Origin of the sequence: Streptococcus suis (genome assembly GCF_046032515.1) — a bacterium.
GTDB classification, from domain to species: domain Bacteria; phylum Bacillota; class Bacilli; order Lactobacillales; family Streptococcaceae; genus Streptococcus; species Streptococcus suis_AL.
This window is the reverse complement of sequence record NZ_JARQPJ010000004.1, coordinates 1-54901: the sequence shown is the minus strand read 5'-3', so window position 1 is coordinate 54901 and position 54901 is coordinate 1. Positions and strand designations below refer to the sequence as shown.

At 42.0% G+C, this 54901-nt stretch carries 71 protein-coding genes and 1 other RNA gene (1 of these 72 cut by a window edge); 61 read left to right on the top strand and 11 right to left on the bottom strand.

From position 1 onward, the window contains the following. The 3 genes from tkt to ffs form a co-directional block, all read left to right on the top strand. On the top strand, positions 1-1697 hold the 3' portion of the coding sequence (tkt, locus tag P7J49_RS03150; protein ID WP_408569335.1) for a transketolase. 274 nt of this gene lie to the left of the window's left edge; the window shows 1697 of its 1971 coding nt (coding positions 275-1971); the start codon falls outside the window, past its left edge; its stop codon occupies positions 1695-1697. Positions 1698-1976: 279 nt separating this feature from the next. Next, positions 1977-2498 (top strand): tRNA adenosine(34) deaminase TadA, encoded by a 522-nt coding sequence (gene tadA, locus P7J49_RS03145; RefSeq protein ID WP_408569333.1) that lies wholly within the window; start codon positions 1977-1979, stop codon positions 2496-2498. A gap of 42 nt (positions 2499-2540) precedes the next feature. Then, positions 2541-2630, top strand: an RNA gene (gene ffs, locus P7J49_RS03140) — signal recognition particle sRNA small type. A gap of 82 nt (positions 2631-2712) precedes the next feature. Here the strand turns inward: ffs and P7J49_RS03135 are convergent. The 4 genes from P7J49_RS03135 to P7J49_RS03120 all read right to left on the bottom strand — a co-directional run bounded on the left by P7J49_RS03135 (position 2713) and on the right by P7J49_RS03120 (position 5313). Further along, positions 2713-3855, bottom strand: a complete 1143-nt coding sequence (locus P7J49_RS03135) for a tyrosine-type recombinase/integrase (RefSeq protein ID WP_408569332.1) — start codon at positions 3853-3855, stop codon at positions 2713-2715. 138 nt (positions 3856-3993) lie between these two features. Further along, positions 3994-4539, bottom strand: coding sequence for a hypothetical protein (locus tag P7J49_RS03130; RefSeq protein ID WP_408569330.1), 546 nt, complete (start codon positions 4537-4539; stop codon positions 3994-3996). A 15-nt stretch (positions 4540-4554) separates the two neighbouring features. Beyond that, positions 4555-4941, bottom strand: coding sequence for an ImmA/IrrE family metallo-endopeptidase (locus P7J49_RS03125; protein ID WP_408569329.1), 387 nt, complete (start codon positions 4939-4941; stop codon positions 4555-4557). A gap of 6 nt (positions 4942-4947) precedes the next feature. After that, positions 4948-5313 (bottom strand): helix-turn-helix domain-containing protein, encoded by a 366-nt coding sequence (locus tag P7J49_RS03120; protein ID WP_408569327.1) that lies wholly within the window; start codon positions 5311-5313, stop codon positions 4948-4950. A 289-nt stretch (positions 5314-5602) separates the two neighbouring features. Between P7J49_RS03120 and P7J49_RS03115 the strand changes: the two genes are divergently transcribed. Continuing rightward, positions 5603-5767, top strand: a complete 165-nt coding sequence (locus P7J49_RS03115) for a hypothetical protein (RefSeq protein ID WP_238716118.1) — start codon at positions 5603-5605, stop codon at positions 5765-5767. 39 nt (positions 5768-5806) lie between these two features. Further along, positions 5807-6007 carry a hypothetical protein gene (locus P7J49_RS03110; protein ID WP_172069140.1) on the top strand — a complete coding sequence of 67 codons (201 nt, stop codon included), beginning with the start codon at positions 5807-5809 and terminating at the stop codon, positions 6005-6007. An 11-nt stretch (positions 6008-6018) separates the two neighbouring features. Here P7J49_RS03110 and P7J49_RS03105 read toward each other — a convergent pair whose 3' ends face one another. After that, positions 6019-6225: a hypothetical protein gene (locus P7J49_RS03105; protein ID WP_408569324.1), complete on the bottom strand. Its 207-nt coding sequence runs from the start codon at positions 6223-6225 to the stop codon at positions 6019-6021. 61 nt (positions 6226-6286) lie between these two features. On the opposite strand from P7J49_RS03105, the gene P7J49_RS03100 reads away from it, so the two are divergent. The 43 genes from P7J49_RS03100 to P7J49_RS02890 all read left to right on the top strand — a co-directional run bounded on the left by P7J49_RS03100 (position 6287) and on the right by P7J49_RS02890 (position 35915). Further along, positions 6287-6499, top strand: coding sequence for a transcriptional regulator (locus P7J49_RS03100; protein ID WP_029185595.1), 213 nt, complete (start codon positions 6287-6289; stop codon positions 6497-6499). A 13-nt stretch (positions 6500-6512) separates the two neighbouring features. Next, the gene (locus P7J49_RS03095) at positions 6513-7223 is read left to right on the top strand and encodes an ORF6C domain-containing protein (protein ID WP_044770661.1); all 711 of its coding nucleotides are present in this window, start codon (positions 6513-6515) and stop codon (positions 7221-7223) included. 79 nt (positions 7224-7302) lie between these two features. Next, on the top strand, positions 7303-7566 hold the full coding sequence (locus tag P7J49_RS03090; protein WP_099776300.1) for a hypothetical protein: 264 nt from the start codon (positions 7303-7305) through the stop codon (positions 7564-7566). A 4-nt stretch (positions 7567-7570) separates the two neighbouring features. Beyond that, positions 7571-7756: a hypothetical protein gene (locus tag P7J49_RS03085; RefSeq protein WP_408569321.1), complete on the top strand. Its 186-nt coding sequence runs from the start codon at positions 7571-7573 to the stop codon at positions 7754-7756. A gap of 1 nt (position 7757) precedes the next feature. Further along, entirely contained in the window at positions 7758-8012 is a 255-nt protein-coding gene (locus tag P7J49_RS03080) for a hypothetical protein (RefSeq protein ID WP_408569320.1), read from the top strand. 2 nt (positions 8013-8014) lie between these two features. After that, a complete protein-coding gene (locus P7J49_RS03075) occupies positions 8015-8170 on the top strand; it encodes a hypothetical protein (protein WP_408569318.1) in 156 nt (51 codons plus the stop codon). Further along, positions 8163-8459 carry a hypothetical protein gene (locus P7J49_RS03070; RefSeq protein WP_408569316.1) on the top strand — a complete coding sequence of 99 codons (297 nt, stop codon included), beginning with the start codon at positions 8163-8165 and terminating at the stop codon, positions 8457-8459. The genes P7J49_RS03075 and P7J49_RS03070 overlap by 8 nt, the downstream gene beginning before the upstream one ends. Next, positions 8452-9780: a replicative DNA helicase gene (gene dnaB / locus P7J49_RS03065; protein WP_408569315.1), complete on the top strand. Its 1329-nt coding sequence runs from the start codon at positions 8452-8454 to the stop codon at positions 9778-9780. Before P7J49_RS03070 ends, dnaB begins: the two co-directional genes overlap by 8 nt. Before the next feature lie 2 nt (positions 9781-9782). Further along, positions 9783-10541 carry a conserved phage C-terminal domain-containing protein gene (locus P7J49_RS03060; protein ID WP_408569313.1) on the top strand — a complete coding sequence of 253 codons (759 nt, stop codon included), beginning with the start codon at positions 9783-9785 and terminating at the stop codon, positions 10539-10541. After that, positions 10542-11363 carry an ATP-binding protein gene (locus tag P7J49_RS03055; protein WP_408569311.1) on the top strand — a complete coding sequence of 274 codons (822 nt, stop codon included), beginning with the start codon at positions 10542-10544 and terminating at the stop codon, positions 11361-11363. Further along, on the top strand, positions 11363-11824 hold the full coding sequence (locus P7J49_RS03050) for a class I SAM-dependent methyltransferase (RefSeq protein WP_408569309.1): 462 nt from the start codon (positions 11363-11365) through the stop codon (positions 11822-11824). Before P7J49_RS03055 ends, P7J49_RS03050 begins: the two co-directional genes overlap by 1 nt. 8 nt (positions 11825-11832) lie before the next feature. Continuing rightward, positions 11833-12069: a hypothetical protein gene (locus P7J49_RS03045; RefSeq protein WP_408569307.1), complete on the top strand. Its 237-nt coding sequence runs from the start codon at positions 11833-11835 to the stop codon at positions 12067-12069. Beyond that, positions 12066-12317, top strand: a complete 252-nt coding sequence (locus P7J49_RS03040) for a hypothetical protein (RefSeq protein WP_408569306.1) — start codon at positions 12066-12068, stop codon at positions 12315-12317. Before P7J49_RS03045 ends, P7J49_RS03040 begins: the two co-directional genes overlap by 4 nt. Next, positions 12310-12795: a MazG-like family protein gene (locus P7J49_RS03035; protein ID WP_408569304.1), complete on the top strand. Its 486-nt coding sequence runs from the start codon at positions 12310-12312 to the stop codon at positions 12793-12795. Before P7J49_RS03040 ends, P7J49_RS03035 begins: the two co-directional genes overlap by 8 nt. Beyond that, a complete protein-coding gene (locus tag P7J49_RS03030; RefSeq protein WP_408569302.1) occupies positions 12792-13097 on the top strand; it encodes a DUF1372 family protein in 306 nt (101 codons plus the stop codon). Before P7J49_RS03035 ends, P7J49_RS03030 begins: the two co-directional genes overlap by 4 nt. Then, positions 13097-13414 carry a hypothetical protein gene (locus P7J49_RS03025; RefSeq protein WP_408569300.1) on the top strand — a complete coding sequence of 106 codons (318 nt, stop codon included), beginning with the start codon at positions 13097-13099 and terminating at the stop codon, positions 13412-13414. The genes P7J49_RS03030 and P7J49_RS03025 overlap by 1 nt, the downstream gene beginning before the upstream one ends. Positions 13415-13425: 11 nt before the next feature. After that, positions 13426-13635 carry a hypothetical protein gene (locus P7J49_RS03020; protein WP_043035793.1) on the top strand — a complete coding sequence of 70 codons (210 nt, stop codon included), beginning with the start codon at positions 13426-13428 and terminating at the stop codon, positions 13633-13635. Then, complete coding sequence (gene ssb, locus P7J49_RS03015) at positions 13625-14038, top strand: single-stranded DNA-binding protein (protein ID WP_408569298.1); 414 nt, start codon at positions 13625-13627, stop codon at positions 14036-14038. Before P7J49_RS03020 ends, ssb begins: the two co-directional genes overlap by 11 nt. A gap of 263 nt (positions 14039-14301) precedes the next feature. Beyond that, positions 14302-14577 carry a hypothetical protein gene (locus P7J49_RS03010; RefSeq protein ID WP_408569296.1) on the top strand — a complete coding sequence of 92 codons (276 nt, stop codon included), beginning with the start codon at positions 14302-14304 and terminating at the stop codon, positions 14575-14577. Then, a complete protein-coding gene (locus P7J49_RS03005) occupies positions 14568-14735 on the top strand; it encodes a hypothetical protein (RefSeq protein ID WP_408569294.1) in 168 nt (55 codons plus the stop codon). The genes P7J49_RS03010 and P7J49_RS03005 overlap by 10 nt, the downstream gene beginning before the upstream one ends. Before the next feature lie 213 nt (positions 14736-14948). Then, positions 14949-15350, top strand: a complete 402-nt coding sequence (locus P7J49_RS03000; RefSeq protein ID WP_408569293.1) for a transcriptional regulator — start codon at positions 14949-14951, stop codon at positions 15348-15350. Positions 15351-15541: 191 nt separating this feature from the next. Next, a complete protein-coding gene (locus P7J49_RS02995; RefSeq protein ID WP_024390676.1) occupies positions 15542-16084 on the top strand; it encodes a tyrosine-type recombinase/integrase in 543 nt (180 codons plus the stop codon). 443 nt (positions 16085-16527) lie between these two features. Further along, positions 16528-16860 (top strand): HNH endonuclease, encoded by a 333-nt coding sequence (locus P7J49_RS02990; RefSeq protein WP_408569291.1) that lies wholly within the window; start codon positions 16528-16530, stop codon positions 16858-16860. Between the two features lie 110 nt (positions 16861-16970). Further along, positions 16971-17360, top strand: coding sequence for a P27 family phage terminase small subunit (locus tag P7J49_RS02985; RefSeq protein WP_408569289.1), 390 nt, complete (start codon positions 16971-16973; stop codon positions 17358-17360). After that, the gene (locus P7J49_RS02980) at positions 17353-19128 is read left to right on the top strand and encodes a terminase large subunit (RefSeq protein WP_408569288.1); all 1776 of its coding nucleotides are present in this window, start codon (positions 17353-17355) and stop codon (positions 19126-19128) included. Before P7J49_RS02985 ends, P7J49_RS02980 begins: the two co-directional genes overlap by 8 nt. Before the next feature lie 22 nt (positions 19129-19150). Further along, positions 19151-20353: a phage portal protein gene (locus tag P7J49_RS02975; RefSeq protein WP_044760611.1), complete on the top strand. Its 1203-nt coding sequence runs from the start codon at positions 19151-19153 to the stop codon at positions 20351-20353. After that, positions 20340-20918: an HK97 family phage prohead protease gene (locus P7J49_RS02970; RefSeq protein ID WP_408569286.1), complete on the top strand. Its 579-nt coding sequence runs from the start codon at positions 20340-20342 to the stop codon at positions 20916-20918. Before P7J49_RS02975 ends, P7J49_RS02970 begins: the two co-directional genes overlap by 14 nt. Beyond that, on the top strand, positions 20915-22078 hold the full coding sequence (locus P7J49_RS02965) for a phage major capsid protein (protein ID WP_408569284.1): 1164 nt from the start codon (positions 20915-20917) through the stop codon (positions 22076-22078). Before P7J49_RS02970 ends, P7J49_RS02965 begins: the two co-directional genes overlap by 4 nt. Positions 22079-22089: 11 nt before the next feature. Beyond that, positions 22090-22392 carry a hypothetical protein gene (locus P7J49_RS02960; protein WP_408569282.1) on the top strand — a complete coding sequence of 101 codons (303 nt, stop codon included), beginning with the start codon at positions 22090-22092 and terminating at the stop codon, positions 22390-22392. A gap of 2 nt (positions 22393-22394) precedes the next feature. Next, positions 22395-22676: a hypothetical protein gene (locus P7J49_RS02955; RefSeq protein WP_408569281.1), complete on the top strand. Its 282-nt coding sequence runs from the start codon at positions 22395-22397 to the stop codon at positions 22674-22676. Continuing rightward, positions 22663-22962, top strand: a complete 300-nt coding sequence (locus P7J49_RS02950) for a phage head closure protein (protein ID WP_408569279.1) — start codon at positions 22663-22665, stop codon at positions 22960-22962. The genes P7J49_RS02955 and P7J49_RS02950 overlap by 14 nt, the downstream gene beginning before the upstream one ends. Further along, complete coding sequence (locus tag P7J49_RS02945; protein ID WP_024390627.1) at positions 22959-23312, top strand: HK97 gp10 family phage protein; 354 nt, start codon at positions 22959-22961, stop codon at positions 23310-23312. Before P7J49_RS02950 ends, P7J49_RS02945 begins: the two co-directional genes overlap by 4 nt. Next, positions 23309-23632, top strand: coding sequence for a hypothetical protein (locus P7J49_RS02940; protein WP_408569277.1), 324 nt, complete (start codon positions 23309-23311; stop codon positions 23630-23632). The genes P7J49_RS02945 and P7J49_RS02940 overlap by 4 nt, the downstream gene beginning before the upstream one ends. 12 nt (positions 23633-23644) lie before the next feature. Next, positions 23645-24220 (top strand): major tail protein, encoded by a 576-nt coding sequence (locus tag P7J49_RS02935; RefSeq protein WP_408569275.1) that lies wholly within the window; start codon positions 23645-23647, stop codon positions 24218-24220. Between the two features lie 11 nt (positions 24221-24231). Then, positions 24232-24651 carry a hypothetical protein gene (locus P7J49_RS02930; RefSeq protein WP_024402336.1) on the top strand — a complete coding sequence of 140 codons (420 nt, stop codon included), beginning with the start codon at positions 24232-24234 and terminating at the stop codon, positions 24649-24651. A gap of 307 nt (positions 24652-24958) precedes the next feature. After that, positions 24959-27973, top strand: a complete 3015-nt coding sequence (locus P7J49_RS02925) for a phage tail tape measure protein (protein ID WP_408569273.1) — start codon at positions 24959-24961, stop codon at positions 27971-27973. 2 nt (positions 27974-27975) lie between these two features. After that, positions 27976-28698 (top strand): phage tail protein, encoded by a 723-nt coding sequence (locus P7J49_RS02920; RefSeq protein WP_408569271.1) that lies wholly within the window; start codon positions 27976-27978, stop codon positions 28696-28698. Beyond that, a complete protein-coding gene (locus tag P7J49_RS02915) occupies positions 28699-33273 on the top strand; it encodes a phage tail spike protein (protein WP_408569270.1) in 4575 nt (1524 codons plus the stop codon). Positions 33274-33288: 15 nt separating this feature from the next. Beyond that, complete coding sequence (locus tag P7J49_RS02910) at positions 33289-33519, top strand: hypothetical protein (protein ID WP_044675236.1); 231 nt, start codon at positions 33289-33291, stop codon at positions 33517-33519. Positions 33520-33521: 2 nt separating this feature from the next. Further along, complete coding sequence (locus tag P7J49_RS02905) at positions 33522-33863, top strand: hypothetical protein (protein ID WP_408569268.1); 342 nt, start codon at positions 33522-33524, stop codon at positions 33861-33863. An 11-nt stretch (positions 33864-33874) separates the two neighbouring features. Then, the gene (locus P7J49_RS02900; RefSeq protein ID WP_221864721.1) at positions 33875-34174 is read left to right on the top strand and encodes a hypothetical protein; all 300 of its coding nucleotides are present in this window, start codon (positions 33875-33877) and stop codon (positions 34172-34174) included. 2 nt (positions 34175-34176) lie between these two features. Then, on the top strand, positions 34177-34506 hold the full coding sequence (locus P7J49_RS02895; protein ID WP_024402342.1) for a phage holin: 330 nt from the start codon (positions 34177-34179) through the stop codon (positions 34504-34506). Between the two features lie 2 nt (positions 34507-34508). Then, complete coding sequence (locus P7J49_RS02890; RefSeq protein ID WP_408569266.1) at positions 34509-35915, top strand: peptidoglycan amidohydrolase family protein; 1407 nt, start codon at positions 34509-34511, stop codon at positions 35913-35915. Positions 35916-35998: 83 nt separating this feature from the next. Here P7J49_RS02890 and P7J49_RS02885 read toward each other — a convergent pair whose 3' ends face one another. Beyond that, complete coding sequence (locus P7J49_RS02885) at positions 35999-36190, bottom strand: helix-turn-helix domain-containing protein (protein ID WP_221864723.1); 192 nt, start codon at positions 36188-36190, stop codon at positions 35999-36001. 771 nt (positions 36191-36961) lie between these two features. Between P7J49_RS02885 and P7J49_RS02880 the strand changes: the two genes are divergently transcribed. The 8 genes from P7J49_RS02880 (at position 36962) to P7J49_RS02845 (ending at position 43813) form a co-directional block, all read left to right on the top strand. Beyond that, positions 36962-37531 carry a hypothetical protein gene (locus P7J49_RS02880; protein WP_044687453.1) on the top strand — a complete coding sequence of 190 codons (570 nt, stop codon included), beginning with the start codon at positions 36962-36964 and terminating at the stop codon, positions 37529-37531. 52 nt (positions 37532-37583) lie between these two features. Next, complete coding sequence (locus P7J49_RS02875) at positions 37584-38933, top strand: glucose-6-phosphate isomerase (RefSeq protein ID WP_408569264.1); 1350 nt, start codon at positions 37584-37586, stop codon at positions 38931-38933. 316 nt (positions 38934-39249) lie between these two features. Continuing rightward, positions 39250-39990 (top strand): metallophosphoesterase, encoded by a 741-nt coding sequence (locus P7J49_RS02870; RefSeq protein WP_408569262.1) that lies wholly within the window; start codon positions 39250-39252, stop codon positions 39988-39990. Positions 39991-40098: 108 nt separating this feature from the next. Then, positions 40099-40623, top strand: coding sequence for a hypothetical protein (locus P7J49_RS02865; RefSeq protein ID WP_172042223.1), 525 nt, complete (start codon positions 40099-40101; stop codon positions 40621-40623). A gap of 110 nt (positions 40624-40733) precedes the next feature. Beyond that, entirely contained in the window at positions 40734-41432 is a 699-nt protein-coding gene (gene dapD, locus P7J49_RS02860; protein WP_024376132.1) for a 2,3,4,5-tetrahydropyridine-2,6-dicarboxylate N-acetyltransferase, read from the top strand. A gap of 9 nt (positions 41433-41441) precedes the next feature. Then, entirely contained in the window at positions 41442-42569 is a 1128-nt protein-coding gene (locus tag P7J49_RS02855) for an N-acetyldiaminopimelate deacetylase (protein ID WP_408569260.1), read from the top strand. A 40-nt stretch (positions 42570-42609) separates the two neighbouring features. Next, positions 42610-43152 (top strand): 5-formyltetrahydrofolate cyclo-ligase, encoded by a 543-nt coding sequence (locus P7J49_RS02850; RefSeq protein WP_408569258.1) that lies wholly within the window; start codon positions 42610-42612, stop codon positions 43150-43152. Then, on the top strand, positions 43136-43813 hold the full coding sequence (locus P7J49_RS02845) for a rhomboid family intramembrane serine protease (protein WP_408569256.1): 678 nt from the start codon (positions 43136-43138) through the stop codon (positions 43811-43813). The genes P7J49_RS02850 and P7J49_RS02845 overlap by 17 nt, the downstream gene beginning before the upstream one ends. A gap of 27 nt (positions 43814-43840) precedes the next feature. On the opposite strand, the gene galU is transcribed toward P7J49_RS02845, so the two are convergent. After that, a complete protein-coding gene (gene galU / locus P7J49_RS02840) occupies positions 43841-44746 on the bottom strand; it encodes a UTP--glucose-1-phosphate uridylyltransferase GalU (protein ID WP_408569255.1) in 906 nt (301 codons plus the stop codon). Positions 44747-44783: 37 nt separating this feature from the next. After that, positions 44784-45800 (bottom strand): NAD(P)H-dependent glycerol-3-phosphate dehydrogenase, encoded by a 1017-nt coding sequence (locus P7J49_RS02835; RefSeq protein ID WP_408569253.1) that lies wholly within the window; start codon positions 45798-45800, stop codon positions 44784-44786. A 141-nt stretch (positions 45801-45941) separates the two neighbouring features. Between P7J49_RS02835 and P7J49_RS02830 the strand changes: the two genes are divergently transcribed. Genes P7J49_RS02830 through P7J49_RS02820 form a run of 3 tightly spaced genes read left to right on the top strand, consistent with a single transcriptional unit; the run spans position 45942 to position 49875 of the window. Next, positions 45942-46391 (top strand): MarR family winged helix-turn-helix transcriptional regulator, encoded by a 450-nt coding sequence (locus P7J49_RS02830; RefSeq protein ID WP_408569251.1) that lies wholly within the window; start codon positions 45942-45944, stop codon positions 46389-46391. Continuing rightward, positions 46384-48090 carry an ABC transporter ATP-binding protein gene (locus P7J49_RS02825; RefSeq protein ID WP_408569249.1) on the top strand — a complete coding sequence of 569 codons (1707 nt, stop codon included), beginning with the start codon at positions 46384-46386 and terminating at the stop codon, positions 48088-48090. Before P7J49_RS02830 ends, P7J49_RS02825 begins: the two co-directional genes overlap by 8 nt. Then, entirely contained in the window at positions 48091-49875 is a 1785-nt protein-coding gene (locus P7J49_RS02820) for an ABC transporter ATP-binding protein (protein ID WP_408569247.1), read from the top strand. Between the two features lie 88 nt (positions 49876-49963). Here the strand turns inward: P7J49_RS02820 and P7J49_RS02815 are convergent, their stop codons facing one another. From P7J49_RS02815 to P7J49_RS02805, 3 genes are all read right to left on the bottom strand, one after another. Continuing rightward, a complete protein-coding gene (locus tag P7J49_RS02815) occupies positions 49964-50758 on the bottom strand; it encodes a formate/nitrite transporter family protein (protein ID WP_024377769.1) in 795 nt (264 codons plus the stop codon). 80 nt (positions 50759-50838) lie between these two features. Next, positions 50839-52074 carry an NAD(P)H-dependent oxidoreductase gene (locus P7J49_RS02810; protein ID WP_024389492.1) on the bottom strand — a complete coding sequence of 412 codons (1236 nt, stop codon included), beginning with the start codon at positions 52072-52074 and terminating at the stop codon, positions 50839-50841. A gap of 14 nt (positions 52075-52088) precedes the next feature. After that, positions 52089-52691 carry an NADPH-dependent FMN reductase gene (locus tag P7J49_RS02805; RefSeq protein ID WP_029179474.1) on the bottom strand — a complete coding sequence of 201 codons (603 nt, stop codon included), beginning with the start codon at positions 52689-52691 and terminating at the stop codon, positions 52089-52091. 126 nt (positions 52692-52817) lie between these two features. On the opposite strand from P7J49_RS02805, the gene P7J49_RS02800 reads away from it, so the two are divergent. Next, on the top strand, positions 52818-53177 hold the full coding sequence (locus tag P7J49_RS02800; RefSeq protein WP_408569244.1) for a YbaN family protein: 360 nt from the start codon (positions 52818-52820) through the stop codon (positions 53175-53177). A 243-nt stretch (positions 53178-53420) separates the two neighbouring features. Beyond that, the gene (locus P7J49_RS02795) at positions 53421-54683 is read left to right on the top strand and encodes a S41 family peptidase (RefSeq protein WP_408569242.1); all 1263 of its coding nucleotides are present in this window, start codon (positions 53421-53423) and stop codon (positions 54681-54683) included. The last annotated feature ends 218 nt before the right edge of the window (positions 54684-54901 follow it).

Genomic DNA, 54901 nt, shown 5'->3' with positions numbered 1-54901 from the left:
GGGGTTCAAAAACACCAGGTCACCCAGAATTTGGTCACACAGCAGGTGTAGATGCAACAACAGGTCCTCTTGGACAAGGTATCTCAACTGCAACAGGTTTTGCGCAAGCAGAGCGTTTCCTTGCAGCTAAATATAACCGCGATGGTTTCCCAATCTTTGACCACTATACTTACGTAATCTGTGGTGATGGCGACTTGATGGAAGGTGTTTCAGCAGAAGCGGCTTCTTACGCAGGTCTTCAAAAATTAGAAAAACTCATCGTTCTTTACGATTCAAATGACATCAACTTGGATGGCGAAACAAAAGACTCCTTCACAGAAGATGTGCGTGCTCGCTACAATGCTTATGGCTGGCATACAGACCTCGTAACAGACGGTACAGATGTAGATGCCATCTTTGCTGCTATTGAAAAGGCAAAAGTAGCTGGTAAGCCATCTCTTATCGAAATCAAGACTGTTATCGGTCATGGTTCGCCAAACAAACAAGGTACAAATGCTGTTCACGGTGCTCCACTTGGTGCAGAAGAAACAGAAGCAACTCGTAAGGCGCTTGATTGGAACTATGCACCATTTGAAATTCCAGCTGAAGTCTATGCGGACTTCAAAGCTAATGTAGCTGATCGCGGTGCAGCAGCCTACGATGCTTGGGTGAAATTAGTTGAAGACTACAAAGTAGCACATCCAGAATTGGCTGCAGAAGTAACAGCTATCTTGGAAGGTCGTGATGTAGTCGAAATCAAGCCAGAAGACTTCCCAGTTTACGAAAATGGCTTCTCACAAGCAACTCGTAACTCATCGCAAGATGCCCTCAACGCAGCAGCTAAGGTCTTGCCAACCTTCCTCGGTGGTTCAGCTGACTTGGCTCATTCAAACATGACCTACATCAAGGAAGATGGTTTGCAAGATTCTGTTAATCCGCTCAACCGCAATATCCAGTTTGGTGTGCGTGAATTTGCCATGGGAACTATCTTGAATGGTATGGCAGCCCACGGCGGACTTCGTGTCTATGGTGGTACCTTCTTCGTCTTCTCAGACTATGTAAAAGCAGCAGTTCGTTTGTCAGCTCTTCAAGGACTTCCTGTGACTTATGTCTTCACTCATGACTCAATCGCCGTCGGTGAAGATGGTCCAACTCACGAGCCGATTGAGCACTTGGCAGGACTTCGTGCTATGCCAAACCTCAATGTCTTCCGCCCAGCAGATGCGCGTGAAACACAGGCAGCTTGGTACTTGTCATTGACTAGCAAATCAACTCCATCAGCTCTTGTCCTCACTCGTCAAAACTTGACAGTTGAAGAAGGAACCGACTTTGACAAGGTTGCTAAAGGTGCTTATGTGGTTTACGAAGCAGCAGGCTTTGACACAATCCTTCTTGCATCTGGTTCAGAAGTGAACTTGGCTGTTAAAGCTGCCAAAGAACTAGAAGCAGCTGGTACAAAAGTTCGTGTGGTTTCTGTGCCATCAACTGAGCTCTTCGATGCACAAGATGCTGCCTACAAGGAAGAAATTCTACCAAATGCCATCCGTCGTCGCTTGGCAATTGAAATGGGTGCAACTCAAAGTTGGTACAAGTATGTCGGTCTTGACGGTAAAGTCCTTGGTATCGATACATTCGGTGCCTCAGCTCCAGCCCAAACAGTTATTGACAACTACGGCTTCACAGTAGAAAATGTTGTGAAATTAGTTGGCGAATTGTAATAATCAGTGTAGAGACAGCCTTTCGGGGCTGTTTTTGACATTTTTTTTAAAATTTTCTTGACAATATCGACAATATATGATATATTAATATCTGTAAATATCAATATTGCTCCCCCTACCTTCTCGACTGAGGAGGTATTTTTATATTTTTAAGTTAATAGAAGGGCAGAATTTTGAAAGAAATGTGTGACAAGGAAGAAGTAGTGTTAGATTGATTTTCATAGCAGAGAATAAAGAAGTGATTTTGAACTGTTATCAGGGCTGTGCTATAATAGATTTATGAACTATACACATGAAGAAAAAGAGTATTTTATGACTCAAGCATTGCAGGAAGCTAGAAAGTCGCTAGAAAAGGATGAAATTCCAATTGGTTGTGTGATTGTCAAGGATGGCCAGATTATTGGCAGAGGGCATAATGCGCGTGAGGAACTCAATCAGGCAATCATGCACGCTGAGGTTATGGCCATCCAAGAAGCCAATCGAGAGGAAGGGAATTGGCGCTTGCTTGATTCGACCCTTTTTGTGACGATTGAACCTTGTGTGATGTGTAGCGGTGCTATTGGCTTGGCTCGTATTCCCCAGGTGGTGTACGGTGCTACCAATCAGAAGTTTGGTGCTGCAGGTAGCCTCTATGATATTTTGACAGATGAGCGGCTCAATCACCGTGTAGAAGTGGAGAAGGGGATCTTGGAAGAGGCTTGTGCTAAGATTATGCAAGACTTTTTCAGACAAAGAAGAGAGAAGCAAAAGGCTGAGAAAGAGGCCTTGAAAGCTCAGCAAGAGACAGTTTCGGATAGCTAGTTTACACTCTAAACTTGCATTTTAGTCAATTTGTGTTATAATAATAAACGGAGCAACATTCGTGCGTGAAGCGGGTCAGGGGAGGAATCCAGCAGCCCTAAGCGAAGTCGGGTGTGTGCTCTTTTTGCGTACAGTCTAAAAACCCTTTGAAATCAAGCTTTCAGAGGGTTTTCTTTGGCTTATTTTTAGAAATAGGGGCAAAATAGGGGCAACTTCAAAAAAACTTTACTTCATCCAACTTATGAGATAGATCCAACGTCATCTGCATGGTAACATGGTTGTAGATTTCCAAGGTTGTTTTTGAGTCAGAATGACCGACACGTTCCATAATGGCTCGCAGTGGAATTCCCATTTCAGCCAGTAATGAGATATGCGAATGTCGAAATGTGTGTGTGGTAATATTTTTCTCGATGCCTGCTTTCTCGCCATGTCTTTTCATCGCTCCTATTACACGTTCTGGAGTAATCGGTCGTCCCTTTGTGTTAATAAACAAATAATCAGTACCAAATCCATTCTTCACATTTTCAGCTATTTGCTCTTTAATGATTTTTATAACCACCTTAGGTACATCAATAGTCCTATCAGAAGTCATTGTTTTAGGGATTGTACGCTCTCGACTTCTAAAGTCATAATTATAGCGAATATGTATTTTTCGATTTTTGAAGTCAATATCTGTTTCAGGGTCGATGCCCGAAAGTTCACCGTATCTCATACCAGTCATATAAAGTATTATTGCAATCCGTAGGTATTTCTTAACACGATAATCACAATATGTTTCTTCCCTCAAGTTTTGGATAAACAACTGAAATTCTTTCTTATCCAAGAATTTTGTTTTCTTTTTTTGGATCTTTTCGGGCGTTAAGATTTCCTTGGGAATCTCAACACTAATCATCTCGTTGGTGCTAACATAATCCATCCTAAGAGCATACTTGAAGATTTGATTTAATTTCCACTTTACTTTTTTTACATAGTTATGTGACCGTCCATCTGTCAGCAACTGGTTGAACAGTTTTTGCAAGAATCGCCTATCAATTTTTACAATTAGATAATCGGCTGGAATCTTCTCACGAATTAGTTTATCAATGTGAGAAGTCGAGTATGCAGTTGACTTTTTAACACCCAGCGTCCATTCGTCATAAAAATCTTTGTAAACTTCCCCAAAGGTGATTTTATCATTTACGGGCTTTGTATTGAGTATATCGTTGATTTGCATTTGCAATGCAACAGCTGCTTTTTTTCTGGCTTGCGGTGTATTTTTTTCTATCTGCTCATAGACTCTTCTTTTTTTGCCTGTATATGGATCTTTAATCCGTTCAACATATCTTAATCTTCCATTACTTTGTTCCTCTATCCACATTGAAATTTACCTCATTTTCTGATAAAATGGGTATAGTAAAGAGACCTACTGCAAAGCAGGTTTTTACTATACGAACTTGCCTTACGCTCTCCTCGACCAAAATTTGAGCGTAGGGCTTTTTATATGTTTAACAATCTTTTATTTTTCGATGATTTTCATTGTACCATTGTACTCTTGTGCAATAATGGTATGATCTGTGTCGGATATTGTCACAATTAAATTTGGGAGAAAGTCGTCGCTGTTAAGTGTAGCATCTTTTGATTTAAGCCATTCAACGAACAATCGGTTCTTTTCCTTTTGAAGTTCATTCGCGAGATATATTTTTCGACTAATATTTTCGTCGCCCCAAGATTCTCCTACACGAGCAGATATATATTTTTCATCTGTTCCTACTATAAAATCAATTTTATTTCCAGCGTCCAACACTTCAGCATTTTCTTTAAAATAAATTGCAAATTCCTTAGCTTCCTCATCAGTATACGAGTATGACGATCGAACCGTTGTTGATTCATTGGTATTCGGATCAGTAGACTCTTGTTTAGGAGCTGTGACACCGACCAAGATGAAAGAGAAGATAAATGAAAGGATTGCTATAACACGATTCCGTTTATTTGGTGACTTTTTCCAAAAATACCAAATTCCAAAACCACTTATCAACAGTAACAAAATAAATAATGTATTCATAAAATCCTCCTAAAGCTAATATCCACTTACTAAATTATAGTATTCTTCCTTGACCATGGCCTCATCAGCTATGGTCTTTAATTTGTACTTTTCCATAAATACCAGGTAATTAAATTGAGTGCGGTCCTCGGCAATTTCTAATTCTTCCTTCAAAAGATGGTGGATCATATTTCTATTTGCGTCAAGTTCGCATCTCTCTCTGAAAAGTTGATATTGATACGGAAAGTGATTCTTATGTTGTAACTCATGCAGGGCGACTTGTTTTTGTTCTTGCTCAGACAAATTCACATCAACCCCTAAGACCTTGGTTATTGGATTGTAAAATCCTGAACTATGCCAGTCGCTAGCATCGAACAGACACAATTCCACCCCAAACTCTTTACAGAGTTGGTCTAGTTTCATAGGCGATTAGTCCTTCTGTTTATTTTTGAAGTGTGCAGATAGTACCGCAGTGATGAAATCTATATCGTCTTCATCAAGTGGCCTACCATCAAATAACATGGTGTGAGCAGCGGCTTCTCTCAAGTCAACAACTTGACCGTCAATGATAGCTGTCTCATCACCAGCAATCCGTGGGTTGTCGGTCCGTCCGAGCAGGTAGTCTGTCGATACGTTGAAATAGTCGGCGATTTCTGCAATCCGTTCAGTTGAGGGTTTAGAAGTTTTAAGATTATAGATAGTATTTCTACTATATCCTAATTTTGCTTCTAAGGAATTTATTGAAAGTCCCTGTTTTTGTGCAAGACTTTTTATTCTATCAAATGTAATAAACATTGATTTATCAGCCTTTCTAAGACATGACAAAAAATATTTAATATTTCTCATTAAAATGCTTGATATTTTTAATGTGATACATTATAATAGTTTTTGTAAAGTTAAAGAGTTAGTGAAAACAAAAGTTAAAACTAATTCAAAAAATAAAAGCTTTGGCGAGCAGAATGTATTGATTGAACTATTGTTTTATCAAGTGTTTTCTTTATGGCTTTATTTTAATATAAAACATTAAAACTTGTCAAGAGATTTACTAACTTTTTAACTAATTTTATGAAAAGGAGGGGGAAAAATGAAATCTATCTTTGAACGGATAGCAGAAAGCCTTGAAATCATCGCGACTGAATTCAAGGCATCAAGGGTAGCAAGGGATGAATTGAAACAACATTTAGACCATATTGAGACAACCTTGCATGAATTAAAGTCTAATCCCTTTGGAATTAAAGAAAAGGAATAGCGTTTTTAATCTTGGCAGCTACTTGAAAAGGAGAGAGTGATGAAAGAAATCATTGAAAAACATTTTGAAAATATGGTTGATGAGATTTTAATTACATCAGAAACTTACGAAGAAGCGATTTCAAGTTTGAAAAAGATTTCGGTCCTTGGCATTCATCAGCCAGGAGGGCTTATCAAAAGTTTAGAAATCGCAATCAAGCGTAGGGCTTGTCAGCAAAAAACACCTAATCACAAGGATTAGGTGACAATAAATCAAACGTTCAGCCGAACGTGAACAACGTAGTCAAGATTGACTAGATGACGGAAATCTGTTTCGACTTCAACGAGGTCTATGGCATTAGCACTCTCAGAGCAGTCGTCATAGACTTGGAAAAAGTCAATCTTGTCTCCGTTTGAGAAAGTGATTGTGATTGTAAACTCATCACGGTCACCAATACAATCGAGAATAAATTGTTTCATGACTTGACCTCCTTTCATTAAAGATTTCAAGTCAATTATACCAAAAATAGAAAGGGAAAATATGAGCCAACAACATCAAAAATGGATTGATTTGGTTAAAAAGCGACTACACGAACGTGGTTGGTCGCAGTCAGACTTTGCGATTGTGCTTGGTGTTTCACCAGCCATGGTCAGTCGACTACTAAAAGATGGTCATGGTAGTGATGACCTCAAGCTGAAAGTAAACAAGAAACTTAGAATTTCTGAGAGTTGGGAAAGTTTTGAAGAGGAGTAGAAGAGGGAATAGCATGAATGAAATTTTTGTTTTCCACGGGCAGGAAGTCCGTACTGTAACCATTAACAACGAACCTTGGTTTGTTGGAAAAGATGTGGCAGATATTTTAGGTTATCTAAAACCACTTGATGCAATTTCTCGACATGTTGATGAGGATGACTCCGTGAAACACGGACTCACCGATAGTTTGGGTCGTATCCAAAATACAATCATCATCAACGAATCTGGTCTCTATTCACTAATTTTATCCAGTAAGTTGCCACAGGCAAAAGAATTCAAACGTTGGGTCACAAGTGAGGTATTACCACAGATTCGCCAACAGGGAGCTTATGTGCCAGAAAATTTATCTGATGAAGCTTTTATCGCTCTATTTACTGGTCAGAAGAAACTGAAAGAGCAGCAGTTGGCATTGGCTCAAGATGTTGACTATCTCAAAAATGAACAACCGATTCATCCTAGTTTTGCTCAAGCCTTGCTGAAGAAGAGAAAAGCCCGTGTCGTCGCTTGTCTAGGTGGAATGGATAGTCCAGCTTATGCTGATAAAGTCTTTGCACAGTCGGTCTTTCGACAAGCTGAGGTTGATTTTAAAGACCATTTCAATATCAATCGCTATGATATGTTGCCAAAGAAATTTGCTGAAGCAGCATTGTCTTACTGGATGACATGGGAACCAAGCACAAATACCAAAATGAAAATTTTGGAGATGAACGCTTATGAACTGTAAAACACAAAAAAGCCTGACGGCAATCAGGCTCTTACTTAAATAAACAATTGAATTATATCATATTACGGAGGAATTTTCCATGAGTGCAACAGAAGTTATCAGAATCAAGGATGTCATCATTGAAAAAATCTCTGCGAATGATGCCGAATTGGCACACATTTTTGGATATACCGAAAGACAAGCTGCCGAACGTCGTAGAGAGATGCAAAAGTTACCCAGTCAACAGAACGCTCTGCGTGATGGAGGTATGTTGGTTACCATCACAGGATTTGACGAGTACTTGCAGTATCGCAACACACCAGCTTGGAAAAAAGAGATGGATAAGATGAAAAAGATAGGGTGAAAAAATGGATGAACTACTACTAACAACCGAACAAGCATTACTTGCTATTGCTATTTTGACCCCAATCTTAATCTGGCTAATCCGTAAGCCTGTTGAGATTGAAATAGAGGTCAAGGAGCCTGTGATTGAAGAGAAGCAACCAGAACGGAATTTGAGATACTTACAGATTCGGACATACTACGGAGGATGATATGAAATTTTGGAACATGATGAAGAAGTTTATGAGCATTGAGGAAGATGACTATATCCCTCAAAGTCAACATGAGCTCGAACGTGAATTGGCTAACGCTAGGCACACAGCCAAGGAATACAAGAAGTTGGCCTTACTAAAAAATCAAGAGTGTGTCGGTCAGGCCAGACTTATTGATCAATTAAAAAGACGGATTGACTTTTTGGAGAATGTCAACAAGTGCCAGGCTGAACTATTGGCCGATCGTGAGGTCTAGCTATGGTCTGGGTTGTGGCAAAGAAAAACAAACGTGGTCGCAGGAAGTACCACTACAAGAAATCTTTTAATACTTGGCAAGAAGCCAGAGTTTACCAACAGGATTTGTTTAATAAAGGTGTAAATACTGAGATGTGGGAGGAGAAATATAATGGCTAAAGATTTTATGTTTCAATTGGCACTTGAAAGTCTGTCTAAGTGCCTGAGTGGAGAATGGAGAGAGTCGGACGAAGTGATTCTTTTCAGCTTCGCAAATAAGGAACAGATAACACAAGATGAGCGATACAGAGAAACCGAAAAATGCAACTACTTTGGTGAGCGTATTTGTATTTTCGCGAGCCAAATCAAGAAAAATAACTATATCACTCTACACAAAAGTATGCTGACAAATATTGTTGGGATAATGGAGAAAAACTCAAATCAGAAAGTAGAGGGAGACAATGAATGATCTACACAGTCCACCTCAAGATATTTTAGCCGAGCAGGCAGTCCTTGGGTCTATCTTTATTGATCCAGAAAAAATTGTCTTAGTCGCTGAACATCTAAAACCAGAAGATTTTTACAGACCTGGACATCAGATAATCTTTCGGACTATGCAGACCTTGTCAGACAAAGGGCAAGCGATTGATGCTGTCACGATGAAGACCGCTCTGGAAGACCAGGGAGACTTGAGTGGCATTGGAGGATTGGCTTACATTGCTGAAATTGTCAACGCTGTTCCGACTAGTGCCAATGCCGAATTTTACGCTAAGACAGTTGCTGAGAAGGCTCTGTTGAGGAAAGTCATTGCCAATCTTTCAGATACGGTTACAGGTGCATACTCTGGTGAAATGTCTGCCAATGACCTGATTGCAAGAGCTGAACAGGCCTTGGTCAATGCAAGCAATTCTAATCATAACACAGGTTTCAAACCAATCTATGATGTGATTTTAGACAGTCATAGCAAGATTGAGCAACGCTCAAATGTGTCAAGTGATGCGACAGGCATTGCTACTGGATTTACCGATTTTGACAGGCTGACAACTGGACTGCACGAGGACCAGTTGATTATCTTAGCGGCTAGACCCGCAATGGGTAAGACGGCATTTGCCCTCAACATTGCCCAGAATGTAGCCTGCAAATCCAACAAGCCTGTGGCCATATTCTCTTTGGAAATGGGTGCAGAGAGCTTGGTGGAGCGTATGCTTGCAGCTGAAGGCACCATCAAGAGCTATCACATCAGGACAGGGAAGCTGACACCGATTGAGTGGCAACGGTTGATTTATGCCCAAGGGCAACTAGCAGAAGCACCAATCTACATTGATGATACGGCTGGCATCAGAATAGCTGAAATTAGGTCCAAAGCTAGAAAGTTAGCCCAAGCAACAGGAGGGCTAGGCCTGATAGTCATTGACTATCTGCAATTGATACAAGGGTCACGGTCAGACAATAGACAACAGGAAGTATCGGAGATTTCCCGTCAGTTGAAGATTATTGCCAAGGAATTGAAAGTGCCTGTTATTGCACTATCACAGCTATCTCGAAGTGTCGAGCAACGGCAGGACAAACGACCAATCATGAGCGATTTGAGAGAGTCGGGGAGTATTGAGCAAGATGCTGATATTGTAGCCTTTCTCTACCGTGATGACTACTATCAGGACAAAAAAGACGATCAGCCAGAAAAGAACTTAACTGAGCTGATTATCAAGAAGAACAGGCATGGTGACCTTGGGACAGTCAAAATGTACTTCCATAAGGAATACACCAAATTTACAAATGCGGAGGAATGAGGATGATTAGGAAGACAGATGTTGAAAGTCACATAGCTTTTATACGAATCCCAAAGCCATTGATTCACGATCAAAAGTATAATCAACTGAGTTTGGCAGCCAAGTTTATGTACGGCTTACTCTATGACCGCTTGCAGTTGTCTCTAAAAAACAAATGGTATGACTCGGACGGTATAGTTTTCCAATACTACACAAATGAGCAATTCATGCTTGACTTGTCAGCAAGTGAGAAGACAGTCATCAAAATCAAAAAGGAATTGTCAAATATTGGGCTATTGAAAGAAGTTCGTCAGGGTGTTAACCTACCTAACAGACTGTATCTAAGTGCAGTTACTGGAACTGTAAAAAGTACAGGTCAGGAACTGGAAATTTTACAGTTAGGAACTGTAGAAAATACAGGTCAAGAACTGGAAATTTTACAGGGAAATAAGACTGAGAAGAATAAGACTGAGAAGAGTAATAATATAGATATTGTTTCAGAAGTGATTCTCTATCTTAATCAAGTTGCTGGGACTAGATTTACTGCTGGCTCACAAGCTACACAGAAACATATCAACGCTAGATTGAAGGAAGGTTACACACTCGAAGACTTCAAACAAGTTATTGACACTAAAACTAGCGAATGGAAAGGAACGGAATTTGCCAAGTTCTTGAGACCAGTTACTTTGTTTGGGACGAAGTTTGAAAACTACATCAATCAGCAACCACCTCGAAGCAGAAAGAACAATACTACAGAAGTTGACGAAAGGTTGGGCTTTTAGATGAATCCATTCAAAAATTTTCAGACCAGGCAAGTCTTGGACGAAACATGTGAGGTCCACGGTTGTCAGCTTTGGTTGACAAAGGTACCGATTAAGGGACAGTTGGAAGAGCTCAAGCAATGTCCAGAATGCACCAAGGCAGCAATCCAGACCTTTGAAAGCAAGCTGAACAGTCAGAGCAAGGTTAACAACAAGCTTGCTGATACCTACGCAGTCTTTGAGAGAGACAGCCTGGTATCTGACAAGCTGAAAAGTAAGAGCCTTGATAACTATGAGATTAAGGCTGACATTGACCAGAAGGCTATCAATTTTGCAAAGAGGATTGAGCAATTTTATCGGCATGAGGGCTTTGGCAATGCAATTGTGACAGGACCTTCAGGAGTTGGTAAAAGTCATCTGACATACGGATTGGCCAAGTACATGAATGAGCAATTCAAGGCATACGGACATCCGAGGTCGGTGCTCTTTGTATCACTGGTCACTCTCTTTACCAAAATCAAGGAGAGTTTCCACACAGACAACGGCTATTCTCAGGCTGAGATGATTGAATTACTAAGCAAAGTTGACTTTCTCTTTCTGGACGATCTTGGAAAAGAGAGTCGGAAGGCTGACACTCGCAACAATGAGTGGACACATCAGATTCTCTATGAGATTTTGGACAAACGGAGCAATACGATCATCAACACGAATCTGACCAGCAAGGAAATCAAAACATTGTATGCAGATGATTATGGCAACGGTGCCTTATCCAGTCGGATTTTGGAAGGTGTGGTGGGAAATAGCTTTGTATATCCGAAGGATATGGATGATAGGAGGTATTGATGACTGAAATAAGAATATTAGATGCCTGCTGTGGTAGTCGGATGTTTTGGTTTGATAAAGCCGAGCCCCACACAACCTATATGGATAAACGAGAAGAAGAATTCGAAATCCACAGGAAGAAAATAAATGTAAAGCCAGATGTGGTTTCTGATTTTCGTGATATGCCTTTCGATGATGAGACCTTCAACTTGGTTGTTTTTGACCCACCGCACTTGTTATGGGCTGGCCAGAAATCATTTATGAGGGCTCAATACGGTCAGCTTGATTTGCTGACATGGCGACTAGACTTGCAACTTGGCTTTGAGGAATGTTTCCGAGTATTAAAGACGGGCGGAACACTTATCTTTAAGTGGTCCGATGCCCAGGTAAATGTCAAAGAGATTTTGGAATTAGTACCGCATCAGCCACTATTTGGTCAACAACGTGGGACTACTCACTGGATGGCCTTCATGAAATTTTAGGAGGAACGATGATATATGAAGCCACAATGATCATCAACGGACATCAACCAGTCCATATCGGTTACTATGCTAGCAAGGAGAAAGCTGCTGAAGCTATCATTGAACATGCGAAAAATAACTCAGCAGAGAAACGATTGCGTTTTATAGCAAGCAAGAAAATCAGAAGTCAAACTATCAGGATTGATTATGGGGCAGTTGATTGCTATTACTTAATTACAGTTTCAAAAGAAAAGGAGTCAAAATGAAGAAGCTATTCTGGGAAATATTCCCCAAAAATAAAGAAGAGTGGGAGAAATACCTTGATTGGTGCATACATGACTCAAAGATATTTTACCCTGTTGGAATGCTATTAAATATATATGGAGCTATTATGTTGTTTTTAACGGAATTATTGGTTTATTCACTTGTAATTCTATTATTTCCATTAACAAGGGTTGAGTTGGAAATACGTGCAAACAAAGCTAGAAAACAAAGGAGAAAGAATAATGACTAAAACACTTGATGAAAAAGTCCAGCAATGGTTTATCGACCGTAATTTACACGAAGCCAACCCGGTCAAGCAATTTGAAAAGCTCATGGAAGAGGCTGGAGAACTCTTTGAAGGAGTTGCCAAGGGCAAGTCTGACTTGATTAAGGATGCCCTGGGTGATATGCAGGTTGTCTTGACGGGTCTTGAGCTACAAGTCAAAAATGGTGCTGACATTAGAGCGACACCAGAGGAAATGGAACTGTTGCTGATGGTTGCCAGTCTTGGAAATCTTGCTGACAGATTACACAAGCATATTTATCATAACGAAACCATGACACCACTAATCAAGCCAGCTTTGATTATGCTACATAGCAACATCCACTCAATCGCAATCCATAATTGCACCACGGCAGACACTTGCCTAAAAATCGCTTATGACGAAATTAAGGACCGTAAGGGCAAGATGATTGACGGAGTATTCGTGAAGGAGGCGGACTTGTGAGAAAGATTTTGACAGGTATCGGTAACTTTTGCATTTTACTATCAATTCTTGTGAGCCCTTTGCTGATCATCTACAAGATTGACAAGCTAGATGCCAAGATTGAGCAACCCAAAATCATTGTCTACCAAGTAGACAATGCGGGAGCTGAAATGGTTGGTACTGTGACGGACAAGGAGATTATCCAAAGCAGATACATTGTGACGGTTGGAGCTTATGGGAAATTTATGGTCACTAAAGAGCAATATGACCAAATTAACATAGGCGATCCAATACCAGAATTTTTGAAAGGACGGGGGAGTTGATGACAAAGGAAACGTGTATTAAATGTGGCAAGGACAGAACGTGGTTTCTCTCACAATATTGTTTTTCTTGCATGAATGAAGAGAACGAGAAAAAACTTACCAATGACATCCTTTCTGGCGAAGTAGAAGAAACTGAATGCGAGGATGACATTGTTTGCCCTTGGTGCGGTACAAGATATGATTCGTTTGATGTGGATGAAAACTATTCGTTTATGGACGAATCTGAACACACAACTGATTGTGATGAGTGTGGACATGATTTTGTATATCAAGCCAATGTATCAATCACATTTTCCACGAAGAGACGGGGGAGCTGATGGTAAAAGAAATGCACAGAACAGTAGGAATCCTTGAATTTAAAGAATTTATGGCACTTGAAGATGGTCAAGCTGTGCCAGTATATCTGCACAGTGCCAATCCGAATGTGCCAACGACCAATAAAGATGATGCAATGCGAGTGACCAAATGTCGCTACAAGAAAGAATTTGCTGATAAATATATTTTTAGGAAGGTTGAGGCGGTATCTGATGATCAATAATGTTGTACTGATTGGTCGATTGACCAGAGATGTTGAGCTACGCTATACACCTAACAATGTGGCAGTAGGAGCATTCACGCTGGCCGTCAATCGTAATTTTAAGAATGCAGCTGGCGACCGTGAGGCAGATTTTATCAACTGCGTCATTTGGAACAAGCAAGCTGAAAACTTAGCCAACTGGACCAAGAAAGGTCATCTGATTGGTATTACAGGTCGAATTCAGACCAGAAGCTATGAAAATCAGCAAGGGCAACGTGTCTATGTGACTGAAGTTGTTGCAGAAAGTTTCCAAGTGCTTGAGAAACGTGACAATAGTGCTAATTATTCCAGTATGGATGAGCAGATGCCACCAGGGTTCAGTGGGCAGCCTATGGATATTACTGATGATGGATTGCCGTTTTAGGAGTGTTGAATGACAGCTGATATTGTTCAATTTATTCCAAAACATGATATATGTCACGAATGCTACAAGAGAAGAGCGACAAAGCTATGTGATTTTATAATTGGTCAAACAGGAATAACATTCTATCGGAGTTACAGTTTATTTAAAAATCAGCAACCAAGGTTTCTTACTTGCGACAAGCCACTCTGTGACAGATGTTCCAACAGATTTCACGGTATGGATTTATGTAAGAACCATAATAAAAAAATTACAGGAGGCATTAAATGAGTTTTAATGGAATTAGATTATTACCAGACTATGGATGCAAGGTTGAAATAGATGTAGTCCAGTTACTCAAGGAAAACGAGTTTCTGAAAGATGAACTTTACAATCGTGCATACAAGGACATTGAGCGCCAAGAAATCGAAATTGAAACCCTGAAAGACAAATGCGTGGACCTCATGCTTGAAAATGCTGACTATGTCTGGGATGAAATAGCTAGAGAAACAGCTAAGAAAAGAGCAAATAAGAGAAAATGGAGGGCGAAGATATGTATTTGAAGTACAAGCAAATGCAGATTGTTAAACATGCTTTGCAGCACTACATCAAAAGGGAAGGTGCTAGTGAACATGATTTGATGGTTGAGCAAAATCTTTTAAAAAAGGTCATGCAAGAAATTGATGACTTTAAAGAAAATGTTATGAAAAGAACATTTTGAGGTTACGCATGAACAAAAGAATCAAGAAGAAAAAGGCTAAACAGTCACGTCATCGGGAACTGGAACAGTTGGAACACGAACTGGGCAAACTAAGTCCAGAGAAACTTGTGGACATACAGAATGCAATAAACAAGGGATTTTATGAATTTGGGAAAGCTTTAGGGAATACCCTTGAGGGCTTAGTTGCATTTTTCAAGAATTTGGAGGTGACATTTGAAGAAATTGAGCAACAAGGAACTTCAACTGCTGGACCAAGAACTATTCAAGTTCCGAGGTATCCAGCGAACCATAGATTTACGAAGGCTAGAGCTGACAACAAGAAATCCAGACAGCCAAGGAAGTCCTTCAATCGGAATCAGCAAACCTACAGAAACCATCGCGGTCAAACTCGCAGATGATCCGACATTGAAGTTCCTGGAAGGCTTCAAGGAGATTGTGGACAAGCTACTGGCTAACCTAATCGACGAAGATAAGGAAATCTTCAATCTACGCTGGCAGTACCCACAACTACGTTGGGAAGAAATTGCAGACCAGAAGTTCATGAGCCGTGCTACTATCTACCGTCGTAGAAGAATCATTTTGGAGCAATATGCAATATTGAAGGGCGAGCTGTAAAATGAGAAAAAAAGTACCTTGTATTCTCACAAAAAACGATTTATTATTGTAGCATGAACTTCTGAAAACAAAACGCAGTCAACATTCTGGGAGATATCCTTAACTTTTAAAGAAAGAGTTGTTTCAACAGAAGTCATAGAAAGTCAGTCATAAAGGCTGGCTTTTTCGTTTAGCTGAAAGGAGGTGAGACCATGAACAGAATGGATCCAATTACCGACAGAGATGTTATCCATGAAATCGAAGACTATTTGAGAGAATGGAATGAGATGTATTACCTACTCTTTGAAACAGCTTTGTATACTGGATACAGAATCACAGATATCCTTAACATAAGAGTAAGGGATGTGCAAGGTTGGGATATAAAGCTCAGGGAAAGAAAGACCCAGAAACTACGTGAAGTCAGAATGACTCCAGAACTCAAAAAATCCATGCGTGCTTTTGTTAAAGGGAAACCTCTTAATCACTTTGTATTTAAGAGCAGACAAGGGAAAAATAAGCCAATCAGCAGACAGCGATTTGACCAGATACTGAAGCACGTTGCTACAGAGCTAGACATTGACAACATTGCTGCACACTCAATCAGAAAGACATTTGGCTTTTTCTATTACCAGAAATTTGATGGAGTTAACGACTTAATGACTATCTTTAACCACTCGTCAGAACGCACCACACTTATTTACATTGGAGACAAACAAGTCACATTCAAGAAGAATATGGCTAAGTTTAAAATCTGACTCTTTTATTTTTTTTGCTATTAAGTTTGTCATATTGAAAAGTTGTCAAACTTAAAAATAAAAAACTTAACAGGTGCAATAATATCAACAGTCCAAGGGCTTTCGCTGAGTTTAACAGAATATACAGTATGACAAACTCAACGGACAAATTGGTATAGTTTTAGGGAGGGATATAAATGATTTTAGATGCACTAAGATACACAGTCCAAAAACCAGATGGATTGTTTTGGAAGGAAACTGACTACCATAAACAAAAAGCTATTGAGCGAAAGAATCCTGTATTCAGACACAACAAATCTGAGTTCCCAAAATTCACTCGTCAAAGATGAGAAAAAAGGGTACTTGTTTTCTCACGAAAAAGAGTTTATTATGGTACCATAGATTTCTTGTATGAGAGGGACAGGTCGTTGACTTGTCCTTTTTGCATTGACAAGGAGGAACGTATGGCACATTATTATAAGCCAGTCAGACATTCCTTGAAGACCAAGAAGTGGGAAAAGTTCCGAGACAAGATGATGAGGAAGTCTGACTACCTATGTCAAGAAAGTTTGAGGTACGGTTTGTCGGTACCAGCTGAAATGATTCATCATATCTTTCCTGTGTCTGAATATCCTGAGCTTGAATTCGTAGAATGGAATTGTTTAGCGTTAACCAACCGCAAGCATAATACTTTTCATGACAGGGTTAATGACAAAGTTGTCGGTCAGGGAATTTATTGGCAAAAGAAGAGAAAGAAGGATTTTCAGAAATTTTATGGATACCCCCCCACTTTTTGAAATAATCTTTAGCGTCCTGGGAACCGGTGAAGGGAACTTTTTCCAAGTCGGAGGCACTCAGACAAAAAGGGGGTAAAAACTCAGCGATTTTGTAGAAAGGGGGTTAGTTTTTGGCTAAACCAATTACAGTGAAGTCAATCAAGTCAAAAGTGGTCAAGCAGATGAAAGACTTGGGCACCTATCGAAAAGAATTTGAAATGATCATTGATATCTTTGCTGGGATGTTGTTTCAGTACCAGAAACTAGCTCAAGACTATGCTGACATGGGCTATCCTGTCACAGATGTCTATGTCAACAAGGCTGGTGCTGAGAACGAGCGTAAAGTTCCAATCTTGACTGCAATGGAAATACTCAGAAAAGACATCTTGAGCTATTCAAACCAGCTTATGCTTAATCCAAAGTCACTGGGTGAGGTGGTCGAGCAGGACAAAGGCTCACCACTCGCAGAGGTTATGAAGTTTAAAAATGAACTGAAAAAGAAGCGGGTGAGAGATGGATAAAGACTTTGAAAAACGTTTTGCCGATTTTCGCCACGCTACAACCAATCTTGGAAAAGCTAAAGCCTATGTTGATTATGTCCTGAGCTATCAAGAGGAACATAACGAAGAACGGATTTTAGCTGCTGAACGCTTTTTGAGGGATTTGGAAAATCCAGCCTATGAACTTGATGAGGATATAGTGGATTTTGCTGTTCACTTCATCGAGAACTCAATTGTTCATCAGCAAGGAGATGATATGTTTGCCATGTCTATCCGAAACAAGCCGCTGATTTTGCAACCGTGGCAACATTTCACGGTTGTCAATCTCTTTGGTTTCTATCATGCTGGGACAAATGAGCGTAGGTTCAAGGAAGCCTTGATAATGCTGGCACGAAAAAACGGTAAGACCAGTTTTACTGCTGCTATTGCTCTGCTTTATCAGATTTTGGATGCTGATAGTGGTTCAAAATGTTATATCGTAGCAAACTCAGTCAAGCAGGCATTGGAAGCTTTCAACTTCATCAAGTTCAATGTGGAACGGTGGAATGATAAGTCTATCCGTATCAAGGACAACAACCAAGAACACTCTATCACAGCAAATTTTGGAGATGATGGTTCGTTTTATATACAGGCATTGGCCAATGATGAGAGCCGTTTGGACTCTCTGAATGGTAATGTTACTGTCATTGACGAAGCTCACACTATGCGAAATTCTAAAAAGTATGGTCTCATGAAGAAAACAATGTCGGCATACCGTAACAGTATGCTTTTTGTTATCTCAACGGCTGGGGATATTCCAACAGGATTCCTTGCTAACAGGCTGAAATACTGTCAGAAGGTCCTCAAGCAGTTAATCACTGATGAATCGTTGTTCATTTTCATCTGCAAGGCTAACCAGACGACAGATGGCGATGTCGGAGATTATCTGGACGACAATGTTTTGAAGATGGCCAATCCGTCTTGGGGTGTCACGGTGTCCATGCCTGCTTTGAGAGCTGAGGCTGAACAAGCCATGAATGATCCACAGACAAGAAATGAGTTCTTCAACAAGACTTTGAATGTCTTTACTAACTCCATGAATGCCTACTTCAATCCTGATGAGTTTATTGCTAGTGATGATTGTTATGATTGGAGCTTGGAAGAGCTGGCACGCTTGCCGATTAAGTGGTACGGCGGGGCGGACTTGTCACGCTTGCATGACTTGACCGCTGCTGCACTCTACGGCATCTACAATGACGGTGAGAAAGACATTGACATCTGTATCACTCACGCTTTCTTTCCTCGTGTCAATGCTCAGAAGAAAGCCAATGATGATGGTATTCCACTTTTTGGGTGGCAGTCAGATGGTTGGTTGACAATGAGCAACACTCCAACAGTCCTCTATGACGATATTGTGAAGTGGTTCATTGAGATGAGGCAGAAAGGTTTCAAGATTGCTGCTGTCGGTATGGATAGAAAGTTTGGTCGTGAGTTTTTAACAAAGATGAAAAAGGCTAAGTTCAAAATGATTGACCAACCACAGCTTTTCTATCTGAAATCAGAAGGGTTCAGACGGATTGAGTTCAAGGTTAAGAATAAGGAGTTTTACTATCTTCATTCTGAGGCCTATGAATACTGTGTCAGCAATGTCAGAGCGATTGAGAAGGTGGATGATGCGGTGCAATACGAAAAATTAGACGGTGACGGTGGTACCGCAAGGATTGACTTGTTTGATGCCAGCGTCTTTTCATGTATCCAGGCTCTTGCTAATCTTGGCAAGAACCAGAATGTGATGCAATTCTTTGATTAGGTTAGAAAGGAGGTGAGAAAGAATGGGTTTCTTTGATAGGTTCCGTAAGAGGAGCAAGCCGCAGTCTACTGTGAGTATGCTCAGTCACTCGGATTTTGGAATTATCTTTGAGGGTGATGGTTATGTGCCGCTTGCCAGGAATCCTGATGTGATACTGGCTGTCAATAAGATTGCTGATATGGTGTCGAATATGACCATACATCTGATGGAAAACACAGACAAGGGTGATATTCGTATCAAGGACGGCTTGGCTCGGAAGATTGACATCAATCCTTGTGCACACATGACCAGGAAGACTTGGATTTTCAAGATTGTGCGTGACTTGTTGCTGTATGGCGACGGTAATTCTGTCCTTCATGTCGAGTATGACCCTGTGACAGACTATATTCTGAACTTGAGGCCCTTCCCGATGGATGAGGTCTCTTTTAAGTCCAATGATTTAGACTATGTGATTTGCTACAAGGGTAGGGAATATGAGCCTGATGATGTTGTCCACTTTGCAATCAATCCTGATCCAGATAGTCCTTATGTCGGAACAGGGTATCGGTTGGCTTTGAAGGACATTGTCCGCAATCTAAACTTGGCTACTCAGACTAAAAAAGGTTTCATGAGTGGAAAGAATGTTCCGAGCTTGATTGTCAAGGTCGATTCATCCAGTGATGAGTTGGGCAGTCAAGAAGGCCGTGACAGGATTGCTAAGAAGTATCTATCCACAAGCCAGTCAGGAGAGCCGTGGATCATACCTGATGCCCTTATGGAAGTTGAGCAAGTCAAACCGCTGAATCTGAATGACATTGCTTTGAATGAATCGGTCGAGATTGACAAGAAGACAGTGGCTGGGCTTTTGGGAGTGCCAGCTTTTATTCTGGGCGTTGGGGACTTCAACAAGGAAGAATACAACAACTTTGTCAATACCACGGTCATGAGCATTGCTACAACGATCACTCAGACATTGACAAGGGATTTGCTGGTATCTAGCAATCGTTATTTCAAGTTCAATCCACGGTCACTCTATTCTTACGACATTACAGAGTTGTCAACTGTTGCTCAACAGATGACAAACAGTGCTGCTATGCGTCGGAATGAGTGGAGAGATTGGGTTGGCATGACTCCTGATCCTGAAATGGATGACATCATTGTTCTTGAAAACTATCTGCCACAAGGTGAGTTAGGCAATCAGAGCAAATTAAACAAGGAAGGAGGAAATACCGATGCAGAAACGTAAGGCTTACATGGCCACACAATTTCAAACTCGTGAGGAACAAGAGTCTGGTGATTTGATTTTGAGTGGCTACTTTATCAAGTTTGATGAAGAGACTGAACTTTGGCCTGGTTATTTTGAAGTGATTAAGCGTGAGGGTGTTGAAAAGGCTATTAAAGATGCTGACATCCGTGCCTTATTTAATCATGACCATAGTTTGGTGCTTGGTCGGACTGGAAATGACACAGTGCGGCTCGGTGTTGATGATGTTGGTCTGTTTGGCGATATTATCATCAACAAGGATGACCCACAAGCGGTCGGTGCTTATGCTCGTGTTCAACGTGGGGATGTGATTGGCTGTAGTTTTGGCTTCTTCCCAATCAAAATCAACACGGAAAATCGTGATGACGGTTCTTACCTGGACACTATCTTGGATCTTGAAATCTTTGAAGTTAGTCCTTGTACTTTCCCAGCATATCCACAGACTGAAATTGCTGCACGTCAGAAGGACTTTGAATGTCAACTACGTGCAAATCGTGAAATGCTTGATAAGCGTAAAAAAGAAATAAAGGAGAAATTTAAGCTATGAATAAAGCTCTAATTTTTGGTGCTCGTATGCGAGCTAAAGCTACGAAAGTAGTTGAACTTGAAGAGTCCATCAAGGACTTGCAGAAACGTACTGCTCTTGAAGCAGAGAAGTTGGAACGTGCTGAGACCGAGGAAGAAGTGTCAGCTGTTGAGAAAACTCTTGAGGAACTTCAAGCAGAACTGGAATCCAAAGAAGCTGAAAAGGCTGAATTGGAAAAGGAAATCGAGGACCTTCAAAAGCAAATCGATGAACAAAACCGCAATGCTCCACGCTATGGAGAAAGCCGAGGAGGTAAGAAAGACATGAATGAACGTGAAGCGTTTAACCATTATTTGCGAACTAAGGGGCAATTACGCGACGGATTTAAGTCTACTGAAGGAGAGGCCCTAATCCCAGAAGATTTGCTTCGCCCTAAAGAAGCTAAACGTGATGAAACAGACTTAACATCGCTGGTAAACGTCGTTAAAGTACGCAATGCAAGTGGTAAGTGGTCTGTGATTAAGTTGACTGACCAGGTCATGAATACGGTTGAGGAGTTAGCTGAGAATCCTGATTTAGCAAAACCTACCTTCACAAAAGTTTCATATGAGATTGAAACTCGTCGTGGTCATTTGCCAGTTTCTCAAGAATTGATTGATGACGCTGATTATGATGTGATGGGGCTTGTCGCTAAGCAGGCAATGAATCAGGAACGTATCACTAAGAACGCTGAAATTGCGAAAGTATTGAAGAAAGCAACTGCAAAAAATGCATCTGGACTTGATGGTTTGAAAGATATTTTAAATCTTGAATTGAAACCATACTACAATGCTAGTATCGTAGCCACCCAATCTCTTTTTGCAGCTTTGGATAAAATTAAGGATAAAGACGGTCGATATATGTTGCAGACGGATATTACCTCTCCTACTGGGTACAAGTTTGCTGGTCGTGTGATTTATGTTTATCCAGATGATGTTATTGGCACTTCAAAAGGCGACATGAAAGCATTCATCGGGGATGTGACAGAGTTTGCAACGTTATTTGACCGTGCCCAAACTACTGTGAAATGGCAGGATGATAAAATCTATGGTCAGTATTTAGCAACTGCTAACCGTTTCGATGTAGAAGTTGTTGATGCTGACGCTGGTTTCTATGTGACTTACACCGATGCCGTTCAGTAAGGAGGTAGTCAATGGTTTACAAAGTTATCCGTCCTTTCAAGGACTTGACAGACCCAAATAAATACGATTACGCTTTGGATGAAACCTACCCTCGTGCTGGTCACAAACCTTCGGATGATTTCATCCAAGGTTTGCTGACTGGCTCAAATTCAGCTGGGTCAATCTTTTTGACTACGGTCGATGAGGCTCCAGAACTTCCAGAAGATGACAAATCTACTGAAGAAGAGCCAGAGCTTCCAGAAAGTGACAAGCCTGCTGATGAAGCAGTAGATAAACCAAAGCGGAAACGTACCACTAAGAAAGCAGAGGAATAGTCATGGACACTGATCAGCTATTAGAATTGCTTAAACTGAAGTTAGGCATTTCAACCACTCTCAGGAATAAGCCGTTGAAGAAAATTCTTGATGCCGTCATTTCTGAACTATCACAGACTTTCGGTGTCGAATTGGATTCTGCTAGAGCTGATCATGAGATGTTTGTGGTTGATTTTGCTGCTTATCGTTATGAAGGTGGTGTGGATATGCCACGTCACCTTCAATGGCGATTACACAATCTGCAAGTTTCATCAAAAGGAGTGACAAGCAATGTGGAATCATGAAATCACTCTGATAGCAAAGAAAATCACTGGGAAAGACAAGTTGAAGCAGAACATCACTGAGGAAGTAAAGAGTGTTTTGCTTTGTCGCAAGAAGTCAATTACCAGGTCAGAGTTTTACCAAGCCAATCAGGCAGGCATTCGTCCAAGTCTAGTAGTTGATATTCACAGCTTTGAATACGATAATCAAGAATTGGCTGAATTCGAAGGGGAAAGATACCGCATCCTTAAGACCTATCCTGTTGACCTTGAAACCCTTGAATTAACCTTGACGGAGAAATTATCATGAGCAAGGATTTAGCCAATGAGATTGCTAAAGCTTTAGCTGAGTATTCGTCTGAGATAGAAGATGAAGTTGATCTTATTGCTGAAGATGTGGCCAGTGAAGCCGTGGACGAACTGAAAGTAACTAGTCCTAAAAGGTATGGAAAGTATGCTAGGAATTGGCGGTTTAAGAAGAACGCTAAGGGGTCGTATGTGGTCCATAATGCTGCACCAACTTACCGACTTACTCACTTACTGGAAAACAGTCACTTGTTACGAAATGGTGGTCGTAGTAAAGCACAACCTCATATCAAACCTGTCGAGGAAAAGGTCAAAGAAAACTTTGAAAAACGGATTAAGGAGCTTGGTCGATGAAGCTATCAGAATTTGCAGATATCTTAGAACAGGCTGGGTTGCCTGTAACCTATCGAGCATATCAAGAAGGGAACGTCCCTGATATGCCTTACCTTGTGTATTTCGAATCTAATCCTATTGTCAATTCTGCTGACAATACAAGGAACCATGAGATTAAGTCAGTGGTTGTTGAGTTGGCATTTGAGAGAAAGGATGAGGATTTGGAGGAGCGTTTGGAAGAGCTATGGTCTAACCATGAGCTCTTTTTTGAAGCTCAAGAAGAAACTTTTATTGAGACTGAAAGGCTTTATGTCAAGCTTTACACAGTCTATCTCTACTAGAGGAGGAATGACATGGAAAACAAAGTGACCTATGGTCTTAAAAATGTGCACATAGCACCAATCACTGAAATCAATGCTGATACTGGGGTGCTGACTTACGGAGATATTTTTCGTTTCCCTGGTGCAATGGAAATCACTCTTGAACCAAAAGGGGAATCAGGTGCTATTCAAGCAGATGATATGGATTATCACTTCATGAATGCCAATGAAGGCTATGAGGGTAAGTGGAAAGTACCTCATATCATCGAACAATTTGCCACTAAAATTCTCGGTGAGATTAAAGATACCGAGACAGGGGTCTTGACAGAAACAGGTAATGCCGAGCAAACACCGTTTGCAATGATGTTCGAATTTTCAGGGGATAAGAATAAAACCCGCTATGTGCTCTATTACTGCTCTGCTAGTCGTCCAGCAACTGGCTCTAAGACAAAGAGTGGTACGAGCGTCAATGAACGAGAACTGACTTTCAATTCCAGTCCGCGTCCACTTGATTCAGTTGTAAAACGCTCTATTACTTCGGCAGATAAGAAGGAAGTATATGATAACTGGTTCAAAAAAGTCTATGAACCAGCCGCTGTTGGTGGATAAGGAGGTCTTGCATGCGTAAAATCATACCGATTGGTGATCAGGAGTATGAATTAGCCACAAATGGCTACACCCCGATTGCTTACAAGGAAGAGTTTGGTAAGGACTATTTCCAGGATCTATTTTCAATGCTGAATAGTCAAGCACTCTTGTCTAAACTTGATAAGTTGGAACCTGGTCAGGAATTACAAGCAAGTGACATTGATATGTCGGCCCTTGCTGACTTTGATATGACGTTCTTCAACCGTCTTTTCTGGACCTTTGCTAAGTCTGCCAACCCTCGTATCAAGCCTTATGCTCAATTCTTCATGGAAATGGAAGAATTCCCTGTTCAAGAAATCGGACAAGACTTGATGGAAATGTTGAATGCGAGTATGCAGACAAAAAAGAAACAGACTCGTCAGAATCTGCAAGCGATGAAATCTTTACAGTAGAATCCTATCTCTCTTGTTGCAAGGAGACTGGTTTATCCATTGATGACTTAAAGCATATTTCAATCGGGATGGCTCTGGATTATCAGACGGATTATGTGAATTTACGCAGTAAAGATAAGGGTGGCGAAAGAAAAGCTACTCAAGAAGATTTTGACAACTTTTAAGAAATTAGCAGTGCTGAGAGAGTGATTCTAAGGTCAAGTTCCCTGTAGTAAGTGGACTTTCGGTCATAGATGAGCTTGTAAGCTCTGCTATTTTTCGTTTGAGGTGGGTGGGTCGGCAATCTTCAAAAGAAAGGAGGAAACAAATGGCAAGTAACATCAAAGGGATTAAGATTGAAATCGATGGCGACACGCAACCCTTACAGAAAGCTCTGAAAGATGTCAACAAAAATGCTACTGAAGCAACCAAGGAACTGAGACAGATTGATAAGGCCTTGAAGTTTGATACTGGCAATGTAACCTTGCTGACCCAGAAACAGGAAGTCTTACAACAGCAGGTATCAAATACCAAGGAGAAACTTGAAACTCTGAGACAAGCCCAAGCACAGGTTGAGAAGCAATTCCAGAATGGAGATATCGGAGCTGATCAGTACCGTGCTTTCCAACGTGAACTGGAAACTACTCAAAATGTTCTCAAGGGTTATGAGAATAAGCTTGAAAATGTCAATCGAGCTCTGGCCAATAATGGTCAATCTGTAGAAACCAATGTCAGCCAACTGAACAACCTACAGAGTGAGCAGAGCCAGTTAGCATCCGAAATGGACAAAGTGACCAGTGCTTTCAAACTACAAGAGAGTGAGCTCGGTCAGAATGCTTCAGAATCTGAAAAAGTCGCCCTGGCTCAGAAGAAGATTGCTGCTCAATCCGAGATTGTGGAAAAACAAATCTCGAATCTTGAGCGACAGTTGGAACTAACGAAGAGTGAGTACGGTGAGAACTCCACTGAAGCAAACAAACTAGAGAAATCCTTGAACGAAACCAAGGCAGCATTCAATGGGTTGCAGTCTGAAATGAATGGAATGACTGGTGCTAGTGCTAGTGTTAAGTCAGACTTATCAGAAACAAACCAATTACTCAAAGCTGACTTACTCATGGATTTCAGTGATAAGCTCAGTCAAGTTAGTGACAAGTTGATAGAGCTTGGGCAGAATGCACTGGAAGCTTTCAGAGAAGTCGATGCTGGTATGGATACTATCATCACTAAGACTGGTACAACAGGACAGGCTCTGGATGAGATGATTGGGATAGCTGAAAATATAGCGACCTCAATCCCTACGGATTTTGAAACTGCTGGTAGTGCTGTTGGTGAAGTCAATACTCAATTTCAGTTGATGGGAGAAGCTCTGCAATTAACGGCAGAGGATATGATTAAATTTGCTGAAATCAACGGAACTGATGTTGCATCAAGTACGGTCAATTCTAAGCGAGCCTTGGAAGCCTACGGGCTTTCGGTTGATTGGTTGAGCGATGTTCTAGACTCTACAACGTATGTTGCTCAGTTGACAGGTGTATCAGTTGATGACTTGATGAAGAAAGCAATAGATGGTGCACCACAAATCAAAGCCCTCGGACTGGAATTTGATGAGGGTGTTACCTTAATTGGTAAGTTTGAGAAGGCCGGTGTGGATTCATCTTCCGCTTTATCAGGTTTAACAAAAGCTGCAGGAACCTATGCTAAACAAGGAAAGACTTTGAAGGAAGGTTTAGCAGAAACCATTGATCAAATTAAACATAGCACTAGCGAAACAGAAGCTATGGGCATTGCGATGGAAATTTTTGGGGCAAAGAAAGCCCCTCAAATGATTGATGCAATCAAACGTGGTACCTTCTCATTTGAAGATTTGAGCAAAACAGCCGAAAATTCTGCAGGTATTGTCAGTACAACGTATGAAGCAACATTAGATCCGATAGATAGATTCACCACAGCTCAAAATGAAGCGAAACTGGCCATGGCTGATATTGGGAACGCTATATCAGAAGTGTTAGCTCCAATCATGGAAGTGTTAGTTGATGTATTGAAGAGCGTGGTTGAATGGTTTAATGGGTTAGCAGAGCCGATTAAACAAGCTGTTGTAGTATTTGGTTTGGTAATGACTGCAATTGGAATATTACTACCAATTTTTCTAGCACTACAGGCAGCGGCAATGGCAGCTCAAACAACGATACTTGGACTAATAGCATCATTCTTACCTATTGTCGCTGTGGTTGTTGGAGTAGCAACCGCAATAGCAATATTCGTCATTGCTATTAAAGAGCTATGGACACATAATGAAGGTTTCAGAACTGCTGTTACAGAGATATGGAATGCCATTATGTCTGTTATCAATACGATTGTTCAGCAAATATCTGATTTTGTGATGTCTATCTGGGGGACCTTATCTACCTGGTGGGCAGAGAATCAGGAATTGATTCGAGCAACCGCTGAGACAATTTGGAATGCTATTCAATCTGTCATTCAGACTGTCATGAGCATACTTGGTCCGCTTATTGAAGCTAGTTGGAACAACATTCAATTGGTTATCTCAACTGTTTGGGAAGTTATCAAGACTGTTGTTGAAACAGCCATTAACGTTGTCCTGGGCATTATCACAGCAGTCATGCAGATCATCAACGGGAACTGGTCAGGTGCTTGGGAAACGATAAAAGGAGTTTTTTCAACTGTCTGGAATGGTATTCAGAGCATTGTCCAGACAATCCTATCCGCTATTCAATCTTATATCGGAAATGTGATGAGCGGTATATCTGGAACGATTTCAAACATTTGGAATTCTATCTCAGGAACCGTCAGCAACATTCTCAATGGAATATCAAACACGGTTTCAAACATCTGGAACGGCATCAAGAACAGTATTTCCAATGCCATCAACGGTGCAAGAGATGCTGTCTCAAATGCTATCAACGCTATCAAGGGCTTGTTCAACTTTCAAATTCGTTGGCCACACATTCCTTTGCCACATTTTAGTATCTCTGGCTCAGCTAACCCTTTGGATTGGTTGAAAGGTGGAGTGCCGAAAATCGGTATTGAATGGTATGCCAAGGGTGGTATTTTGACCAAGCCGACAGCATTTGGCATGAACGGTAATAATCTTATGGTTGGTGGTGAGGCAGGCAATGAAGCTATCTTACCGCTTAATGATAAGACACTTGGAGCCATTGGCCGCGGTATCGCTCAGACAATGGGAGGTAGCACCCCAACCATCAATATCACTATCACAGGCAATGTTGTCCGTGAAGAAGCTGATATCACGAAGATTGCTAATCAAGTTGCTCAGCGTATCGCAGACGAGTTACAACGTAAAACACAATTGAGAGGAGGGTAAACATGATTAGACATAATGAATTAGTGATTGACGGTGTGAAGACATCGTCATTTCCTTTCAAAGTGATTGTGCATGAGTCCCCTTCTGTCGCGTTGGGAGACAGCAAGACTAACTTGCTGGAGCATGACGGTATTAGTGGAGCGATTGTGCAGACCAACAAGCACCGTAGGTTGATTGAAAAATCCTACACAATCTATCTTGTCAAGCCAACAGAGGAACAATTGAATAAGTTCATGAGCTTATTTATCCGTGAAAAGTTTTGGTTTGAGAATGAACGTGTAAAGACAACAAGGCTTTGGTGCTACAAGGTCAGTGCCACAGATGCTGAACAAGAGAAACCTGGTCTTTATGTAACCAAGGCGACCTTTACTTGTCACCCTACTAAGTTTTTTAAGACCACAGACACCCAGACTTTGAATGGGAATGGGGTTTTGAGGGTGCAAGGGTCAGCTTTGGCATTTCCGAAGATAACAGTGGTCGGTCAGAGTGCTTCTGAGACATCGTTTACGATTGGCAGTCAAGTCATTAAGCTTGAAAAGCTCTCAGAATCGCTTGTGATGGTCAATGATCCTGACAATCCTAGCTTTAAGACGGTTACTGGAAAGCTCATTAAGTGGTCTGGCGATTTTATCACAATTGACACAGCTAAGGGACAGAATGTTGGTGTGGTTTTGGGACCAGGCATAACATCATTAAAATTTGAAACAGTTTGGGGGTGGGCATAGTTGCTTTATTTACTTGATAAGGATGTCAAGACAGTAAAATGGAATGGTATTCCATTGCATGAAGCGAGCTCTGCTATTGTCAAAGAAGAAATCAACGGTGATTTTACTTTGACTGTCCGCTATCCTATCACGGACACAGGTATCTATCAGCTTATCAAGGAAGATATGCTGATAAAGACTCCAACCCCTGTCCTCGGTCCACAGCTTTTTAGGATAAAAAAGCCTGTAGAAAATGATGATAGTCTGGACATCACTGCCTACCATATTACTGACGATGTCATGCAACGGTCAATCAAGCCTGTGAGTGTGGTTGGCCAAGGCTGTGCTATGGCTCTGTCTCAAATGGTCCAAAATGCCAAGACGGATCTTGGGGCTTTTTCGTTTACAAGCGACATCATGGATAGTCGGACCTTTAATACGACTGAAACAGAGACTCTTTACTCAGTCCTACTGGACGGCAAGCACAGCATTGTTGGTACATGGGAAGGCGAGCTTGTCCGTGATAACTTTGCCATGTCAATTAAGCGTAGCCGTGGGGCTGATCGTGGAGTGGTCATCACAACCCACAAGAATCTCAAGTCTTATCAACGGACTAAGAACTCTCAAAGCGTGGTCACTAGGATACACGCTAAGTCAACTTTTAAGGCTGAAGGTGCTGAGGAAGAAACAACCTTCACCGTGACAGTTGATAGTCCACTTATTGGAAATTATCCATACATCAACGAAAAAGATTATGAGAATAATAACGCTAAGACAGTGGATGAGTTGAGAAAATGGGCTGAAGCTAAGTTTAAGAACGAGGGTATTGATAAGATATCCGATGCCATTGAGATTGAGGCTTATGAGTTAGATGGTCAAGCTATCCATCTGGGCGATACAGTCAACATCAAGAGCAAGAAGCACGATGTAGACCTCTACAAGAAGGCTGTCGCTTATGAATACAACGCTTTGACAGAAGAGTACATCTCTATCACGTTTGATGATAAGCCTGGGGTTGGAGGCTCTGTTGTATCTAGTGGCGTGTCTAATGCTGCTGATGTGATTTTGAGTGCCAATAAAACCGCTCAAGAAGTAGCCATTGAACGAGCTATCAGGAATGCCAACCAAGCCTTTGACGCTGAGTTTGAAAAGCGAGTCGAGGAAATCAACGACGGTATCGAGGAGTCAAAGGCAGAGGCTGAACGCTATGCTGATGCCATCAAACAGGAAATCTCTACTGAAATCAATGATTTGGATACTGCTATGCAAGCTCAGGCACAGGAACATGACAGACAGGTCGCAGACATTTTGTCCAAGACTCAGTCTGTCGAAGCCCTTGCCAACCAGGCCAAGTCTGATGCGGCAAACGCCATCGCTAGAGCCAACCAGGTCAAGACCGAGGCTATTACAGATGCGAGAGCGCAGGTTGCAACGGTCAGTCAAGCCTTAAACACTGCTAAATCTGAGCTACAGACGGCAATCGCTAGTGCTGACCAAAAGGCTAGAGATAGCCAAGCAAGTGCTACAGCTTTGCGCAATGACCTTAACTTGCAAGCTAGCAAGATTTTAGCACAGGCACAGGCGCAGACGGCATTGACTAGCCGTGTGACGACGGTTGAGACTCTGGCTGATGGTACGAGGTCAACAGTTGCAGAACTGTCGCGAACCATGAATGAGGCTACTCAAACTATCGCTAGCGTGACCAACAGGACACGGACGGTAGAGGACACTCTGAGTCAAACGAGGACCCAATATGAGGCACTAACGCAGACAGTCAACGCTCAGACAGGGCAGATTGATAGTATCAGCCGTCGGACTGGTACGATTGAGACTGGTTTGGCTGGCGTGCAGGAGAGGTTTGAGAATTTGCGGATAGAAGACAACCTTCTTCTCAATAGTTCATTCAATGAAAACTTGGACCAATGGCAAGGAAACGGAGTGACTATAGTTGATGGTAAAGCACGAATTATAGGAGAGTTTAATAAAACTAAGCTTGTTTACCAAAGTATAAAATCTCAGACAGCTAATGACGACGTCAATCAAGTATATATCGCGTCCATTTCAGTTAAAGTTACCAATTTTGTAGCTGGTTCTAGAAATCCATATCTAGCAATTTATATAGATGGTAGAAAGAATGATAGTGCGAATACATGGTTTGGTTCAACATACTTGACAACCAGTCGTTTGGACACAGTAAATAATAGGGGAATTGTACAGTTTACCACTACTTTCAAAGTAAATGTGCCACGAAGCCAGATAGGTGCTCTTAACTTTCATGTCTATGCAAGAGATTTCACCGGGGAAGTGGAATTTGAAAAAGTGTCGCTCAGACGTGGGAATATTAATTTAGGCTGGCGGGCTTCACCGGAAGACCTCCGTCACGAAATCGCCACTTATGTCCGCAACGCATCCGAAAACAGTGCAGAGCTGTCCCGCCAAATCCAACTGGTTGACGGTAAAGCAGTAGATGCCAAGACTTACGCCCAGCAGACGGCTGATGCAATCAAGACAAGGCTGGAAAGTTTAGAAATCTATAAGAATGCGGAAGGGGATAGAGCTGAGCAGTATCTGACGGCTAGTCGAGAGGAGACAGCGAGACAGTTAACTGCCGAGCGTACCGCGATTGCTACTAACTACGTTGCCAAGTCTACCTATGACGAAAATGTCCGCGGAACAACGTTGAAACTCAATGATATTAAGACGACCGCTGACACTGCCAAGCAAAATCTAGCGACTTATCAAAATACAGTTGACCGCAAATTGACCGAGCTAACATCAACCACGCAGACGCTTGACGGGAAAATCAATACTGCAAGTGCAAAAATCACTCAAAATGCTAACGAAATAAGCAAACGTCTGACAAGTACACAAGTCGATAAAGCAATCACAGACAAAGGGTATCAGACTAAGAGTGATGTTGATAATAACATCACAGGTCGTGGGTATATCACTAATAGTGCATTGCAACCTTATGCATTATCAACGACTGTGCAGAATCTTGTGCAAGAGACAGCTGGTAGCTTTGAGCGTCAGATTACAGAAACAAGAGGTCTGATACCGACGGAAGTCAATCAAAATCTTTTTGATGTTGTTTTTAGTGATTTAAGAGCAACTGGAGGTGCGAGCTTTGTACAATCTGATGATGGTTGGATTGAGGTTACGATTAAAAATAAGTGGTCTGGCTTCCATTGGTATTACTCAGATGATATCAACCCGTCAAAAAAACAATATGTTGTCAGTTATGAAGCTTATTTGGTTGATACTGTTGCAGAAACAGCACGATTTGAATCAGACTTTGGCAGTCCAGACCAGTTGACACTCATCAACAAAACACCGAAACGTTATACAGTCGTCTTAAATAGACCTGTTAATATCTTTAATTACATCAATTTTGTGTGTGATTCCTCAGAAACTGGTAAAAAATTTAGAATTCGAAATATTAAGCTTGAGGAAGGAATTGTTGCGACTCCTTACATTGCGCCATTTCCAACAACAGTATTGTTTAATACAGTCAAAGACACTGTAGATGCTCACAAGCGCCTCATTGGCGACGGATCAAGTATCTCGCAAGCTATCCAGTCTGCAAGCAAATTTGAGCGGTATATTTCAAGCGGTGGTGACATTTATCAAGCGATTGAGACGGCTAAAGGACTAGTCACAGAGGTGTCTGGTACTAATGGACTCAAGACACAGGTCAGCCAGCTCAAAAATTCATGGGCAGTTAAGAATTTGAGTTCTAGCGGTCAAATTATCCAGCAAATCAATCTGGCGGAAGACGGTTTCTTGGTGGATGCGGCAAAAATACGTTTGAAGGGCGAGACCTTGGCGGATGAAATTCAAGCGATTGATGGTAAGTTTGGAACGCTCTTTGTTGCAGATGGTACCTTTGCTAAATTAAATGCAAACGTTATCGACTCTCAAGCAATCACAGCAGACAAGTTAAAGGTTGACCAAGCTTTCTTTACTAAGTTCATGGCCAATGACGCTTATCTAAAACAGCTCTTTACCAAGTCAGCATTCATCACCCAGGTTCAAGCAGTGACCATGTCTGCTAGTCAGATTTCAGGCGGAATCCTGACGGCAACAAACGGAGCAATGCAAGTCAACCTAAATGCTGGTCAAATTATGTACTACACAGACCAAGCAGCACTCAAGCGTGTTTTAACTGGCTATCCTACCCAGTTTGTTAAGTTTGCAACAGGTACGGTTTCTGGCAAAGGGAATGCAGGAGTGACCGTAATTGGATCCAATCGTTGGAATTCTGAATCGTCAAATGACGGTGGATTTGTCGGTATTCGTGCTTGGAATGGTGCAAATATAGATTCATTGGACTTAGTTGGAGATGAAATCAGATTGGCAAGCTCTGCTTTTGATAATCCTGATGGTTGGGATGTGAAAACCCTTGATTCTGGTCTAAGAATTGCACCTCACAATAGAGCAGCAGAGCGGAACAGTCGAATTGAGGTTGGAGATGTGTGGATTATGAAAGGAAATGGAACCTATTCATCATTACGTGACATTCTCAATGCTTTCAATGGAAACTTCTCAAAAGGTCCAAATGCTGATTCTTATACTTACTACCCTAATGGATTCTAAACTAGAAAGAATAATATGACTCAAGAACAACAACTCATCCAAGCTCTACGCTTGACGATCGATGAATTAACAAGCAAGCTAGCAGAAGAGTCAACGACTAAGAATCTGCTAGCTGTCCAGTTGACAGCTGCTGAACAAGATAAACAGGTCTTGTCTCAGCAAAACAATCAATTGCAAGAGCGAGTTTCTGAACTGGAAACTCTACTCGACGAACAAACTAAACCAGAAATCATTGAAGGAGAATAATCATGACTGAAACTACTAACAACACATTACTTGACCTTTCTACAATTACAGAACCATTTGACCTTGCTACTGCATTGCAGTACATGAAGGACAATGGGGAATTTATTCGCTGCAAGAATGCGACAAATGATTTTTATATGTACCGTGATGTCCAACGTCGACCAGGTATTGTCAATGGCCGTCGTCAATTTGTGGAAGTTGAAACTGTATGGGCCTTTAACCAATGGGGCGGGACTACAACAACAATCGACGTTGCTGATCTCTTCAATGAGGAGTTCTACATCATGCAGTTTGACGAAAACGGAAATCCAGACTGGACAGACCCGACATTGCCAAAAGAATAGGAGGAATTCTATTGCCTATCGAACACGCAGAACGAATAGCTCAAAGCCAAGTGGCTTGGGCTATTTTGTTTATCATTTTATTTTTCATTGTGGTTAGTTATCTTGTGAAAACATCCAACAAACGTGAAGCTAAACTGATGGAATTTTACGACCAATCTAAAGCTGACTCTAAAATGAGGGAAGAGCGATTGTTGGCTCACTTAGATGCAACAAACACACAATTTGGTAGAATTTCGGACACCTTGGTAGATGTGCAAAAAGAGTTGGTCCGAATGAACGATCGCATGGACCATTTTGAAAGAGGAGAATAACCATGACAAACATTTCAGAAATCATTATCAGTGCTGCCCTCGGAATTTTGACAATTTTGGGAGGTACGCTTATTAGTGCTATCAAGAGCTATATTGTGGCGAAGGGTGGCGAGAAGGCTATCAAAATCGTTGAAATTTTGGCTTATAATGCAGTCAATGCGGTCGAACAGGTTTCTACAGAAACTGGCTTTAAGGGCAAAGACAAACTTGCTGAAGCTAAAAAAGCTATTTTAAATGAACTAACCAAATACAACATCCACATGACTGACGAAGATTTGACCGTCTTTGTAGAGTCTGCCGTTAAGCAAATGAACAATGCCTGGAAGGAGTAACTATGGGAGTGAATATTGAAACTGCTCTACGTTGGATGAGTGACCGCAAAGGCCGTGTGACTTACTCAATGGATTATCGGAACGGTCCGAACTCTTTTGACTGTTCCAGCTCTGTCTACTACGCTCTGATGTCTGCTGGAGCTATCTCGGCTGGTTGGGCAGTCAATACAGAGTATGAGCATGATTGGCTAGTCAAGAATGGTTACAAACTAATTGCAGAAAATACTGACTGGGATGCACAGCGTGGGGATATTTTTATATGGGGTCGTCGTGGACAGTCTGCTGGTGCTGGTGGTCATACTGGTATCTTTATTGACCCTGACAACATTATCCACTGCAACTATGCTCGCAATGGCATTACGATTGATAACTACAATCAGACGGCTGCTGCTAATGGTTGGATGTATTGCTATGTGTACCGCTTGGCCAATCAAACCAGTACATCGGGTAAAAGCCTTGAAACCTTGGTACAGGAAACTTTGGCTGGAAAATACGGAAACGGAAATCAGCGGAAAGCAGCTCTTGGTAATCAATACGAGGCTGTCATGGCAGTTATCAATGGCAAAGCTACGGCAAGTCAAAAGAGCATTGATGAGCTTGCTCAAGAGGTAATCAAAGGCAAGCATGGTAATGGTGAAACTCGTAAAAAGTTACTTGGTAGCCAATATGAGGCTGTGCAAAAACGTGTGTCTGAATTGCTCAAAAAACAGCCCTCAGAGCCGTCAAAGGGTCCAGAGGTAAAACAGGACACGGAATCCAAAACAAGCCAAACTGAGCCAACTGGACAAACCACAGAAAGCAAAGAAGAAGGAGACCTATCTTTCAATGGTGCTATCTTGAAAAAAGCTGTGCTGGATAAGATTCTGGCTAACTGTAAAAAGCATGATATCTTGCCAAGCTATGCTCTGACTATTTTGCACTATGAGGGCCTTTGGGGAACGTCAGCAGTTGGTAAAGCAGACAACAATTGGGGTGGAATGACCTGGACAGGTCAAGGCAACCGTCCAAGCGGTGTCACGGTCACACAAGGCTCTGCCCGTCCATCAAATGAAGGTGGTCACTATATGCACTATGCCAGCGTAGATGACTTCCTGACAGACTGGTTCTATTTGCTTAGAGCTGGTGGCTCTTACAAAGTATCAGGAGCTAAGACTTTCTCAGAAGCTGTCAAAGGCATGTTCAAAGTTGGTGGTGCGGTCTATGATTATGCTGCAAGTGGATTTGACAGCTACATTGTCGGAGCGTCAAGCCGATTGAAAGCCATTGAGTCGGAAAATGGGACACTGTCCAAGTATGATACTGCTACCGTCACAGAGGTCGGTAGCAAAGATCACATTGACATCACGATTGATGGCATTGAAGTCATCATCAACGGTGAAACTTACAAGCTGGAAAAGAAACCAGTCTAATACACAAGCAAAGCCCTCAGCGATTGCTGGGGGCTATTTTCTATTTTGATGGACATTTTTGAAAATGTCTGTTTTGATGGAATTTATTTGCTCAAACTCTGATAATATGCAGTAATCTTTATCACTTTATCAAAAGACATGCCGCCAATATCAGTCCGACCTTTGACATAGTTTGCCAAGGTCTGCTCTGATATGCCCGTGGATTGTGCAATTTGATATCGCGAATGTGTCTGGAAGAAGTTCATCATTTCTTCCTTTGATAATACTTGGATCATATATACTCCTTATTTGAAAACCAACCAGAGTATCAATGCAATGAGCAATGACCACGCTAGGAAGGCTTTCCAGTCAAAACCGTGTTTATTTACTTTGTATTTTACTTTCATAGCATTTTTTGATAACATTTAAGTACACCCCCGAAGGGGTGGATAGTGATTACTCACTATCCAATTCGAAGTGCCATTCAAGAGTTAGAATGATAAGATTGAGTTTGATGACTACTTTATTATTCTTTATCTTGATTGGCTTTTTTAAGTACCTAAACATTTGTTACTCCTTTCTGTTAGTTTCCTTGTCTAAGGTAACCTCCCCTTACCTTATGTATCTATTATACTATTATTTATAATAGTAGTCAAGTGTTTTTACAAACTTTTTTAAAATAATTTGATAACAAACCTATATAGGGGCAAAATAGGGGCAGAACACTTGTAGAATTATGCTTAATTCTGTATATTTTGGTAATGAAGCTACTTGAAAAACCTTTATTCAGTAATGTTTTGCTGAGTTTTGTAATTATATGTAATCAATAACGATTGTTGTGTGCTCTTTTTTCGTATAGTCTAAAAATCCTTTGAAATCAAGCTTTCATAGGGTTTTCTTTGGCTCGTTTTTAGAAATAGGGGCAATTCCTCCGTCTAGGGATGTATTTTTCTTTGTAGACCTTGATTTCTCTAAGAAATAGGCTATACTACTTTCAAGTCTTAAGGATTCTTTTGGAAATGGGTGCTATCCTAAGGTTAATCTAGTATGAGAAGAGGAATCGAGCTATGTTAGTATTTGCCTTTCCAGGTATGGGCAAGACCACCCTTGCTAAAAAATACCAGAATGTTGTAGATTTAGAAATGTCGGATATTAAGTATGATAATTCCAGCGTCAGTCATCTTAGTAAGGAAGAGCGAAAGTCCACCCCGCGTCCGATTAAGGACAAAAACTACAAACAGGTCTATATTCAAAGAGCTCTGGCCCTGCATGATCAGGGAAAGACTGTTTTGGTGGCCTTGAATTTTCTCTTTCCGCTTCTCATGGAATTGATTCGTCGGAGAGAATGGGATTTTCATATCTACATCCCCCACCCAAGTCTACGTAAGGAATACCGTGGTCGCTATCTCAAACGAGGTAATAATAATCGGTTTATTTTTGAGGTAATGGCAATCTGGTACCTCAGCCTCCTACCCTTGTGGCTCCTGTCAAAACTCCTTCCTCAGATGATAAGTGTTGCCCAGACAGGACAAACTTTAGAGGACTTTTACCTGAAAGTCAGCTCTGCTATTTCCCCAAGTCAGCGAAAAAGAGCGTCAATTTTTATGAAAATGAATGAAAATTCACAAATCCCTTGAAAAAAATATGATAAAGCGTTATCATATTATGGTACATAAATGGAGGAACAACATGACACATATTACATTTGATTATTCAAAAGTCTTGGGCCAATTCGTTGGAGCTCAAGAAGTAGAATACATGCAACCACAAGTTACCCTTGCAGACCAAATGCTCCGTCAAGGAACAGGTCCTGGTAGCGACTTTATCGGCTGGTTGGATTTGCCAGAAAACTACGACAAAGAAGAGTTTGCGCGTATCAAGGAAGCGGCAGCTAAAATCCAAAATGAAAGTAAAGTTTTGGTAGTAATCGGTATCGGTGGTTCTTACCTCGGTGCTAAAGCAGCTATTGATTTCTTGAGCAACTCTTTTGTTAACTTGCAAACTCGCGAAGAGCGTAAAGCTCCACAAATCCTTTACGCAGGAAACTCTATCTCATCAAGCTACCTTGCTGACTTGGTGGACTACGTGGCAGATAAGGACTTCTCAGTTAACGTGATTTCAAAATCAGGTACAACAACTGAGCCTGCAATTGCTTTCCGCGTCTTCAAAGAATTGCTTGTCAAGAAATACGGTCAAGAAGAAGCTAACAAGCGTATCTATGCGACAACTGACAAGGCAAAAGGTGCAGTTAAGGTTGAAGCAGATGCAAATGGTTGGGAAACCTTTGTAGTTCCAGATGATGTCGGTGGCCGTTTCTCAGTCTTGACTGCAGTTGGTCTTTTGCCAATCGCGGCAGCTGGTGCAGACATTGATGCCTTGATGGAAGGTGCAAACGCAGCTCGTACGACTTACACATCAGATAAGATTGCTGAGAATGAAGCATACCAATATGCAGCTGTTCGTAACATCCTTTACAGAAAAGGCTATGTAACAGAAATCTTGGCAAACTACGAGCCATCACTCCAATACTTCAGCGAATGGTGGAAACAATTGGCTGGTGAGTCAGAAGGCAAGGACCAAAAAGGTATCAACCCAACATCTGCTAACTTCTCAACAGACTTGCACTCACTTGGACAATTTATCCAAGAAGGAAACCGCAATATCTTTGAGACAGTGGTTCGTGTTGACAAACCAAGAAAAAATATCTTGATTCCTGAAATGGCAGAAGATCTTGATGGTCTTGGCTATTTGCAAGGTAAGGATGTTGACTTTGTAAACAAAAAAGCAACGGATGGTGTATTGCTTGCCCACACAGATGGTGGCGTACCAAACATGTTTGTCACTCTTCCACAACAAGATGAGTTCACACTTGGTTACACCTTCTACTTCTTCGAGTTGGCAATTGCGATTTCTGGTTACCTCAATGCCATCAACCCATTTGACCAACCAGGTGTAGAAGCTTACAAGAAAAATATGTTCGCTCTTCTTGGTAAACCAGGATTTGAAGAACTTGGGGCAGAATTGAACGCACGTTTGTAATAGAATGAAATTTTAAGCCCGCCTGTCAGAGTTCGTGTCAACATCTCAGCGCAGTGGTTGATTGGCTTAAACAGTCTGGGGGACTGTTTAAGGTTGGAGATAGGATTTGCAAAGCAAATCTCAGCAGTTCGTGTTTCACACTCCAAATCTGACCATTACGACTGTTGCGAACAAAGTTCGCTCTATTTCCAACCTCCAAAGGTTCCTCGAACCTTTGGAGCTGTGTGGGGGTGTGAGGACGAACTCTTTTCTATGTCTTGAGTTCTATCACACTCCCAGTTTTTCTTTCCTTTGAATTTATGGTAGAATATTCTCTATGAAAAAAGAATTTTTTGTAGTTGGAGATGTTCATGGTAAGTTTGAACTCCTGCTTGATATTTTAAAGAAATGGAATGAAGAGCGACAACAGTTGATTTTTCTGGGGGATTTAATTGACCGCGGAGAAAATTCCAAAGCCTGTTTGGAGTTGGTTTGGCAATTGGTGCGGGAAAAGGGCGCGATTTGCTTAACGGGCAATCATGAACGGATGTTTCTGGCCTGGTTACGTGATCCGATTGACCGCTATGACCACTATCGGAGAAATGGTGGCGATACGACGATTAACTCCCTTCTTGGTCGTCCCTTAGATGCACCAGTTGATGGTCTGGTGGATGCTAATGCAGTGATGGAACAATATGGGGACCTGATTGATTTTGTCAAATCTTGTCCCTATCATCTGGAAACGGAAGGATATATCTTTGTCCATGCTGGTGTGGACTTGACTTTGCCAGACTGGCGAAAAACTAGTAATCATGATAAGGTTTGGTTACGTACCCCTTTCCATGAGGCTGAAAATACCACAGGAAAAATGATTGTCTTTGGGCATACCCCTGTTTATAACCTTTATCAAACCAAGCTCCGCATTAGCCAAATCTGGACCAGTTCAGATGGGAAAATGGGGATTGACGGTGGAGCTGTTTACGGCGGAGTTTTACATGGGATTGTACTGGATGACACAGGTTTAGTTCAAGATTATATCGTTGGAGCTGTTAATCCCAGAAAAGAAATTGAAGATTAAGATAATACATGAAAATTAGGAGGTAAAACTTCTAATTTTTTTTGTTTTTCTACTTGACAACTGATATATATATATATAATAGAATTGTAAAATTTTTTGGAGGATTATATGAAAAAAATTACATTCCTAGCAGTAACTGCCTTATCGGTGCTAACCCTTGCTGCATGTTCAACTACAGAACCAAGTAAAAAAGAAACTACCGATACCTCTAGTAGTGTTGCACAGTCAAGCTCTGAGCAAGCAACCGATACAAGCTATAAGGTGGGAGATACCATTGTCTTTAAAGATGTAGCGGAAATTACAATTACGAATATTGCATGGACTGACGAACGGAATACAGTAAGTGATATTGTAGCTAATAAAGTACTTTTGGTAACTTATAATGTGACAAACTTGACTGATGAAGATTACGTTGTCGGTGAAGATATGGACCTATATATCAACAACAAAGTGACAGAAAGTTATCCAGTTGGTACCATTCTCGAAACAATCGCACCGGGTCGAAGTATTGAAGGAGCGACGACTGCTTTTGCAGTTAATGAAGAGGGAGCTGCTGAGTTAGAGGTTGAACCAGGATTCCAGTTTAGTACAGACATGAAACCAGCTATTGTAAAATTCGATTTGCCACAATAACTTCGGGGAGGCTAACTTAGCCTCTTTTTCAATTTTTTTGTTTTTCATCATCAAATTTTCAGAAAATTTTGATATAATAGTAAAAATATTATTTTTAGATTGGAAACATTATGACTGCACAAAAAATGACTGCGCAAGAAATAATTGCTTTTATCGGTAACGCTGTGAAAAAGACCACTGTTAAAGTGACCTTTGAAGGTGAATTGGCTGGTCCTGTTCCTGCTGAGGTGACAAAACTTGGCAATGTCCTCTTCGGTGACTGGAAGGACGTCGAGCCACTCTTGGCAAACTTGACTGAAAATGTAGACTACGTGGTGGAGCAAGACGGCCGCAATTCAGCTGTGCCTTTGCTTGACAAGCGTAACATCAACGCCCGTATCGAGCCAGGAGCCATTATCCGCGATCAAGTGACCATTGGCGATAATGCCGTTATCATGATGGGAGCGGTGATTAACATCGGTGCGGAAATCGGTCCAGGTACTATGATTGACATGGGTGCGATTTTGGGCGGACGGGCGACCGTTGGTAAAAACAGTCACATCGGTGCAGGTGCGGTCCTTGCAGGTGTTATCGAGCCAGCTTCTGCTGAGCCAGTTCGTGTCGGCGACAATGTTTTGGTCGGTGCCAATGCTGTTGTCATTGAAGGTGTGCAAATCGGTAGCGGTTCTGTTGTGGCAGCAGGTGCTATTGTGACACAAGATGTCCCTGAAAATGTTGTGGTGGCAGGTGTGCCAGCCCGCATTATCAAGGAAATCGACGCTCAAACCCAACAAAAAACAGCCTTGGAAGAGGCTTTGCGGACACTCTAAGAGGTAGCTATGCTAGATTTAATCGCGACACGCCGGACCCTCCACCAGATTCCAGAGCTGGGCATGGAGGAGTTCAAGACCCACGCCTTTCTTATGGAAACGATTGAAGGTTTACTTCAAAATTGTACTTTTGCTCAAATTCGCACCTGGAAGACAGGAATCTTGGTTTATTTGACAGGCTCTGCTCCTGAAAAGACTATCGGCTGGCGGGCGGATATTGACGGTCTTCCGATCGTGGAGGAGACGGACCTGGACTTCAAGTCCCTCCACCCAGACAGGATGCACGCCTGTGGACATGATTTCCACATGACCATTGCCTTGGGGCTTTTGGAGAAAATGGCAGAGCAGCAACCGAAAAATAATCTTCTCTTCTTGTTTCAGCCTGCGGAAGAAAATCTAGCAGGTGGCATGCTTATGTATGAAGCGGGTGCATTTGGGGATTGGTTGCCAGATGAATTTTATGGACTCCATGTCCGACCAGACCTCAAAGTCGGTCAAATGGCCACCAACCGTGCGACCCTCTTTGCTGGGACCTGTGAAGTCAAGATACGGTTTACAGGAAAAGGTGGGCACGCAGCATTTCCCCATACCGCTAATGATGCCTTGGTGGCAGCTAGCTACTTTGTGACCCAGGTGCAGTCGGTGGTCAGTCGAAATGTTGACCCGATCGAGGGGGCTGTGGTGACCTTCGGCTCCATGCATGCTGGCACGACAAATAATGTCATTGCGGAAACTGCCTTCTTGCACGGCACCATTCGGGCTTTGACTCAGAGCATGAGTCTCTTGGTGCAAAAGCGGGTGCGGGAAGTGGCAGAGGGAATCGCCCTGTCCTTTGGAGTAGACTTGGAGATTGAGCTCAATCCAAGCGGCTATCTGCCTGTGGAGAACAATCCCCAGCTGGCTGACGAGTTGATGACTTATTTTGAACAGGTTGACGGAGTGGAGATGATTGACTGTCCACCTGCCATGACGGGAGAGGACTTTGGCTACCTGCTCAACAAGGTGCCGGGTGTTATGTTCTGGCTGGGTGTGGATACGCCTTATCCCCTCCACAATCCTCGCCTTAGTCCCAAAGAGGAAGTGCTTCCCTTTGCTGTGGATAAGTTGAGTGATTTTTTGAAAATGAAAGCAAACTAGACTGGTTTTCCAGTCTTTTTCTGAAAAGAAAGGAGTTTCTGTGGATAAAAAGAGCATTCGGCAAGAGGTCTTGCAGAGCTTGAAAGACCTGACTAGTAGCCAGCGAGCAAGATGGAGCCAGCAGCTAACGGAAAGGCTCCTTTCATCTGACATCTATAAGTGCTCAAAGTCGCTTGGGACCTACCTTTCCATGCCCCATGAGTTTGATACTTCTTACTTGATTGAACAGGCTCAAAAGGATGGAAAATGCATTTTCATTCCTAAGACCCATTCACAAGGGCGCATGGATTTTGTAGAATATAATCCTGATGATTTGGTGAAATCCAAGTTTGGGGTTTGGGAACCTGGGATTTATTCACAACCTGTGGATAAGTCTGTGGTTAAGTTGATCCATGTGCCCGGTTTAGCTTGGAATCAAGCGGGGTTTCGAGTGGGCTATGGTGGTGGTTTTTATGATCGCTATCTAGCAGATTATCAGGGGGAGACGGTATCGACCTTGGCAGACTTTCAAGTCTATGATTTCGAACCAGATATTTTTGATATTCCAGTAAAGGAGTTGTTGATTTTTGAAGAACTTTTTTGATAAGCGCTACCCTGTAACCAATGGCCTGTTGGCGGTTACGGCTCTTGTTTTTCTTTTGATACAAGTATTTCGCTTCGGACAGACGACGGCAGCCTATACAATTTTTGAATTTGGTGGCATGTATGGTCAAATTGTGCGGTATGATCCGACTCAGTTGTGGCGCTTGATTTCCCCCATCTTTGTCCACATTGGTTGGGAACATTTTATCTTTAACAGCATTACCTTGCTTGGTTTGGGTTATCAATTAGAAGGGCTGTTTGGGTCAAGGCGTTTCTTCCTGCTGTATATCTTGTCTGGGATAATGGGCAATCTGTTTGTTCTCTTTTTTACACCCGATGTAGTTGGTGCAGGTGCCTCGACCTCGCTCTTTGGTCTTTTTGCAGCTATGGCACTTTTGAGGAAATTTAGTCGCAGTCCCTATCTGCAGGTTCTTGGTCAACGCTACATGGTTCTTTTGGGATTGAACTTGGCCTTGGGACTTTTCAATCCAACCATTAGTATGGCAGGACATATTGGAGGAGCTGTTGGAGGCTGCTTGGTCGTGATGTTCCTTCCACCTCTTGTGGAAAAAGATCTCTTTACAGGAAAACAGATCTTCTACAGTTTTATTGGTTATTGGGGCTTGATTGCCCTATTATTAGGGATATTTTATGTAATATAAGTAAAAAAACTAGCAGTTGCTAGTTTTTTACTTTTCTTCTTCAGTTTGGAACTGTTTGGCAAGGTCGATGATATAGTCTTTGACATCATCTTTAACCTGCGGATGGGTCAAGGCGTAGTCAATCGATGTTTTCATAAAGCCAAATTTATCTCCGACATCGTAACGTTTGCCAGTGAATTCACGGGCAAATACGCGCTGGGTCTTATTGAGGGTGTCAATGGCATCGGTCAGTTGAATCTCATTACCCGCACCTGGTTTTTGGTTTTCTAAAATCTCAAAGATTTCAGGAGTGAGTAAGTAGCGTCCGATAATAGCAAGGTCAGAAGGAGCATCTTCTGGTTTTGGTTTTTCCACAAAGGTTTCTACACTATAGAGACCGTTGACACCTTCACCTTGTGGAGCGATAACACCGTATGCAGAAACTTCTTCATGAGGAACAGGCATAACTGCAATGGTAGAAGCGTGTGTTGCCTCGTAATCGTCAATTAACTGTTTGGTGATCGGGGTAACGGTAGGGTCTGTAATATCCATGAGGTCATCGCCCAGCATGACAACGAAAGGTTCATTGCCAACGAAAGCCTTGGCTTGTAATACGGCGTCTCCCAAACCTTTTGGATAGCTTTGGCGGATAAAATGAAGACGGATAGCTGTTGCTTCGTCGACTAATTTTAAAAGGTCGTTTTTGCCTTTTTCTTTTAGGTTGTACTCCAATTCAAAGTTTGAGTCAAAATGATCTTCAATAGAACGCTTGGCCTTATTGGTAACAACGAGGATATCCTCGATACCTGAACGTAAGGCTTCTTCAAAAATGAATTGTAGAGTTGGTTTGTCTACGATAGGCAACATTTCTTTAGCGAGTGCCTTAGTAGCAGGCAGGAAACGTGTTCCCAAACCTGCTGCAGGGATAACGGCTTTTCTAACTTTTTTTGTCATGGTACAATCTCCTTATATTTGTATAATAACTATTTTATTAAGACCATTCATTTTCATGGCGGAATTCGCCGGACATGATATCTTTGATAGCGTCCTGGATGCTAGCTCCTTGGTAAATGACGCTGTAGATGGCTTGAGTGATTGGCATATAAACGCCCAATTCTTGTGCTAATTCGTAGGCTGCCTTGGTAGTAGAAATCCCTTCGATAACCATGCCCATATTGGCTTCGATATCTTCCAGTTTTTCACCTTTACCAAGCAAATCACCAGCCCGCCAGTTACGCGAATGGACAGAAGTTCCTGTTACAATCAGGTCCCCCACACCAGAAAGTCCACTGTAAGTCAGAGGGTTGGCTCCCATTTTCACACCGAGACGGGTGATTTCGGTCAAACCGCGGGCAATAATAGCAGCCTTGGCATTGTCACCATATCCTAAGCCGTGAAGGGCTCCTGCCCCAACTGCGATGATGTTTTTCAGAGCTCCAGCTGTTTCCACACCGATGACATCGTTGTTGGTGTAAAGGCGGAAGTAGCTGTTGCTGAAGAGGTTCTGCACATAGCCGGCTGTTGCCAAGTCTTTAGAAGCGGCAGAAATCAAGGTCAAGTCACGGACAATGGTTTCTTCTGCATGGCTTGGTCCAGAAACCACAACGATTTCTGAACGGAGATCTGCAGGAATTTCTTCCTCCAAGACCTCTGACAAGCGCTTGTGACTATCAGGCTCTAGACCTTTAGAAGCGTGCATGACAACCACTTTGTGTTTAAGGGCTTGAGCAACTTGTTTGGCAACCAGGCGGGTCACCTTGGTTGGAACAACAAAGAGAACAGCGTCAACTCCATCTAGAGTTTCCGCCAAATCCTTGTAACCTTTGATATTTTCGTCTAAGACAATGTCCTTGAAGTAGCGCGTGTTGGTATGATGTTCATTGATTTCGTCAATTTGTTCAGGAATATTTCCCCAGATACGAACAGAATGTCCGTTATCGTTGAGGACCTGTGCAAGCGCAGTTCCCCAAGACCCTGGTCCTAGAACAGCAATGGTTTGTTTCTCCATACGATTCCCCTGTGTAAGTATTTTCTATTATTATAACATAGTTGCATTTTTTTGGAAAATAGCAGAGCCAAAACTTGACAATAGTTCCCAAGAGAACTATAATAGTTCTCATGCTAATTAATTGATTGGAAAGGAGTTATCGTGGGACATACCATTGCAGATTTTCGGAACTTGCTCAATCAGATTGAACAAATCAGTGAAACCATTGCTAAAGAATACGATGTGGAGCACTTGGCTGGTCCACAGGGCTGGGCCTTGCGTTTCATTGCGGAACGGTCAGACCTTGAAACCTTTGTCAAAGATATAGAAGCGGAATTAAAGATTTCCAAATCCGTTGCCAGCAATCTGGTCAAGCGAATGGAGAAAAATGGCTTTATCCAAGTCCTGCCTTCTCAGGTTGACAAACGCTACAAGCAGTTGGTTTTGACAGAGAAAGGACAAGGGAAAATCTGTCACCTGAAAGCCTTCCATGAAGAAATGCACCATTCACTTTTTTGGGGCATTCAAAAAGAGGACTTTGATTTGGTTAAACAGGTGGGCAATCAGTTAAAAGTAAATATTCAACGCTATAAGGAGAAGAAACATGTTTAAAGAAGCCATTTTACGCTATAAATGGTACGCCTTAGCATCGGTTTTGCTGACGTCAATTGTCGTAGCAACGACCTTGATGCAACCTAGCTATTTGCAGGATGTCTTGACAGCAGTCTTGGCAAATGACAAGGATGAAATTGTTCGTGTGGGCAAATTACTGCTGATTATTGCTGGAATTGGTCTTTTGGCAGGGCTGGTCAATACCATTGCTGCAGCAAAAATTTCACAAGGGGTATCTGCAGATATTCGTGAGAAGACCTTTCGGAAAATCCAAAGCTTCTCTTATGCCAATATCGAAGAGTTTAACGCAGGAAACTTGGTTGTTCGGATGACTAACGATGTCAATCAAATCCAGAACCTTGTCATGATGCTCTTTACAGTGTTGATGCGGGTTCCATTGTTGTTTGTTGGAGCCTTTATCATGGCGGTGCGGACCATGCCAGAACTCTGGTGGATGATTATTCTCATGGTGGTCTTGATTATGGCCATTATGGCGGTTGTCATGGGGCAAATGGGACCACGTTTTGGAAAATTCCAGTCCCTCATGGACAAGATGAACAGCATTGCCAAGGAAAATCTCCGTGGGATTCGTGTGGTCAAATCCTTTGTTCAAGAGAAAAACCAGTACAAGAAATTCAAAGATGTATCCAACGAACTCTTGGACCTCAATCTCTTTATCGGCTACGGTTTTGCTATCTTGCAACCCTTGATGATGTTTATCTCTTACATGGCGATTTTTGCATCGCTCTATTTGGTGTCTGGGATGTTGGAAACCAATATGGAAGCAGTTGGTGGCTTTACTTCCTTTATGAGCTACCTCATGCAAATCATGTTTGCCATTATCATGACTAGCTTTATGGGTATGCAGGCTTCACGTGCTGCCATTTCTATTAAGCGGATTAGCGAGGTCTTGGATACAGAGCCTGCTATGACCTTCAAGGATGTGGCGGATGAAGAATTGACTGGTAAGATTGTCTTTGACAATGTTAGCTTTACCTATCCACACGATACAGAGCCGACGTTGAAAAACATCTCATTTGAGATTGAGCCAGGACAAATGGTTGGTGTGGTTGGTGCAACTGGTGCGGGTAAATCCACTCTTGCTCAACTGATTCCGCGTTTGTTTGACCCGCAAGAAGGAACGGTATCCATCGGTGGTCGGGACTTGAAAGAAGTCAGTCAGAACACCCTGCGTGATACGGTATCGATTGTCTTGCAAAAGGCTATTCTCTTCTCGGGAACCATTGCAGACAACCTGCGTCAAGGGGCACCTGGTGCTGATTTGCAACGCTTGGAGCGGGCCGCAGGTATTGCCCAAGCAAAAGAATTTATCGACCGCTTGGATGATACCTACGAGAGCCAAGTAGAAGAACGTGGAAATAACTTCTCTGGTGGTCAGAAGCAGCGGATGTCTATTGCTCGTGGGGTGATTGGCGAGCCTAAGGTTTTGGTCTTGGATGACTCGACTTCTGCCCTGGATGCCAAGTCTGAGAAACTGGTCCAAGAGGCTCTCAATCATGATTTGAAGGGGACAACCACTGTCATTGTTGCCCAGAAGATTTCTTCTGTTGTCAAAGCTGATAAGATTTTGGTACTTGACGAAGGTCGTCTGATTGGACAAGGAACTCACGCCGAGCTGGTAGCTACGAACGATGTCTACCGTGAAATCTACGAAACACAGAAAGGGAAGGAAGAATAGATGAAAACACTTAGATTTTTCTGGTTTTATTTTAAACGCTATAAACTGTCCTTTGCTGTGATTTTTCTAGCCATTGTGACAGCGACCTACTTGCAGGTTAAGACACCTGTTTTCCTTGGAAATGCCATTGCGGAGATGGGGAAAATCGGGCAGGCTTACTTCATGGCCAATCAAGCTGGTCAGGCTGACTTTCAGCCAGACATGGCTGATTTTAACGGGGTTATGCTCAATCTTTTCTTTGCCTATGCGGCGACGGTTGTGGCTTCCTTGATTTACACCCTCCTCTTCACGCGTATCGTGGCTCATTCGACCAACCGTATGCGTAAGGGCTTGTTTGGCAAGCTGGAACGTTTGACAGTTGCCTTCTTTGATAGTCACAAGGACGGGGATATTCTTTCTCGCTTTACCAGTGATTTGGACAATATCCAAAACGCTTTTAACCAGTCCTTGACCCAAGTGGTGACCAACATCGCTCTTTATGTCGGTATGGTCATCATGATGTTCCGTCAGGATACTCGCTTGGCCTTGGTGACCATTGCTTCTACGCCAGTTGCCTTGATTGCCTTGGTCGTTATCATCCGCCTATCACGAAAATATACAGATAAGCAACAGGCTGCGGTGTCTAAGCTCAATGCCTACATGGATGAGAAAATTTCTGGACAAAAAGCGATTATTGTACAAGGTGTGCAGGAAGAGACAATTGATGGTTTCTTGGAACTCAATGAAGAAGTTCGCCGTACAACCTTCAAGGGACGCTTGTTTGGTGGGATTCTCTTCCCATTTATGAATGGTATGAGTTTGGTCAATACGGCCATTGTTATCTTTGCAGGCTCCAGCATTGTTCTCAATGATAGCTCGCTGGAAACAGCTGCCGCACTTGGTCTGGTGGTGACATTTGTTCAGTATTCGCAACAGTATTACCAGCCAATCATGCAGGTTGCTGCCAGCTGGGCAGAATTGCAGCTAGCTTTCACAGGAGCTCATCGTATTCAGGAAATGTTTGATGAGCCTGAGGAAGTTCGTCCTCAAAACGCTCCGCTATTTACCGAATTAAAAGAAGGTGTTGAAATCAAGGACATCGACTTTGGCTACTTGCCAGGTCAGAAGGTCTTGGACAAGGTGTCTATCTCTGCTCCTAAGGGCAAGATGGTGGCGGTCGTTGGTCCGACGGGATCTGGTAAGACTACCATTATGAACTTGATCAACCGCTTCTATGATGTCAATGGTGGTAGTGTGGCCTTTGATGGTCGCGATATTCGAGAATATGACTTGGACAGCTTGCGGGATAAGGTTGGTATTGTCTTGCAGGAATCGGTGCTATTCTCGGGTACTATTGCGGACAATATCCGATTTGGTGATGAAAGCATTTCGCAGGAAATGGTGGAAACCGCAGCTCGTGCCACCCATATCCACGACTTTATCATGAGCTTGCCAGAGGGCTATGAGACCTTTGTGACTGATGATGAGAATGTCTTCTCGACAGGTCAGAAACAGCTGATTTCCATTGCCCGTACGCTTTTGACAGACCCACAAGTCTTGATTTTGGACGAAGCAACGTCCAACGTTGATACCGTAACGGAAGCCAAAATCCAAAAGGCTATGGAGGCCATTATCGCAGGACGGACCAGCTTCGTCATTGCCCACCGCCTCAAAACCATTCTCAATGCGGATGAAATCATCGTCCTCAAAGATGGAAAGGTGATCGAGCAAGGCAACCACAGCCAGCTCCTCAAACAGGGCGGCTTCTACGCCGAACTCTACCACAACCAGTTTGTGTTTGAATAATATATAGAAAAATAAACAGCCAAGATAAGCAGACCACAATCCTTAAACGTTTAGGACGTGGTTTATCTTGGCTGTTTTTGTGGTAGACTTACTGTTCAATATGGTTGGTTTTGGTTTGATTGAGCCAAGCGTAGGCGATACCGATAAAGAGACCGGCTCCGAGCCAATTTCCAAAAAAGACCACAATCCATTGACGAAGGATATTGATCATATTGAAGGCTTCGACATTGCTTCGAGTAGCGTTAAAAGCTAGGAGCATGAAAGATGCGAAATTGGCGACCAGATGCTCATTGATGAGGAAAACGAACATAAAAATGGAGGAAATGATGACAAAGAACTTAGCAGACTGTTCTTTGATGAGCATGAAGCCAAGGATTGCCATATTTACAAACATATTAGCCGTGATCCCTTCAATAAAATTACTCCAGTCAGATTTTCCAAGTTTGATGGTAACGGCATTGACGACAAAGCTCTTATCAGAGAGATTGAGGTAGGAGAAGGACTGATTGAAGAGCCAGGCTAGAATAGTAGCGCCTACAAAGTTAAAGAAAGTACAGTATAGCAGCATCAGTGTCACTTTTTTCCAGCTAATTTGCTTATAGTAGGCACTAGTTGTGAGATACATCATGTTAGAAGTGGCTAATTCACCACCAAAAATAAGAACAAAAACCAGCCCAATAGCAAAGATGAAGGTAAAGACAAAACGCGACAAACTTGGAAATTGACTGGCAATAACGTCTGCTCCGATAATACCGACAGCTGTTGACATAGTCAGGTAGGCTCCTGCATACATAGAACGCAAGGCATAGCGGCCTAGACTTTCGTCAAAAAGGGCTTCTTTTTTTGAAACTGCAGCTGAAATTTTTTCTTGAAATGGTGACATAGGGACTCCTTGTGAAATCATGATCAATGTTTTGTTTGAAAAATATAGTGGGAAGAGTTCTTCCCACTATATGTGAACGATTAGTGAGCGGATGCACCAGAATCTGCATCTGTCGGTGTGGAAGTAGCAGGGGCACTACCAGCATCTGATGCACCAGAGGTTGCGTCAACATGTGCAGGAGCTGCGGCAGTTCCCGAACCACCAACCAAGCGTTGACCAGTAGCTTCAAGATACCAATCTAGCCATGGTTTGAAATTAAAGATAATTTCATTGATACCAGCGTAGGATCCGTCAGGATAGTACATAGCTTGGTAGTTGTGGGTGTTGATAATTTCAGCAGGGGTACCGGGTACAATGGTACGAACATATTCCTGGTTACCATTACGCAAGGTACCGACAACCCATTCAACATTCTTCATGCGGGCAGGAGGTAGCGTACCGTGGACAGTTGACAGGCGATTTCCTACTTGAGCAAGTACCCGTTTACCCAACATGGTATCAGGTTCTTGGTGACTATTGTTGTAGTAGAGGAACTGGTTATTATCATCTGCATAGGTCAATTCAAATGGCATCGCATTGAGGAACATATTGAGTTGGTTAACGGTCAACAGACCATTGTCCAGTTTAACATAGGTGTCTCCCTCAACTGCGTTAACCAATTTAGAAGCCTTTTCTAGCCAATCTGGATCATCGGGATCCACACCAGTGATGGTTGTTGCGATTGGTTTGGTACAGTCTAAATCTTCTGGTGCGATTGGCTTTGGTTTTTTCAATTTGGATACAACACCGACATACTTGATAAAGTTGTCTAGACAGCTTTCTAAGAATTTCACGGTGCCTTCATTGATGATATTGCCCTTATCGTCAAAAGCTTCTTTGGCCTTACCAAGGAGGAATTCATTACCTGGTAGTGTGTAAGCATTGACACCTGGTGCATCTAAAATTTTCCGTAGGTGAACTTGGGCACGAGAAGTTCCTTGATCGTAGTAAGATGCCCCGATAATCATAACTGGTTTATTTTCGAATGGGTGCAAATTAAAGCTGAGCCATTCCAGAGTACTCTTAAGAGCAGGGGTAATGGTATGATTGTGCTCAGGGGTAGCAATAATGACCCCGTCAGCACGGGTGATTTTGTTGTAAAGGTATTGAATTGCAAAACAATCAGACTGGTCTTCGTCCTGATTGAACATTGGAACATCTTTGATTTCCAAAAGTTCTAGTTCAAACTTCACTTTAAAGTGGCGTTGAATGAATTGCAATAGCATGCGGTTATAAGATTGATCTGCATTTGATCCAACAATTCCGACAAATTTCATAGTATATTCCTCTCTTACAGGTTTTCCCAATCGAAGTTTTCAGCTTCTTTTTGGAGTAATTTTTTTGCGTTAGCCAGCTTGCTAGTCATGGTGACAAAGAGTCGGAAGTCATCAAAGATGGCATCCAGTTTTTGACTAGTTTCTAAATCAATGAGCTCCCCGTTGGCATCAAAGGCTTGCAAGGAATGTGACAATAAAAATTCATCTGGCAAGACAGTGGCCTTGAGTTCAGGAGCGTTGAGAATTTGACGTAGCTGTAGTTGGGCACGAGAGGAACCAAGTGTTCCATAAGAAGCACCAGTAATCATAACTGGTTTGTTTAATAGTGGATAGACACCGTATGATACCCAAGCAAGGGCATTCATAAGGACAGCTGGAATAGAGTGGTCATATTCGGGAGTTCCGATGATGACTCCGTCAGCAGCCTCAATTTTTGCGACCAATTCTTTGACAATTTCTGGTAATTCTCGATTGGCTGGTTTATTGAATATTGGGAGTTCCTTGATTTCAACCAGTTCGATATCTGCCTTATCAGCGAAGTGCTGTTCAATGTACTGCAAGAGTTTGCGGTTGGTTGAGCGAGCGGAGTTTGTTCCGATCAGTCCTAGAAGTTTCATAGCGTCTTCTCTCTTTCCTAAATTTGCTACCTTTATCATACCCGTTTATCCGATAAAATGCAAGCGTTTTCTGAAAATGTGATAAAATTGTTCAAAAATTCACGAGTTTTTTGGTATAATATTAGTATGCAAAGAATATTCTATCTAGTATTTGGTTTTGTTAGTTTGGTGGTTGGTGTCATTGGGATTGTTTTGCCGATAGTTCCGACAACTCCTCTTTTACTTTTGGCTGGTTTTTGCTTTGCTAGAAGTTCAAAAAGGTTTGAAAAATGGCTACGCAATACAAAAATTTATCAATTTTACGTAGCTGATTACGCTGAGACCAAATCCATTTCCCGCAAACGAAAAAAGCAAATCATCTGGCAAATTTACTTACTCATGGCAATTTCTATCTGGCTGGCTCCTATTTTATTGGTCAAAATAGGACTGGGACTATTAACAATCTTCATCACTTACTATTTGTTTGGGGTCATACCGGAGAAATAAAGTCAGATTTGAGGGTTGAACATCGTCCTCAAAGACGGAAAAGTGATTGAGCAAGGCAACCACAGCCAGCTCCTCAAGCTCAATGGCTTCTACGCCGAACTCTACCACAACCAGTTTGTGTTTGAATAGGGAAGATAGAAAAAGGTCTCAACAGGCCTTTTTTTGTTTCTGACTTTTCCAGTCTTGACATCAGCCTAACGACAGATTATACTGAAATAAACTTATATTTTGAAGGAGCTACTTATGACTCAATTAGAAATATTTGATACGATTGTAGGCATCATGCAGGAAGATTCGTCTACTAAAAAGGACAAAAAGGGGGCGGATCCGACTCCTTATCGTGACCAGTTACTGACAGACTTGCCCAAAGAAGACTTTATCTATCTGGTTCGGACTTACTTAGCTAGCTTTGGTGTGCTGGGTCATATCTGGTACCATTCCCCTGTCGCACCAAGATTGGGTGCCTTCCTGCGTCGGCATGAAGATTCCCTCTATGTGCTAGACAGTGATAGTGGTAACGGTCTTGAGGTGGGCGACCGCATTATCGCCATAGGTGGTCAACCTCTTGACCAAGTTTATCAGGAGCACCAAGCCTTTTTTGTCAGTCCGACGCCTGAGCGACAGTACATGGAGTGGGCTTATTTGGTCAAAAAAGCAGAGCAGGTCAGTCTTTTTCGTAATGGTCAGTTCTTGCAAGTAGAGATTGGAGATTGTCAAGATTCAGCAGAGCAGGAAGCATTTGCTTGGAACTGGCTAGACGACCATACTCTCTATATGAAAATGGAGAACTTTTATGATGAGGAGAAAATTGGACAGCTCTATACCCAGATAGAGCCTCTGTTGCCCATGGTAAAAAACTTGATTATTGATGTCCGTGTCAACAGTGGTGGCAGTGATTCACTCTATTGGCCCTTGCTCAAATATGCCTTGCCAACAGGTAAATCTTACAAGGACACGGTGACGGATGAGTATGAAATGGAGATTCTCTACACACCAACCAACGCTGCCAATCGACGTAAAATATTTGAGAGGCAATTACTTGATCCTTATCTTTCAGAAGAGAGTAGAGCCTTTATAGAAAGTTTGTTGGTAGAATTAGAAACACATCGGGATGCTGGCTATGTCTGTGCAGATGACGAGGAAGATTACTTGGCAGATTACCGAGGACTGGAAGGTGGGCCAGATAAAATCTATATTCTGTCAGATGTTCGTTGTGCCTCTTCAGGAGATAATTTTGTCCAAACCTTTAAACCACTTCCAAAAGTCACAGTAGTTGGCCGGGCAACCTTGGGCATCTTAGATTATTCCAACTGCTGTTTTGCAGAATTTGGCGACGATTACCTGATGTATCCGACCTCACGCAGTTTGGAAATTGACAAGGGAAATGGGATGACAGATAGAGGCGTTGAGCCAGATATTTACATTCCCTGGACACCTGAGCATTTGGAAAGAGATGTAGACTTGGACTATGTCTTGAAACTGATTCAAACCAACGAGATCTCCTAGTTTACTAGCAGGTCTTTGCTTTACCCTGTATTTCCTGTATAATAGACCTATGAAAAGACAGAGCGTTCGAGTTGAATTATTTCCCCTGAAAAAAGAAGAAATCCCTGCCTACTTAGCTGATAAAGGAATTTTAATAAATGACTGATATGTAAAGCCCTTTGTCAAGTAAAAACAATCGAACTGATTAAAAAATGAAAAGTATCTAGAAAGAGCCTAGT

Bases quoted from the DNA above. Each gene is read 5' to 3' on its own strand.
- tadA (WP_408569333.1), top strand. From the start codon at position 1,977: ATGAACTATACACATGAAGAAAAAGAGTATTTTATGACTCAAGCATTG.
- P7J49_RS03135 (WP_408569332.1), bottom strand. From the start codon at position 3,855: ATGTGGATAGAGGAACAAAGTAATGGAAGATTAAGATATGTTGAACGG.
- P7J49_RS03130 (WP_408569330.1), bottom strand. From the start codon at position 4,539: ATGAATACATTATTTATTTTGTTACTGTTGATAAGTGGTTTTGGAATT.
- P7J49_RS03125 (WP_408569329.1), bottom strand. From the start codon at position 4,941: ATGAAACTAGACCAACTCTGTAAAGAGTTTGGGGTGGAATTGTGTCTG.
- P7J49_RS03120 (WP_408569327.1), bottom strand. From the start codon at position 5,313: ATGTTTATTACATTTGATAGAATAAAAAGTCTTGCACAAAAACAGGGA.
- P7J49_RS03115 (WP_238716118.1), top strand. From the start codon at position 5,603: ATGAAATCTATCTTTGAACGGATAGCAGAAAGCCTTGAAATCATCGCG.
- P7J49_RS03110 (WP_172069140.1), top strand. From the start codon at position 5,807: ATGAAAGAAATCATTGAAAAACATTTTGAAAATATGGTTGATGAGATT.
- P7J49_RS03105 (WP_408569324.1), bottom strand. From the start codon at position 6,225: ATGAAACAATTTATTCTCGATTGTATTGGTGACCGTGATGAGTTTACA.
- P7J49_RS03100 (WP_029185595.1), top strand. From the start codon at position 6,287: ATGAGCCAACAACATCAAAAATGGATTGATTTGGTTAAAAAGCGACTA.
- P7J49_RS03095 (WP_044770661.1), top strand. From the start codon at position 6,513: ATGAATGAAATTTTTGTTTTCCACGGGCAGGAAGTCCGTACTGTAACC.
- P7J49_RS03090 (WP_099776300.1), top strand. From the start codon at position 7,303: ATGAGTGCAACAGAAGTTATCAGAATCAAGGATGTCATCATTGAAAAA.
- P7J49_RS03085 (WP_408569321.1), top strand. From the start codon at position 7,571: ATGGATGAACTACTACTAACAACCGAACAAGCATTACTTGCTATTGCT.
- P7J49_RS03080 (WP_408569320.1), top strand. From the start codon at position 7,758: ATGAAATTTTGGAACATGATGAAGAAGTTTATGAGCATTGAGGAAGAT.
- P7J49_RS03075 (WP_408569318.1), top strand. From the start codon at position 8,015: ATGGTCTGGGTTGTGGCAAAGAAAAACAAACGTGGTCGCAGGAAGTAC.
- P7J49_RS03070 (WP_408569316.1), top strand. From the start codon at position 8,163: ATGGCTAAAGATTTTATGTTTCAATTGGCACTTGAAAGTCTGTCTAAG.
- dnaB (WP_408569315.1), top strand. From the start codon at position 8,452: ATGAATGATCTACACAGTCCACCTCAAGATATTTTAGCCGAGCAGGCA.
- P7J49_RS03060 (WP_408569313.1), top strand. From the start codon at position 9,783: ATGATTAGGAAGACAGATGTTGAAAGTCACATAGCTTTTATACGAATC.
- P7J49_RS03055 (WP_408569311.1), top strand. From the start codon at position 10,542: ATGAATCCATTCAAAAATTTTCAGACCAGGCAAGTCTTGGACGAAACA.
- P7J49_RS03050 (WP_408569309.1), top strand. From the start codon at position 11,363: ATGACTGAAATAAGAATATTAGATGCCTGCTGTGGTAGTCGGATGTTT.
- P7J49_RS03045 (WP_408569307.1), top strand. From the start codon at position 11,833: ATGATATATGAAGCCACAATGATCATCAACGGACATCAACCAGTCCAT.
- P7J49_RS03040 (WP_408569306.1), top strand. From the start codon at position 12,066: ATGAAGAAGCTATTCTGGGAAATATTCCCCAAAAATAAAGAAGAGTGG.
- P7J49_RS03035 (WP_408569304.1), top strand. From the start codon at position 12,310: ATGACTAAAACACTTGATGAAAAAGTCCAGCAATGGTTTATCGACCGT.
- P7J49_RS03025 (WP_408569300.1), top strand. From the start codon at position 13,097: ATGACAAAGGAAACGTGTATTAAATGTGGCAAGGACAGAACGTGGTTT.
- P7J49_RS03020 (WP_043035793.1), top strand. From the start codon at position 13,426: ATGCACAGAACAGTAGGAATCCTTGAATTTAAAGAATTTATGGCACTT.
- ssb (WP_408569298.1), top strand. From the start codon at position 13,625: ATGATCAATAATGTTGTACTGATTGGTCGATTGACCAGAGATGTTGAG.
- P7J49_RS03010 (WP_408569296.1), top strand. From the start codon at position 14,302: ATGAGTTTTAATGGAATTAGATTATTACCAGACTATGGATGCAAGGTT.
- P7J49_RS03005 (WP_408569294.1), top strand. From the start codon at position 14,568: ATGTATTTGAAGTACAAGCAAATGCAGATTGTTAAACATGCTTTGCAG.
- P7J49_RS02995 (WP_024390676.1), top strand. From the start codon at position 15,542: ATGAACAGAATGGATCCAATTACCGACAGAGATGTTATCCATGAAATC.
- P7J49_RS02990 (WP_408569291.1), top strand. From the start codon at position 16,528: ATGGCACATTATTATAAGCCAGTCAGACATTCCTTGAAGACCAAGAAG.
- P7J49_RS02980 (WP_408569288.1), top strand. From the start codon at position 17,353: ATGGATAAAGACTTTGAAAAACGTTTTGCCGATTTTCGCCACGCTACA.
- P7J49_RS02975 (WP_044760611.1), top strand. From the start codon at position 19,151: ATGGGTTTCTTTGATAGGTTCCGTAAGAGGAGCAAGCCGCAGTCTACT.
- P7J49_RS02970 (WP_408569286.1), top strand. From the start codon at position 20,340: ATGCAGAAACGTAAGGCTTACATGGCCACACAATTTCAAACTCGTGAG.
- P7J49_RS02965 (WP_408569284.1), top strand. From the start codon at position 20,915: ATGAATAAAGCTCTAATTTTTGGTGCTCGTATGCGAGCTAAAGCTACG.
- P7J49_RS02960 (WP_408569282.1), top strand. From the start codon at position 22,090: ATGGTTTACAAAGTTATCCGTCCTTTCAAGGACTTGACAGACCCAAAT.
- P7J49_RS02955 (WP_408569281.1), top strand. From the start codon at position 22,395: ATGGACACTGATCAGCTATTAGAATTGCTTAAACTGAAGTTAGGCATT.
- P7J49_RS02950 (WP_408569279.1), top strand. From the start codon at position 22,663: ATGTGGAATCATGAAATCACTCTGATAGCAAAGAAAATCACTGGGAAA.
- P7J49_RS02945 (WP_024390627.1), top strand. From the start codon at position 22,959: ATGAGCAAGGATTTAGCCAATGAGATTGCTAAAGCTTTAGCTGAGTAT.
- P7J49_RS02940 (WP_408569277.1), top strand. From the start codon at position 23,309: ATGAAGCTATCAGAATTTGCAGATATCTTAGAACAGGCTGGGTTGCCT.
- P7J49_RS02935 (WP_408569275.1), top strand. From the start codon at position 23,645: ATGGAAAACAAAGTGACCTATGGTCTTAAAAATGTGCACATAGCACCA.
- P7J49_RS02930 (WP_024402336.1), top strand. From the start codon at position 24,232: ATGCGTAAAATCATACCGATTGGTGATCAGGAGTATGAATTAGCCACA.
- P7J49_RS02925 (WP_408569273.1), top strand. From the start codon at position 24,959: ATGGCAAGTAACATCAAAGGGATTAAGATTGAAATCGATGGCGACACG.
- P7J49_RS02920 (WP_408569271.1), top strand. From the start codon at position 27,976: ATGATTAGACATAATGAATTAGTGATTGACGGTGTGAAGACATCGTCA.
- P7J49_RS02910 (WP_044675236.1), top strand. From the start codon at position 33,289: ATGACTCAAGAACAACAACTCATCCAAGCTCTACGCTTGACGATCGAT.
- P7J49_RS02905 (WP_408569268.1), top strand. From the start codon at position 33,522: ATGACTGAAACTACTAACAACACATTACTTGACCTTTCTACAATTACA.
- P7J49_RS02895 (WP_024402342.1), top strand. From the start codon at position 34,177: ATGACAAACATTTCAGAAATCATTATCAGTGCTGCCCTCGGAATTTTG.
- P7J49_RS02890 (WP_408569266.1), top strand. From the start codon at position 34,509: ATGGGAGTGAATATTGAAACTGCTCTACGTTGGATGAGTGACCGCAAA.
- P7J49_RS02885 (WP_221864723.1), bottom strand. From the start codon at position 36,190: ATGATCCAAGTATTATCAAAGGAAGAAATGATGAACTTCTTCCAGACA.
- P7J49_RS02880 (WP_044687453.1), top strand. From the start codon at position 36,962: ATGTTAGTATTTGCCTTTCCAGGTATGGGCAAGACCACCCTTGCTAAA.
- P7J49_RS02875 (WP_408569264.1), top strand. From the start codon at position 37,584: ATGACACATATTACATTTGATTATTCAAAAGTCTTGGGCCAATTCGTT.
- P7J49_RS02870 (WP_408569262.1), top strand. From the start codon at position 39,250: ATGAAAAAAGAATTTTTTGTAGTTGGAGATGTTCATGGTAAGTTTGAA.
- P7J49_RS02865 (WP_172042223.1), top strand. From the start codon at position 40,099: ATGAAAAAAATTACATTCCTAGCAGTAACTGCCTTATCGGTGCTAACC.
- dapD (WP_024376132.1), top strand. From the start codon at position 40,734: ATGACTGCACAAAAAATGACTGCGCAAGAAATAATTGCTTTTATCGGT.
- P7J49_RS02855 (WP_408569260.1), top strand. From the start codon at position 41,442: ATGCTAGATTTAATCGCGACACGCCGGACCCTCCACCAGATTCCAGAG.
- galU (WP_408569255.1), bottom strand. From the start codon at position 44,746: ATGACAAAAAAAGTTAGAAAAGCCGTTATCCCTGCAGCAGGTTTGGGA.
- P7J49_RS02835 (WP_408569253.1), bottom strand. From the start codon at position 45,800: ATGGAGAAACAAACCATTGCTGTTCTAGGACCAGGGTCTTGGGGAACT.
- P7J49_RS02825 (WP_408569249.1), top strand. From the start codon at position 46,384: ATGTTTAAAGAAGCCATTTTACGCTATAAATGGTACGCCTTAGCATCG.
- P7J49_RS02820 (WP_408569247.1), top strand. From the start codon at position 48,091: ATGAAAACACTTAGATTTTTCTGGTTTTATTTTAAACGCTATAAACTG.
- P7J49_RS02815 (WP_024377769.1), bottom strand. From the start codon at position 50,758: ATGTCACCATTTCAAGAAAAAATTTCAGCTGCAGTTTCAAAAAAAGAA.
- P7J49_RS02810 (WP_024389492.1), bottom strand. From the start codon at position 52,074: ATGAAATTTGTCGGAATTGTTGGATCAAATGCAGATCAATCTTATAAC.
- P7J49_RS02805 (WP_029179474.1), bottom strand. From the start codon at position 52,691: ATGAAACTTCTAGGACTGATCGGAACAAACTCCGCTCGCTCAACCAAC.
- P7J49_RS02800 (WP_408569244.1), top strand. From the start codon at position 52,818: ATGCAAAGAATATTCTATCTAGTATTTGGTTTTGTTAGTTTGGTGGTT.
- P7J49_RS02795 (WP_408569242.1), top strand. From the start codon at position 53,421: ATGACTCAATTAGAAATATTTGATACGATTGTAGGCATCATGCAGGAA.